Annotated in this window: 48 protein-coding genes; 26 read left to right on the top strand and 22 right to left on the bottom strand. The window is 66.5% G+C overall.

Features of this window, described 5'->3' with window-relative positions:
• The 5 genes from HLH25_RS20700 to HLH25_RS18040 all read right to left on the bottom strand — a co-directional run.
• Nucleotides 1-344: IS1 family transposase (locus HLH25_RS20700; RefSeq protein ID WP_182975392.1), on the bottom strand; the 344-nt coding region annotated here is incomplete at its 3' end.
• A 160-nt stretch (nucleotides 345-504) separates the two neighbouring features.
• Entirely contained in the window at nucleotides 505-1,185 is a 681-nt protein-coding gene (locus tag HLH25_RS18055) for a YoaK family protein (RefSeq protein WP_182975391.1), read from the bottom strand.
• Between the two features lie 407 nt (nucleotides 1,186-1,592).
• Nucleotides 1,593-3,107, bottom strand: coding sequence for an efflux transporter outer membrane subunit (locus tag HLH25_RS18050; RefSeq protein ID WP_182975390.1), 1,515 nt, complete (start codon nucleotides 3,105-3,107; stop codon nucleotides 1,593-1,595).
• 4 nt (nucleotides 3,108-3,111) lie between these two features.
• On the bottom strand, nucleotides 3,112-6,273 hold the full coding sequence (locus HLH25_RS18045; protein ID WP_182975389.1) for an efflux RND transporter permease subunit: 3,162 nt from the start codon (nucleotides 6,271-6,273) through the stop codon (nucleotides 3,112-3,114).
• Between the two features lie 6 nt (nucleotides 6,274-6,279).
• A complete protein-coding gene (locus HLH25_RS18040) occupies nucleotides 6,280-7,443 on the bottom strand; it encodes an efflux RND transporter periplasmic adaptor subunit (RefSeq protein ID WP_182975388.1) in 1,164 nt (387 codons plus the stop codon).
• 207 nt (nucleotides 7,444-7,650) lie between these two features.
• Between HLH25_RS18040 and HLH25_RS18035 the strand changes: the two genes are divergently transcribed.
• From HLH25_RS18035 to HLH25_RS18025, 3 genes are all read left to right on the top strand, one after another.
• Entirely contained in the window at nucleotides 7,651-8,361 is a 711-nt protein-coding gene (locus HLH25_RS18035) for a TetR/AcrR family transcriptional regulator (RefSeq protein WP_246402700.1), read from the top strand.
• A gap of 202 nt (nucleotides 8,362-8,563) precedes the next feature.
• A complete protein-coding gene (locus tag HLH25_RS18030; protein WP_246402699.1) occupies nucleotides 8,564-10,009 on the top strand; it encodes an MATE family efflux transporter in 1,446 nt (481 codons plus the stop codon).
• Nucleotides 10,010-10,032: 23 nt separating this feature from the next.
• Nucleotides 10,033-10,236, top strand: a complete 204-nt coding sequence (locus HLH25_RS18025; RefSeq protein ID WP_114725197.1) for a hypothetical protein — start codon at nucleotides 10,033-10,035, stop codon at nucleotides 10,234-10,236.
• A 61-nt stretch (nucleotides 10,237-10,297) separates the two neighbouring features.
• On the opposite strand, the gene HLH25_RS18020 is transcribed toward HLH25_RS18025, so the two are convergent.
• The 7 genes from HLH25_RS18020 to HLH25_RS17990 form a co-directional block, all read right to left on the bottom strand.
• Nucleotides 10,298-11,230 carry an electron transfer flavoprotein subunit alpha/FixB family protein gene (locus HLH25_RS18020; RefSeq protein ID WP_182975387.1) on the bottom strand — a complete coding sequence of 311 codons (933 nt, stop codon included), beginning with the start codon at nucleotides 11,228-11,230 and terminating at the stop codon, nucleotides 10,298-10,300.
• 2 nt (nucleotides 11,231-11,232) lie between these two features.
• Nucleotides 11,233-11,982 (bottom strand): electron transfer flavoprotein subunit beta/FixA family protein, encoded by a 750-nt coding sequence (locus HLH25_RS18015; RefSeq protein WP_182975386.1) that lies wholly within the window; start codon nucleotides 11,980-11,982, stop codon nucleotides 11,233-11,235.
• Nucleotides 11,983-12,063: 81 nt separating this feature from the next.
• Complete coding sequence (locus HLH25_RS18010; RefSeq protein ID WP_182975401.1) at nucleotides 12,064-13,701, bottom strand: electron transfer flavoprotein-ubiquinone oxidoreductase; 1,638 nt, start codon at nucleotides 13,699-13,701, stop codon at nucleotides 12,064-12,066.
• Between the two features lie 111 nt (nucleotides 13,702-13,812).
• On the bottom strand, nucleotides 13,813-14,445 hold the full coding sequence (locus HLH25_RS18005; RefSeq protein ID WP_182975385.1) for a 2OG-Fe(II) oxygenase: 633 nt from the start codon (nucleotides 14,443-14,445) through the stop codon (nucleotides 13,813-13,815).
• Between the two features lie 28 nt (nucleotides 14,446-14,473).
• Entirely contained in the window at nucleotides 14,474-15,847 is a 1,374-nt protein-coding gene (hemN, locus tag HLH25_RS18000; protein WP_375289002.1) for an oxygen-independent coproporphyrinogen III oxidase, read from the bottom strand.
• Between the two features lie 5 nt (nucleotides 15,848-15,852).
• Nucleotides 15,853-16,641 carry an OmpW/AlkL family protein gene (locus tag HLH25_RS17995; RefSeq protein ID WP_114725189.1) on the bottom strand — a complete coding sequence of 263 codons (789 nt, stop codon included), beginning with the start codon at nucleotides 16,639-16,641 and terminating at the stop codon, nucleotides 15,853-15,855.
• 85 nt (nucleotides 16,642-16,726) lie between these two features.
• On the bottom strand, nucleotides 16,727-17,203 hold the full coding sequence (locus HLH25_RS17990) for a hypothetical protein (RefSeq protein ID WP_182975384.1): 477 nt from the start codon (nucleotides 17,201-17,203) through the stop codon (nucleotides 16,727-16,729).
• Between the two features lie 318 nt (nucleotides 17,204-17,521).
• Here HLH25_RS17990 and HLH25_RS17985 point away from each other — a divergent pair, with 318 nt between their 5' ends.
• Nucleotides 17,522-18,277, top strand: coding sequence for a Crp/Fnr family transcriptional regulator (locus tag HLH25_RS17985; RefSeq protein ID WP_182975383.1), 756 nt, complete (start codon nucleotides 17,522-17,524; stop codon nucleotides 18,275-18,277).
• Between the two features lie 58 nt (nucleotides 18,278-18,335).
• Here HLH25_RS17985 and HLH25_RS17980 read toward each other — a convergent pair whose 3' ends face one another.
• On the bottom strand, nucleotides 18,336-19,559 hold the full coding sequence (locus tag HLH25_RS17980) for an AI-2E family transporter (RefSeq protein WP_182975382.1): 1,224 nt from the start codon (nucleotides 19,557-19,559) through the stop codon (nucleotides 18,336-18,338).
• A gap of 326 nt (nucleotides 19,560-19,885) precedes the next feature.
• Here HLH25_RS17980 and pqqA point away from each other — a divergent pair, with 326 nt between their 5' ends.
• From pqqA to HLH25_RS17950, 6 genes are all read left to right on the top strand, one after another.
• A complete protein-coding gene (gene pqqA / locus HLH25_RS17975; protein ID WP_035378309.1) occupies nucleotides 19,886-19,966 on the top strand; it encodes a pyrroloquinoline quinone precursor peptide PqqA in 81 nt (26 codons plus the stop codon).
• Between the two features lie 60 nt (nucleotides 19,967-20,026).
• Complete coding sequence (gene pqqB / locus HLH25_RS17970) at nucleotides 20,027-20,950, top strand: pyrroloquinoline quinone biosynthesis protein PqqB (RefSeq protein ID WP_182975381.1); 924 nt, start codon at nucleotides 20,027-20,029, stop codon at nucleotides 20,948-20,950.
• The gene (pqqC, locus tag HLH25_RS17965) at nucleotides 20,947-21,684 is read left to right on the top strand and encodes a pyrroloquinoline-quinone synthase PqqC (protein WP_182975380.1); all 738 of its coding nucleotides are present in this window, start codon (nucleotides 20,947-20,949) and stop codon (nucleotides 21,682-21,684) included. The genes pqqB and pqqC overlap by 4 nt, the downstream gene beginning before the upstream one ends.
• Complete coding sequence (gene pqqD / locus HLH25_RS17960; protein WP_182975379.1) at nucleotides 21,681-21,977, top strand: pyrroloquinoline quinone biosynthesis peptide chaperone PqqD; 297 nt, start codon at nucleotides 21,681-21,683, stop codon at nucleotides 21,975-21,977. The genes pqqC and pqqD overlap by 4 nt, the downstream gene beginning before the upstream one ends.
• A complete protein-coding gene (pqqE, locus tag HLH25_RS17955) occupies nucleotides 21,974-23,089 on the top strand; it encodes a pyrroloquinoline quinone biosynthesis protein PqqE (RefSeq protein ID WP_182975378.1) in 1,116 nt (371 codons plus the stop codon). Before pqqD ends, pqqE begins: the two co-directional genes overlap by 4 nt.
• A gap of 111 nt (nucleotides 23,090-23,200) precedes the next feature.
• Nucleotides 23,201-24,082 carry a CPBP family intramembrane glutamic endopeptidase gene (locus HLH25_RS17950; RefSeq protein ID WP_182975377.1) on the top strand — a complete coding sequence of 294 codons (882 nt, stop codon included), beginning with the start codon at nucleotides 23,201-23,203 and terminating at the stop codon, nucleotides 24,080-24,082.
• Between the two features lie 56 nt (nucleotides 24,083-24,138).
• Here the strand turns inward: HLH25_RS17950 and HLH25_RS17945 are convergent, their stop codons facing one another.
• From HLH25_RS17945 to HLH25_RS17935, 3 genes are all read right to left on the bottom strand, one after another.
• A complete protein-coding gene (locus HLH25_RS17945; protein ID WP_182975376.1) occupies nucleotides 24,139-24,615 on the bottom strand; it encodes a TM2 domain-containing protein in 477 nt (158 codons plus the stop codon).
• 61 nt (nucleotides 24,616-24,676) lie between these two features.
• Nucleotides 24,677-26,107 carry a DHA2 family efflux MFS transporter permease subunit gene (locus tag HLH25_RS17940; protein WP_259657271.1) on the bottom strand — a complete coding sequence of 477 codons (1,431 nt, stop codon included), beginning with the start codon at nucleotides 26,105-26,107 and terminating at the stop codon, nucleotides 24,677-24,679.
• A gap of 34 nt (nucleotides 26,108-26,141) precedes the next feature.
• The gene (locus tag HLH25_RS17935) at nucleotides 26,142-26,711 is read right to left on the bottom strand and encodes a hydrolase (protein WP_182975375.1); all 570 of its coding nucleotides are present in this window, start codon (nucleotides 26,709-26,711) and stop codon (nucleotides 26,142-26,144) included.
• A gap of 104 nt (nucleotides 26,712-26,815) precedes the next feature.
• Here HLH25_RS17935 and HLH25_RS17930 point away from each other — a divergent pair, with 104 nt between their 5' ends.
• Nucleotides 26,816-27,478 carry a TetR/AcrR family transcriptional regulator gene (locus HLH25_RS17930; protein WP_182975374.1) on the top strand — a complete coding sequence of 221 codons (663 nt, stop codon included), beginning with the start codon at nucleotides 26,816-26,818 and terminating at the stop codon, nucleotides 27,476-27,478.
• Here the strand turns inward: HLH25_RS17930 and HLH25_RS17925 are convergent.
• Nucleotides 27,444-28,367, bottom strand: a complete 924-nt coding sequence (locus HLH25_RS17925) for a serine hydrolase (protein ID WP_310888883.1) — start codon at nucleotides 28,365-28,367, stop codon at nucleotides 27,444-27,446. The two genes, HLH25_RS17930 and HLH25_RS17925, sit on opposite strands and share 35 nt — an antisense overlap.
• Before the next feature lie 196 nt (nucleotides 28,368-28,563).
• Between HLH25_RS17925 and HLH25_RS17920 the strand changes: the two genes are divergently transcribed.
• The 8 genes from HLH25_RS17920 to HLH25_RS17885 all read left to right on the top strand — a co-directional run bounded on the left by HLH25_RS17920 (nucleotide 28,564) and on the right by HLH25_RS17885 (nucleotide 40,280).
• Nucleotides 28,564-29,811 carry an FAD-dependent oxidoreductase gene (locus HLH25_RS17920; protein ID WP_246402698.1) on the top strand — a complete coding sequence of 416 codons (1,248 nt, stop codon included), beginning with the start codon at nucleotides 28,564-28,566 and terminating at the stop codon, nucleotides 29,809-29,811.
• Nucleotide 29,812: 1 nt separating this feature from the next.
• Nucleotides 29,813-30,208 carry a c-type cytochrome gene (locus HLH25_RS17915; RefSeq protein ID WP_182975373.1) on the top strand — a complete coding sequence of 132 codons (396 nt, stop codon included), beginning with the start codon at nucleotides 29,813-29,815 and terminating at the stop codon, nucleotides 30,206-30,208.
• Between the two features lie 167 nt (nucleotides 30,209-30,375).
• A complete protein-coding gene (locus HLH25_RS17910; protein WP_182975372.1) occupies nucleotides 30,376-31,266 on the top strand; it encodes a LysR family transcriptional regulator in 891 nt (296 codons plus the stop codon).
• Nucleotides 31,267-31,439: 173 nt separating this feature from the next.
• Nucleotides 31,440-33,032: a serine hydrolase gene (locus HLH25_RS17905; RefSeq protein ID WP_246402697.1), complete on the top strand. Its 1,593-nt coding sequence runs from the start codon at nucleotides 31,440-31,442 to the stop codon at nucleotides 33,030-33,032.
• A gap of 251 nt (nucleotides 33,033-33,283) precedes the next feature.
• A complete protein-coding gene (locus HLH25_RS17900) occupies nucleotides 33,284-34,504 on the top strand; it encodes an FAD-dependent oxidoreductase (RefSeq protein WP_182975371.1) in 1,221 nt (406 codons plus the stop codon).
• A 46-nt stretch (nucleotides 34,505-34,550) separates the two neighbouring features.
• Nucleotides 34,551-36,938 (top strand): penicillin acylase family protein, encoded by a 2,388-nt coding sequence (locus HLH25_RS17895; protein ID WP_182975370.1) that lies wholly within the window; start codon nucleotides 34,551-34,553, stop codon nucleotides 36,936-36,938.
• Complete coding sequence (locus tag HLH25_RS17890; RefSeq protein WP_182975369.1) at nucleotides 36,935-38,203, top strand: serine hydrolase domain-containing protein; 1,269 nt, start codon at nucleotides 36,935-36,937, stop codon at nucleotides 38,201-38,203. Before HLH25_RS17895 ends, HLH25_RS17890 begins: the two co-directional genes overlap by 4 nt.
• Before the next feature lie 4 nt (nucleotides 38,204-38,207).
• Nucleotides 38,208-40,280 carry a S9 family peptidase gene (locus tag HLH25_RS17885; RefSeq protein ID WP_246402696.1) on the top strand — a complete coding sequence of 691 codons (2,073 nt, stop codon included), beginning with the start codon at nucleotides 38,208-38,210 and terminating at the stop codon, nucleotides 40,278-40,280.
• A 36-nt stretch (nucleotides 40,281-40,316) separates the two neighbouring features.
• On the opposite strand, the gene HLH25_RS17880 is transcribed toward HLH25_RS17885, so the two are convergent.
• Together HLH25_RS17880 and HLH25_RS17875 are read right to left on the bottom strand one after the other, a co-directional pair.
• Complete coding sequence (locus HLH25_RS17880) at nucleotides 40,317-42,044, bottom strand: stimulus-sensing domain-containing protein (protein ID WP_246402701.1); 1,728 nt, start codon at nucleotides 42,042-42,044, stop codon at nucleotides 40,317-40,319.
• A gap of 65 nt (nucleotides 42,045-42,109) precedes the next feature.
• The gene (locus HLH25_RS17875; RefSeq protein ID WP_182975366.1) at nucleotides 42,110-42,820 is read right to left on the bottom strand and encodes a response regulator transcription factor; all 711 of its coding nucleotides are present in this window, start codon (nucleotides 42,818-42,820) and stop codon (nucleotides 42,110-42,112) included.
• 179 nt (nucleotides 42,821-42,999) lie between these two features.
• Here HLH25_RS17875 and HLH25_RS17870 point away from each other — a divergent pair, with 179 nt between their 5' ends.
• The 6 genes from HLH25_RS17870 (at nucleotide 43,000) to trmB (ending at nucleotide 50,139) form a co-directional block, all read left to right on the top strand.
• Nucleotides 43,000-43,665 (top strand): nucleotide exchange factor GrpE, encoded by a 666-nt coding sequence (locus HLH25_RS17870; RefSeq protein WP_375289003.1) that lies wholly within the window; start codon nucleotides 43,000-43,002, stop codon nucleotides 43,663-43,665.
• Nucleotides 43,666-43,860: 195 nt separating this feature from the next.
• Complete coding sequence (gene dnaK / locus HLH25_RS17865) at nucleotides 43,861-45,765, top strand: molecular chaperone DnaK (RefSeq protein WP_182975365.1); 1,905 nt, start codon at nucleotides 43,861-43,863, stop codon at nucleotides 45,763-45,765.
• 191 nt (nucleotides 45,766-45,956) lie between these two features.
• Nucleotides 45,957-47,093 (top strand): molecular chaperone DnaJ, encoded by a 1,137-nt coding sequence (gene dnaJ / locus HLH25_RS17860; protein WP_182975364.1) that lies wholly within the window; start codon nucleotides 45,957-45,959, stop codon nucleotides 47,091-47,093.
• Between the two features lie 155 nt (nucleotides 47,094-47,248).
• Entirely contained in the window at nucleotides 47,249-48,019 is a 771-nt protein-coding gene (gene dapB / locus HLH25_RS17855; protein WP_182975363.1) for a 4-hydroxy-tetrahydrodipicolinate reductase, read from the top strand.
• A gap of 166 nt (nucleotides 48,020-48,185) precedes the next feature.
• Nucleotides 48,186-49,373 (top strand): methionine adenosyltransferase, encoded by a 1,188-nt coding sequence (metK, locus tag HLH25_RS17850; protein ID WP_182975362.1) that lies wholly within the window; start codon nucleotides 48,186-48,188, stop codon nucleotides 49,371-49,373.
• 37 nt (nucleotides 49,374-49,410) lie between these two features.
• Nucleotides 49,411-50,139, top strand: a complete 729-nt coding sequence (trmB, locus tag HLH25_RS17845; protein WP_182975394.1) for a tRNA (guanine(46)-N(7))-methyltransferase TrmB — start codon at nucleotides 49,411-49,413, stop codon at nucleotides 50,137-50,139.
• A gap of 12 nt (nucleotides 50,140-50,151) precedes the next feature.
• On the opposite strand, the gene HLH25_RS17840 is transcribed toward trmB, so the two are convergent.
• The 3 genes from HLH25_RS17840 to HLH25_RS17830 form a co-directional block, all read right to left on the bottom strand.
• Complete coding sequence (locus HLH25_RS17840; RefSeq protein WP_182975361.1) at nucleotides 50,152-50,601, bottom strand: GNAT family N-acetyltransferase; 450 nt, start codon at nucleotides 50,599-50,601, stop codon at nucleotides 50,152-50,154.
• A 327-nt stretch (nucleotides 50,602-50,928) separates the two neighbouring features.
• Nucleotides 50,929-51,876: an SDR family oxidoreductase gene (locus HLH25_RS17835; RefSeq protein WP_182975360.1), complete on the bottom strand. Its 948-nt coding sequence runs from the start codon at nucleotides 51,874-51,876 to the stop codon at nucleotides 50,929-50,931.
• Nucleotides 51,873-52,454 carry a DedA family protein gene (locus HLH25_RS17830; protein ID WP_182975393.1) on the bottom strand — a complete coding sequence of 194 codons (582 nt, stop codon included), beginning with the start codon at nucleotides 52,452-52,454 and terminating at the stop codon, nucleotides 51,873-51,875. The genes HLH25_RS17835 and HLH25_RS17830 overlap by 4 nt, the downstream gene beginning before the upstream one ends.
• A 235-nt stretch (nucleotides 52,455-52,689) precedes the next feature.
• Between HLH25_RS17830 and HLH25_RS17825 the strand changes: the two genes are divergently transcribed.
• Nucleotides 52,690-52,881, top strand: a complete 192-nt coding sequence (locus tag HLH25_RS17825) for a hypothetical protein (RefSeq protein ID WP_182975359.1) — start codon at nucleotides 52,690-52,692, stop codon at nucleotides 52,879-52,881.
• Nucleotides 52,882-53,114: the final 233 nt, after the last annotated feature.

Genomic DNA, 53,114 nt, shown 5'->3' with positions numbered 1-53,114 from the left:
TTCGCGGTCTTGCGTATGCTCGTGGCCTGCGCAAGCGCCGCGGCAAACCCCAGCCAGCGGTCCTTGTGACGAAGCCGGGCAAGGCTGGTGCCCGTGAGCGCATTGAAGGTCCGCAGGCACGCCTTGCAGCGATAGCGCGGCAGACCATGAGCCTGTCCCCATGCGCCAATCCGATCGCTCCGACATCGCGGGCAGGATCGTGATTGGCCTCCCGCACCATCCACAAGGGCCGCCACTTCGGCTCCAGGGTCCTGATCCGACAAAACGCGGCACAGCGTCTCACGCTGGACATCGTCCAGAACGCTGACCTGGCCCAAAAGCAGTCCAAAGGCTTCGCGGTCCATCTCGCTTCCCTCCAGGAAACATAAGATGAAACGCACAAAACAGCACAACGATCCCAAACCCAACACTTAACGATAACAGAGCCTTTGGAAACCATTCGTCAGGAAATCGGGGTGCAGGGGCCGTCGGCCCCTGCCGGGTTTCAGGGCAGCGCCCTGATCTTCACAACGGGCCGAGCGTTTCCAGCCGCTCCAGCAGCGGATGGTCACCCACGTAAAGCAAGCCTCCGGCGGTGCCGATCAGCAGCCCCACCAGACCGATCGCGATCGGCACCGACACGCTGGACACCAGCGCCCCCAGCACCGCCCCGCTGAACAGGGCCAGGATCGCGGCCACCCGCCGCCAGGCTCCTTTCGCCGGCCCGCCGGCCAGCCGGCTGTCATGCATCAACCCGTGCAGCAGCATGGTCGCAGCCGGCAAGGTCAGGTCCGTAACCTGGGCGTGACGGGTCGCGGATGTCTGCAACCCCATGGCAATCGCCAGAACGACCAGCGTGGCATAGTACCGCCAGGCCGCGTCCTGCCACCAGATCAGGGCCGCCACCAGCACGAGCGCCCCCACCCCCGTCAGCAGGTCCGCCACCGTCCGCCGCCGCGAATAAGATCGCCGGACCAGCCGTCCCCCCAGCGCAGCCCCGGCCAGATAGGCGGTAATCGCCACCACGCCCGGCCCGGCAACGGATTCCCCCGACGTCAGATGCACCGCAATCAGAATGACGGTCGCCGTCATGTAGCCGGTAAAGACCTTCAGATGAGTCAGCGAAACAGCATCCAGCGCCCCCATGGCAACCGTGACCATAATGACGACAATAACCAGCCTGGGGTCGTGGGAAATCTGTTTCAATCCGGGCCTGTCCTCACAAACGAAGAAACCGCGCATATCGCAGCCAGGCCAATAAAAAAAGGTGCATCGTGAAAGATGCACCTTTTTTAGGGTCAGTTCGAGGGTTCGATCCCCCGTTTATAAGTCCCGCGATCGTATCGCCACGGGTTTCTTGTTCATAAGAGTGGGCCGTTCCGGTCTTCTCACTCTGATGAAGCTTTAATGACGTGTTTTTTTCTACCGGTCAAACGAAATATGCAAATAAATGCTGTTTTATGATTTTGTTGCACCGCACAATACATTGCAACGCACAATAAATGATCAGGTTCAATTCAATGTTATTTCATGAGAGTGCTGAATTTTCGTGCAGAACAAAAAAGGCGGGTTCCGAAGAACCCGCCCTGCACATCCGGCCCATACCGGTTTCTTCAGCCTTTCTGCGTCGCCGCCGCGGCAACCCGGCCCGGTGGCACGGTCCGTTCCGTCCACCCGCCCCCAAGGGCACGATAGACGGTGATCAGATTCTGGTAGCGCGCCTCATGCACCGAAATCCGGCTCTGCTGCGCACCATAGAGCGTGCGCTGCGCATCCAGCGTGCTCAGGTAGGAATCCACCCCCGCATCGAAGCGCATCCGCGCCAGCCGGTAGGCATCGGCCGAAGACGCCACCAGCGCATCGAGCTGGCGCGACTGGTCCAGATAGGTCGCCCGCGCGGTCAGCGCGTCCGAAACTTCGTGGAACGCCGTCTGGATCGCCTTTTCATAGGCCTCCATGCGCTGGTTGCGCAGGGCCTTGGAGGCCTGCAACGTGCCTTCGTTCTGCCCCCAGGTCAGCAGCGGGATCTGGATCTGGGGATTGATCCCGAACGTCGTGGCACCCTGGGTGAACAGGTTGCGAAACTGCAGGCTGGACACGCCGTCCGATGCCGTCAGGGTCAGGCGCGGGAAGAAGGCGGCCCGCGCCGCGCCGATATCGTCGTTGGCCGACAGCAGCGAGAATTCGGCGGACTGAATGTCCGGCCGCCGGTCCAGCAGGTCGGAAGGCACGCCCGCCGGCAGGTCGGCCAGGATCGTCTGCTGCCCGAACGGCGCCGGCGCCGGCAGGTTCGCGGGCAGCGGCGCCCCGACCAGCAGCACCAGTTCGTTTTCATCCTGCGCCACCTGGCGCTGATACTGGGCGTGATTGGCCGCCGCCTGCTCCACCTGCGTCTCGACCTGACGCAAGGTCAGTTGGTTGGCCTCGCCGTTATCGAAGCCGGCCTGGGTCAGGCGCAGCGTCTCCTTCTGCGATGCCAGCGTCTGCTCGGTCACCTTGAGCTGCTCGGTATCGGCCAGCCAGGCCACATAGGTCGTCGCCACCTGCGAGATCACGCTGATCAGCAGGCTGCGCTCGCTGGCGGCCTGGCTGAGCACCTGGTCCGCCGCCTCGCGCGACAGGCTGCGGATACGGCCGAACAGGTCGATCTCATAGGACGAGAAGCCGATGCCCGCCTGGTAGAATTTGAAGACCCGGCCATCGCTGTAAGGCTGTCCGCTCCGGCCCGCATCCAGACCCGGTGCGAAACTCAAGCCCGCATGGCTCGAAGGCGCCTGATAGATCGCCGCACCGGTCGATCCGATCTGCGGAAAGAGCGACGCATGCTGCACCCGGTACTGGCCTTGCGCCTGCACCACGGCATAGGCCGCCGACCGCAGGTCGCGATTCTCCCGCACCGCCAGCGCGATCAGCGCCTGAAGCCGCCGATCGACGAAGAATTCGCGCCAGCCCAGGTCAGACGCCGCCGTGCCGATCTGCCCAGGGGCAGCGGCATGGTAGGCCGGCCCCTGCGGCCAGGTGGATGCGACCGGCAGGGCCGGCCGCTTGTAGTCGGGAATCATCGTGCATCCCGACAGCGCCGCCAGAACCATCAGCCCGGCCCGGCGCGGAGAAAGAAACCCGTTCATGAACTCAGCTCTCCTGACCGGACGGCCCGGCGGGACGGGATAGATCGGCATGCGGGTCCACACGGTCCTTCACCCGGCGAACCCGGAACAGCCGCAGCACCAGCACGAAGAACAGCGGCACGAAATAGATGGCCAGCAGGGTGGCGGACAGCATGCCGCCCACCACGGCGGTGCCGATCGCCACGCGCGCGCCCGACCCGGCCCCGGTCGCGATCGCCAGCGGAAACACACCGCAGACGAAGGCGATCGACGTCATCAGGATCGGCCGCAGCCGCTCGCGCCCGGCCTTGACCACCGAGTCCAGCAGGCTGTCGCCGGATTCGAAGAAAGCCTTGGCGAATTCCACGATCAGGATCGCGTTCTTCACCGCCAGCCCCACCGTGGTCAGCAGCCCCACCTGGAAATACACGTCGTTGGCCAGGCCCCGCCACAGCGTGGCGGTCAGCGCCCCCAGCACGCCCAGCGGAATGACCAGCATCACCGCGAAGGGCACCGCCCAGCTTTCATACAGCGCCGCCAGGCAGAGCAGGATCACCGTCCCTGCCAGCGCATAGAGCGGCCCGGTCGAGCCCCCCGACGCCATCTGCTCGTACGACAGACCGGTCCATTCATAGCCGATGCCGGGCGGCAGCTTGGCCAGCGCCTCCTGGATCGCCACCATGGCCGTGCCCGTGCTGTATCCCGCCGATGGCTGGCCGAGAATTTCGTAAGAATTCAGGCCGTTGTAATCTTCCACCTTCTGCGGGCCGACAATCCAGTGCCCCGACGCAATCGCGTTGAACGGCACCAGCGTGTTCCCCACATTCCGCAGGTACCACTTGCCCAGATCCTCGGGCAGCATGCGCCCGTCAGGCTCGCCCTGAATATAGACCTGCTTCACGCGGTCGCTGCGCATGAACTGGTTGACGTAGATCGACCCCAGCGCGCCTTCGATCGTCGTATTGATCTCGGCATTGGTCACGCCCAGCGCGTTCGCCTTCTCGCGGTCGATGTCCAGCTTGTATTGCGGGGCGTCTTCCAGGCCGTTGGGGCGCACCGCCATCAGGCGCGGGTCCTTGGCCGCCGCCATCAGTATCTGGTTGCGCGCGGCCAGCAGCTTTTCATGCCCCAGATGCCCGCGATCCTCCAGTTCCAGGTCGAAGCCCGTCGCATTGCCCAGTTCCAGCACCGCCGGCGGATTGATGGCGAAAATCTGCGCTTCCGGGTCGCCCCAGAAATGCATCATGACCCGCATGGCAATCGCTGAAGAACTCTGCGACGCATTCGGCCGTACATCCCAATCCTTCAACCGGATGAAGAACGCTCCGGCATTCTGCCCCTGACCGGCGAAGTTGAAGCCGTTCATCGCAAAGACCGACACCACATTGTCGCCTTCGGTCTTCAGAATGTAATCGGTGATCTTGCGGTTGACGGCTGCCGTCTGCTCCTTGGTCGCACCCGGCGGCATCGTCACCTGGCCGAAGATCAGCCCCTGGTCCTCGTCCGGCAGGAAGCCCTGGGGCAGACGGGCGAACAGGAACACCACCAGCCCGGTCAGCAGCGCATACAGGATCAGCGACACCACGCTGCGTCCCAGCATCCAGCGCACGCCGGACTGATAGCCATTGTTGACGCGGGCGAAGCTGCGGTTGAACCATCCGGCCAGACCGGTGGTCTTCTCATGCGTGCCGGGCTTGAGCATCGTGGCGCAAAGGGCAGGGGTCATGATCATCGCCACCAGCACCGACAGCCACATCGCGGCAACGATGGTGATGGAGAACTGGCGATAGATCACGCCGGTCGACCCGCCGAAGGCCGCCATCGGCAGGAACACCGCCGTCAGCACCAGCACGATGCCGACCAGCGCGCCCGAGATCTCGTCCATCGAAACGCGCGCGGCTTCCTTCGGCGAGAGATTCTTTTCCGACATCACGCGCTCGACATTCTCGACCACGACGATGGCGTCATCGACCAGCAGGCCCACCGCCAGCACCATGGCCAGCATGGTCAGCGTGTTGATCGAGAATCCCAGCGCGGCAAGAATGCCGAACGTGCCCAGCAGCACCACCGGCACCGCGATGGTCGGGATCAGCGTCGCACGGAAATTCTGCAGGAAGATCAGCATGACCACGAAGACGAGAGCGATTGCCTCGGCCAGCGTAATGACGACTTCCTTGATCGACAGCACGATGAAAGGCTCGGTATCCAGCGGATAGACGACCTTCAGCCCCGGCGGGAAGAACTTCTCAAGCTGCGAGATCTCGGTCCGCACCGCCGCTTCGGTCGTCAACTGGTTCGCACCAGGCGCCAGCTTCAGCGCCATGCCGACATTCGGCTGGTTATTATAGAACGACGTGATGTTGTAGCTCTGCGGCCCAAGCTCCACCCGCGCGACATCGCGGATCCGCACCTGCGAACCACCCTGCGCCACGCGCAGCAGGATATTGCCGAACTCCTCGGGCGACGTCAGCCGGGTCGGCCCGATGATGGTGGCATCCAGCCGTGCCCCCGGTTTGGCCGGCAGGCCGCCGATCTCGCCCGAGGAAATCTGGATGTTCTGGTCCTGCAGCGCCGTCTGCACGTCGCTGATCGTCATCCCGTATTTGAACAGCTTGCCGGGGTCCAGCCAGATCCGCATGGCATATTCGGCGCCGAACAGCGTGTGATCGCCCACACCCGAAACGCGGCTGAGCGGATCGGAAACGTTCGATGCCACATAGTCCGCGATATCCGGGCCGGTCATGCTGCCATCGGTGGAAATGAAGCCCAACACCAGCATGAAGTTCTTCACGGCCTTGGTCACGGTCAGGCCCTGGGCCGTCACTTCCGTCGGCAGACGCGGCTGGGCAAGCTGGAGCTTGTTCTGCACCTGGACCTGCGCGATGTCGGGGTTGGTCCCCTGTTCGAACGTCAGGTCGATTTCCATCTGTCCGCTGGCGTACGACTGCGCCGAGACATATTCCAGATGGTCCAGGCCGTACATCTGCTGCAGGATCGGCCGGACCACGGTGTTGTTCACCGTCTCGGCCGAAGCGCCCGGATAGGTCACGGTAATCGCGATCTGCGGCGGCGCGATGGAGGGATACTGGGCGATCGGCAGGCGGAAGACCGAAACCGCCCCCACCAGCATGATCACCAGCCCGATGACCCATGCGAAGATGGGCCGATCAATGAAGAAACGTGACATGCGTTTTTATCCCGCCTTGCCCTGCTGGGCGGGCTGGGCGGCCGCCTCGGTGGGGGAAACGGTATCGCCAGGGTGGATCTTCTGCAGGCCGCTGACCACGATCCGCTCACCCGCCTTCAGCCCGGCAGTCACGATCCAGTCGCTTCCGACGGCGGGCCCGGTCGTGATGCCGCGAATGGCAACCTTGTTGTCCGCGCTCACCACCATCACCGTCGGATCGCCGTGCGAATTGCGGGTGACCGCTTCCTGCGGCACGCGCAGCGCGGACGGATCGACGCCCTCTTCAAGCCTGGCATGGACATACATGCCGGGCAGCAGCATGTGCGCCGCGTTCGGCATCACCGCACGCACCACCACGGTCCCCGTCGTCTCGTCCACATTCACTTCCGAGAATTCCAGCCGGCCCGGCTGCTCGTAGGTGCTGCCATCCTCCAGCGTCAGCGTGACGGTGGCCGCGTCCTGGCCCGCACGCTGCAACCGCCCCTGCTGCAACTCGCGCCGCAGTTCGAGCAGCCGCGTCGCCGGCAGGTTGACGTCGACATAGATCGGGTCCAGCCGGGTCACGACCGACAGGCTCGAGGTCTGCCCCACCGTGGCCAGCGCGCCGACCGTCATCAGCGACCGGCCGATCCGCCCGGAAATCGGCGACAGCACGCGGGTATAATTCAGGTTGACCATGGCGCTTTCGACATTCGCGTGCGCCTGGGCGATGTCGGCATCGGCCTCGCGCGCGGCGGCCGTGGCATCGTCGTAATCCTGACGGCTGACGGCATGGGCGCGCACCAGCGGCCCGTAGCGGTCCAGCTTCGCCTGCGCGGTGACACGCGCCGCCTGCGCGTGCTGCAATTGCGCCTTGGCCGCATCATAGGTCGCCTGATAGGCCGACGGATCGATCTGGTAGAGCTGCTGGCCGGCGGTCACGTCAGAACCCTCCACGAACAGGCGCTTCTGGATCACGCCGTTCACCTGCGGACGCACCTGGGCGATCTCGATCGCCTCGGTCCGGCCCGGCAGGTCGGTGGTGACGCTGAACGGTGCCGCGCTCAGGGTCCTGACGCCGACCTGCTGCGGCGGAGGAGCGGGGGGAGCAGCCTGACGCTTGCAGCCGGCCAGCGCCAGAGATGCGCAGGCGGCAAGAAGGACGGCGCGATGGGGACGGGGGTACGTCATTGCGTGATTGAGCCCTGCGGAAACGACAGATCGCCGGCCCTGACCGAAAACCGGCGTCGCGGCAGCCATGCCCCCGCGAAACCGTCCCATGCAATGCCGGCATATGGAAACCGAGTGGTTTTCTTGCCGGGAAACTATTTCGTTTCTAAACTCCGGTCAATGGTCGCCCGACAGGCCGGCCGCTCGCGACAGGAAGGGATTGCTGGAATGCCCGCTACCGGGGCGACGATATCGGATCTGATGCTTGCCCGCCCCCGCGAACCCGGACCGTGCGCCGAAAAGCGATGCCCGGGCCGTCCTCCGGTGCTGGACGGTGGCGAACGGCGGGAGCTGATCCTGAACGCCGCCTGCCAGATTCTGGACGATCACGGCTACCATAGCGCATCCATGGACAAGCTGGCGCAGATGTCGGGCATGTCCAAGAAGACCATCTACCAGATGTTCGCCTCGAAGGAGGACCTGTTCCGCACCCTGATCCGCGAGCGGCTGTTCGACATCAAGCACATGACGGTCCGCTGCCCGGCCGACATCGCGCCCGAGGCCGAACTGGTCCATATTCTGCTGACGATCGCCACCCGCGTGCTGGCACCGGACCGGATGTGCCTGGTCCGCGCCATCGTCGGCGAAATCCGCGATTCCGCCGAAATCCGCCGCATCATGCAAAGCATCGAGCTGAGCGGAAACTGCAACCAGATCGAGGAATGGCTGTTGCGCCAGCAGGCGGCCGGCACCTGGCCCATCGACGATGTCGAGGACCTCGCCATCGGCCTGTTCAACATGACGGTCGGCAAGCTGATCCTGGGCGAACTGTTCCATGCGCGCGACCTCATGGCCTGGGACGAGATCGAGGCCAATATCCGCCGCTGGGTACGCATTTTCCTGACCGGGCTGGCCGCCACCGAACCGGGCCGCTTCTGACCGCCGGCGTTCCGCCCCCCGCATCCGGCCATCTCATGCCCACGACGGGCCGCCGTCCGCGCGACCCATGCACGATCGGGCTTTCCCGCGGCGGGAAAGAGTCTATCATCGGGGCAATGATCCCAGGACCCTCAGCCGGCGCCGCATGCTGCACCAGGGGCGCGGCCACACGCGCAGCCGGGGCGGGCAGGGACGCGGCCCGATGACGCAGGCATGCCGTCCCGCTCGTTTCTGCTCCGGCGACATCATGCGCCATGTCGTCGTCATGGCCGGCACCGGGGCGATCGGGCTGATGGCCGTGTTCGCCGTCGATCTGCTGAACCTGTTCTACATCTCGCGCCTGAACGACCCGGCGCTCACGGCGGCGATCGGCTTTACCGGCGCGGTCGGCTATGTCCAGATCGCGGTCTCCATCGGCATGTCGATCGGACTGGGCGCCGTCACCGCCCGCCAGATCGGCGCCGGCCGGCACGACCGGGCGCGGCGCATCGCCTCGTCCTTCGTGCTGGTCATGACGGCGGTCATGGTCGCGCTGGGGCTGGCAACGGCCATCTTCTCCACCCCGATCCTGCATCTGTTCGGCGCAACGGGCCGCGTGGCGGAGCAGGCCGGCCAGTATATCCGCATCGTCTCCCCCGCCCTGTGGCTGGTCGCGGCAGGCATGGGCTGCTCCAGCCTGCTGCGCGCGGTCGGCGACGCCAAACAATCCATGAACGTGACGCTGATCGGGGCACTGGCCTCGGCCATGCTCGACCCGCTGCTGATCTTCTGGCTGCATCTGGGGCTGGCGGGCGCCGCCATCAGCACCATCCTGTCCCGTGGGCTGGTGGCCATCCTGAGCTATCTGGCGGTGCGGCGGCACGACCTGCTGGCCATGCCCTCCACCCGCTACATTCTGCATGACGCCAAACTGGTCGGCGGGGTCGCGATGCCGGCGATCCTGACCAACCTGGCCACCCCCATCGGCGGCCTGTTCGTCACCCATGCCATGGCCACGTTCGGCCTGGCGGCGGTGGCGGGGCAGGCGACCATCGACCGGATCGTGCCCGTCGCCTTCGCCTTCGTCTTCGCGCTGACCGGCTCGGTGGGGCCGATCATGTCGCAGAATCAGGGGGCGGGCCAACTGGACAGGGTGCGCCAGACCCTGGTGGCGGCGCTCAAGCTGGTCGCCCTCTGCGTCGCGCTGACCTGGGCGATCCTGTTGCCGGCACAGAATCTCGTGGTGCAGGCGTTTGCCGCCCAGGGCACCACGGCCGACCTGATCCGCCTGTTCTGCACCTGGACCGTCGGCAGCTACCTGTTCATCGGCATGCTGTTCGTCGCCAACACGGCCTTCAACAATCTGGGCTTCCCGCTCTATTCCACGCTGTTCAACTGGGGGCGGGCAACGCTGGGCACCATTCCGTTCGTCTGGATCGGCATGCGGTTCGGCCCCTGCGGCGTGCAGGTCGGGCAGGTTCTGGGCAGCGTCGTCTTCGGCACCTGGGCCGTGCTGACCGCCTTCTCGGTGGTGCGCAATCTCAAGCCCGGACGAATCGTCCCAGGCCTGGCCACCGAACTGCCGGGCCGAACCGCCAAGAGCGCAATGGCCGAACTGAACGAACTGGATGAGGAAGACCAGATCGCCGAAGACGTCGCCCGCGTCTGAACCCCTTAAAGAAAGGCCCCCCGATGTCCCGTCTCACCGAAGAAGAGCGCAATGCCCTGCCGGACGACGCGTTCGCGCTCCCCGGCCGCCGCTACCCGATCCCCGACGCCGCCCATGCCCGCGATGCGCTGGCACGCGCCAGCGCGATGCTGCACGAGGGCCACCTGAACGCGGAGGAGTACGAAACAATCGTCCGCCGTGCCCGAGCGGTCCTGGGCGAAGACTAACGAATCGGGGTCAAGGGGCCGCCGGCCCCTTGCGGGTTCGGGCGGAGCCCGACCTTCCCCTTCAGCCCGCCGTATCCAGCGCCGCCTCAACCTGCGGCAGGATCTCGAACAGGTCCCCGACCAGCCCGTAATCCGCCACCTGAAAGATCGGGGCTTCAGGGTCCTTGTTGATCGCGACGATCACCTTGCTGTCCTTCATCCCCGCCAGATGCTGGATCGCGCCGGAAATCCCAACGGCGATATACAGGTCCGGCGCCACGATCTTGCCGGTCTGCCCCACCTGATAATCGTTGGGCACAAACCCGGCATCGACGGCGGCGCGCGAGGCGCCGATCGCCGCTCCCAGCCGGTCGGCCAGCGGGTTCAGCAGCTTGAAGTTCTCTTCGTTCTGCATGCCCCGGCCACCCGAGACGATCACCCGCGCCGATTCCAGCTCGGGACGCTCGGATTTCGACAGCGCGATCGAGACGAACGCCGACACCGCCGGCCCGTCCGGCACCGTCACCTGCTCGATCGGGGCGGCGCCGCCTTCGGCCGAAGCGGGATCGAAGGACGAGGCGCGCACCGTCAGCACCTTCTTCGCATCCGACGACTTCACCGTCGCCAGCGCGCTGCCGGCATAGATCGGGCGCACGAACGTCTCGGCATCGACGATCGACACCACGTCGGGGATCGGCTGCACGTCCAGCAGGGCGGCGGCACGCGGCAGCACGTTCTTCCCGCTCGCGCCCGAGGCCGCGACGATATGGCTGTAGGCCGGGGCCAGATCGGCGATCACCGCCGCCAGCGGCTCGGCCAGTTCATGGGCGGTTGCGGCACCGGCCGCGCGCAGCACCTTGGCCACGCCGTCGATCCGCGCGGCGGCATCGGCCACGGCGGCATCGCCGGTGACCAGCGCATGCACCTCGCCCAGCGCCCGCGCCGCCGTGACGGCCGAACGCGACGCCTGACGAATGACACCGGACTCATGATCCAGAAAAACGAGTACGGCCATGATCAGATCACCTTCGCTTCGTTGCGCAGACGCGCCACCAGATCGGCGGCGGATTCGACCTTGATGCCCTGCTGGCGCGCCGGCGGCTCGGTCACCGAGACGATGGTCAGGCGCGGCGTCACATCCACACCCAGATCGGCGGGCGCGATCGTCTCAAGCGGCTTCTTGCGCGCCTTCATGATGTTGGGCAGCGAGGCATAGCGCGGCTCGTTCAGCCGCAGGTCGGCGGTCACGATGGCCGGCAGCGTCAGCGTCAGCGTTTCCAGCCCGCCATCGATCTCGCGCGTCACGGTGGCCTTGCCGTCCGCGATCTCGATCTTGCTGGCGAACGTGCCCTGGGCCCAGCCCAGCAGACCGGCCAGCATCTGGCCGGTGGCGTTCATGTCGTCGTCGATCGCCTGCTTGCCCAGCAGCACCAGGTCGGGGCTTTCCTTCGCCACCAGCGCCTTCAGGACCTTGGCCACCGCCAGCGGCTCAACCGCCACGTCGGTCAGGACCAGAATCGCCCGATCAGCACCCATCGCCATGGCGGTGCGCAGCGTGTCCTGCGCCTGCTGCACACCGACCGACACCACGACCACTTCGGTCGCGATGCCCTTTTCCTTCAGGCGCACGGCTTCCTCGACCGCGATCTCGTCGAAGGGGTTCATCGACATCTTCACGCCAGCGGTCTCGACACCCGTGCCGTCCGCCTTCACGCGCGGCTTGATGTTGAAATCGATCACGCGCTTTACGGGAACAAGAACCTTCATGGACCTCTTCGCCTGTCTGTCAGCGGAAAGAGAGCAACCGCCCTCGGGGGGGCGCCCCCCATAGCGCATTTCGCCAAAAAATCACATCCCGCCGGGGTAATTCGGCCCGCCGGCGCCCTCGGGCGTGCACCAGTCGATATTCTGCGTCGGGTCCTTGATGTCGCACGTCTTGCAATGCACGCAGTTCTGGGCGTTGATCTGCAAGCGCGGCGCGGTCTCGACATCCACCGCCTCGTAAACGCCGGCCGGACAATAACGGCTCTCGGGCGCGCGGAACACATCCCAGTTCACCGTCTTCCACAGCGCGTCGTTACGCAGCTTCAGATGAACGGGCTGGTCTTCCTCATGATTGGTGGCGGAGAGAAAGACCGACGACAGCTTGTCGAACGTGATCTTGCCGTCCGGCTTCGGATAGGCGATCTGCGGCGAGGCGCTGGCGGATTCCAGAACCTCGTTGTCCGCATGCCGATGATGCAGCGTCCACGGCGCACGCCCCCGCAACAGCATGGCGTCGATGCCCGAATAGAGCGCGCCGCCCTTCATGCCGAACCGCGCGAAGGCGGGGCGAATGTTACGGACGCCGCGCAGTTCCTCCCACAGCCAGGATTTGCGGACCCGCGCGGTATAGGATGTCGGCTCCGCCCGGCCCCCCTCCATCGCCTCGGCCACCGCCTCGGCGGCCAGCATGCCCGATTTCATCGCGGTATGGGTGCCCTTGATCTTGGGCACGTTCAGGAAGCCCGCCGTATCGCCGATCAGCGCGCCACCGGGGAACGTCAGGCGCGGAAGCGACTGGATGCCCCCCTCCGACAGTGCCCGCGCGCCGTAGGCAATGCGGCGACCGCCCTCGAACGTGGCCCGGAAGGAGGGGTGCAGCTTCAGCCGCTGCATCTCGTCGAACGGCGAGAGCCAGGTATTGGGATAATCCAGCCCGACCACGAAACCGTACGAGACCAGGTTCTCACCGAAATGATACATCCAGGCGCCGCCATAGGTCCGGTCGTCCAGCGGCCAGCCGAAACTATGCTGCACCAGCCCCGGACGATGCTGCTCGGCCGGAACCTCCCACAATTCCTTGATCCCCAGGCCGTAGGTCTGCGGGTCCACGCCCTTGCGCAGATTATACATCGCCATCAGCCGCTTGCTCAGCGACCCCCGGCACCCTTCGGCGAACAGGGTATATTTCGCGCGCAGTTCCATGCCCGGCGCGTAGTTGGGGCCGGGCTCGCCATCGCGGCCGATGCCCATGTCGCCCGTCACCACCCCCACCACGCGCCCGTCCTCGACCAGCAGGTCCGCGCCGGCGAAACCGGGATAGATCTCCACCCCCAGTTCCTCGGCCCGCCCGGCCAGCCAGCGGCAGACATCGCCGAGGCTGACGATGTAATTGCCGTGGTTGCGCATGTGCGGCATCACCCGGTCCAGCATCGGCACGGTATAGCCGCGTTTTTCGGTCAGGAAGAGCATGGCCTCTTCCGTCACCGGCGTATTCAGCGGCGCGCCGGTCTCGCGCCAGTCCGGCAGCAATTCGTCGAGCGCACGCGGTTCGATCACCGCGCCGGAGAGGATATGGGCACCGATCTCGCTGCCCTTCTCGATCAGGCAGACCGTGGCCTGCGGCACGAGCTGCCGCAGACGGATCGCCGCCGCCAGACCGGACGGTCCGCCACCGACAACGACAATATCGAATTCCATTGTCTCGCGCGCGTTTTCGGTCATCGCCTTTCTTGCCTCGTCATGCAGTTGCTGCGCCATGAACGCCACGGCCCGGATGGAAGATTTATGCCTTCCTAGAACCGAACGGGGCCGGAACGCAAAAGCGACGGCACATCAGCACGCGGGACCGAACGCCAATTCCCCGAGCGCGCGCCATTCCGGCGAGACGAAATTGACGATCAACGACCGCCGCAGGCCCCGGATCGGCCGACGGACGAACCCATGCCAGCTCTCTTCGCCGGGCACGAACATCAGGCCGGAATTGAACGCGCCGCTGGCCCGCGCGACCGGCTGGCCATCCGCCGTCATCAGGTCGGTGCCCCATTCCGCCGCCCCCGCATCGGTGGACAGCGCGATCAGCAGCGTCAGCTTCTTCGCCCCGATATCGGTATGCGGCTCCAGCCAGAATCCATCGGTATCGAGGCACAGTTCCAGCCGCAGGGCCGTCCCGGCCAGCCGGGCTCCGCACCGCGCGGAAATGGCATCGCGAGCCTCCACGGCATCGAACATGCGGGCCAGCCGGTCCAGCCCCGGCACGCGGCGCGTCTCGGGGGTCACGAAGACACGCCGGCCGTTGCGGGCATCGCGCCGGCCGCCGGTATCGCCGCCATGGGCATCCGCTCCAGGGTCCCACGCCAGCAGCGCGGCACAGACCGGCGGCGGCAGAACATCCTCCAGCACCCAGTGCGCGAACGGCCACGCCCGCTCTTCCGCCGCCCGCACCGACGCGGCCGCCTGATTGGGCATCGGCCTCCCCATGTCCATCACGGCAGGGCTACAGCGCACCGGCATGACGCTTCACACCGGCGGGCACATGATGCGCGTCGAAGACGGAAGCAATATTGCGCAGGAACGGCCGGCCCTTCTCGGTCACGCGAACCACGGGGCCGTCCAGCACCACCAGCCCGTCCTTCTCGGCCTGCCGCAGGGCCGGCCATGCACCGTCAAACCAGGTGGTCGAAGCCCCATGGCGAGCCCCGATGGCAGCCGGATCGACCTGAAGGTCGCACATCAGCCGCTCGATCACCTCGCCGCGCAGCCGGTCGTCCCCGGTCCGGCACACGCCGCGCACGGCGGGCAGACTGTCGGGCATGGTCTCCATGGCGCGCGCATAGAATGCATTCGCCGGTACGTTCTGCGTCATGCCCTGGGGAAAATTCGAAATCGCCGAGGCCCCGACTCCGACCAGCACCGGCGCGGGATCGACGGTATAACCCTGGAAATTGCGGCGCAGGGTGCCGGCCGCCGCCGCAAGGCAGAGCGCATCATCGGGCCGGGCATAATGATCCAGCCCCACGGCGCCATAACCCGATAGGCGCAGGGCCTCGTCGATACGCGCCCGCTGGGCCAGCCGCTCGACGGGCGGCGGCAGGGCCGCTTCCGGCAGCAGGGCCTGGCGCTTCTGCTTCCACGGCACATGCGCGTAGCCGAACACCGCCAGCCGCTCCGGCCGCAGCACCTCCGCGACGGTCAATGCCGTATCCCCCGCACCATCGACGGTCTGGTAGGGCAGGCCATAGATCAGATCGACATTGACCGAGCGGAGTCCCGCCGCGCGCACCCGGCGCACGCAATCCTCGGTCTGTTCCAGGCTCTGCACCCGGCCACTGGCCGCCTGCACGGCCGGATCGAGGTCCTGCACGCCCAGGCTGGCACGGTTGAACCCCAGCGCGCCCAGCAGCGGCGGATAATCGTCGGGCAGAAAACGGGGGTCGAGTTCGATGGCGATTTCGGCATCCGCCTCCACGGCGAACAGGCGATGCACCGTCTCCATCACCGCGCGCATGCTCTCGGGCGGCAGGGTCGTCGGCGTACCGCCGCCCCACTGCACATGCCGCACGGGCCGGCCGGCGCCGAGGCGCGCCGCCACCCGGTGCAATTCGTCGATCAGCAGCCGCGCATAGGCCGCCCGCAGGTCGGCATCGCGCACGACCGAACTGTTGCACCCGCAGAACAGGCACAGCATGTCGCAGAACGGAACATGCAGATAAAGCGATACCGGCGTGCCCGCCGGAACCGCACGAAGCCACGCATCGGCTTCGGCGGCACCGACCGAGGCGTCAAACTGCGCCGCGGTCGGGTAACTCGTATAGCGCGGCATGTTGCCCCCATACCGAACCAGAACGTCGGAAGGAGGCAACATGTCCATCGGGATCAGAACCGGTATTCGATACCGGCGCCAACCACGGTCGGGTCGAGCGAGTCATGCGCCTTGATGAAGGGGCTGCTGGTGCCACGGTCGTTGGCCCAGGCATGCATCCGCATGAACATCTGCTTGACGTCGAAGTTGAAGAACCAGTTGCCCACGAGCTGGTAATCGAAGCCCGCATTGACCGAAGGCCCGCCGGTGAAGCCGACATTGAGCTTCTGCACCAGGCCGCCGGCCGGCGAGACGTTATGGAACCACGCCATCGTGCCGCCGACACCCACATAGGGGTTGAAGCGCTTGTGCGGCCGGAAATGCCACGCGAAGGTCACGGTGGGCGGCAGCACCCAGGCGCTGCCGACATCGACATGGGCCGCCCCGCCGACACCGTCGGCGGCAACCTCATGCCGCGAGCTGGCGGCGATCAGGTCCACCGAAAGATTGTCGGTGAAGAAATATTCGAACGTCAGTTCCGGCGTAACCTGGCGCGTGGTCTTCACCCGGCCCGCAACCGCGTTGCCGTTGATCCACAGCTTGCTGTCCCGGTCTTCGGGCAGCACGCCCAGCGCGGACAGACGGATCAGGAAATCGCCCTTGCCCAGACCGATCTTGGTGCTGGCGCAGGTCTCGAACAGGCCGCAATGGCTGCCATGCGAGGGCGGCGGCGGAACGGAATCCGAGGTAACGGGCGCATTGACATAAGCCGACGGCGTAGCCGTCTGGGCGCGTCCCGCGCCCGGTGCCAGCGCCAACAGACCGGCCAGGGCCGGGACGACGAGGCTACGGGTGAGTTTCATCGTATGCGCCTTTCAAATTCAAGCGATGAACAACATCGTGTGGTGTGCATTGATCACGCACCGGCTGTCATCGCCTTGACTTAAATCAAGCCATATTCTGCGATATCTCGATCAGTGTACGAATCGGCATCGGGTGTGTCGTATTGCCCCCACGGGTGGCCATGCGTGCCGCCAGCGCCTGCTGGTCCCCCGGCAGGATCACGCGCGCGCTCCCGCACCCGGCCTCGCACGCCATATTTTCCAGAGCGGGCAGGAAAGCGTCCAGCACCGACCAGACCTCGCCGAACGTCAGCGCGACGAAGTGCTCCGCCGTCAGGACCCGCCCGTGGCGCATATCAGGCGCGCACCGAAAGGATATCAATCCGCAGGGTGGAGAAGAGGGGGCGTGACGCGCCACGAGAATACCCTGCCGGCCGCGCGGACCCGTGCGCAGGGCACGGCGCGCCAGCCGCATCCACGCGCCGCGCGCCATTCCCGGATAGGCCAGGCGCACCAGCGGATAGACCAGCGGGGCGTCCTGGGGGCCCAGCAGGCCGACGACAAGCGAGGGGTCGGAATTCATCGTTGGGCGCGGCTGGAACCTTCCATACCCGCACGCTTGGGTCCGATGCAGTAAAAGGCATTGATTCAGATCAATTCAGCCCGCATTCTGCTATGCATGCGGGCATGAGGGCCTGACCGAAAATGCGGGCTGGTGAGCGAGAGTGGCCTGTCAGGGCCGCGTCCAGCGTGTGTTTCTGAGCATCGGAGCGCAGGAAACACATGCCGGATCGCCACCAAGGCACATTTGCGGTCAGGCTCTTAGCGGACGGATGGCCGTCCGTGCCAAAACGACCGGTCCGCTGTCCCGCGGGCCTGAACCGGGAGGAACCCGGACGATATGTCTGACCAGACCGCCTGCCAGCGCGATGCCCGTCCGCGTCGCCTGATTCTGGCCGGAGCCCACCGCCAGCCCGGCTATTGCCTGAGCTGCGGCATCCGGGCCCAGAGCGTATGCAGCGTCATCGACGATGACGACATCGCCCGACTGGCCGAAACGGCGGTCGAAACGCTGGTCCTGCCGGGCCGCAGCTTCATCGAGGAAGGCGCCCCGGCCACCGATTTCTACAATATCACGTCAGGCAACGTGAAGCTGTTCAAGGCCCTGCCCGACGGGCGCCGGCAGATCACCGGCTTCGCCACCACCGGCCATTTCCTCGGTCTGGCGGTGTCCGACCTGTATGCGTTCGGTGCCGAGGCGATAGACACGGTGCGACTGTGCCGGTTTTCGCGGGCGCGGATGCGGCTGTTGATGGACGATTTTCCCCGCCTGGAACGCAGGCTGCTGGCGGAAGCATCGAACGAACTGGTGGCGGCGCAGAACCAGATGCTGCTGCTGGGCCGCAAGACCGCGCGCGAACGGGTGGCCAGCTTCCTGCTGGAGCGCGTGCGCGAGGTCGCCAATCCGTCCGAAGACGTGCCGCTGCCCATGACCCGCTCGGACATGGCCGACTATCTGGGCCTGACGATCGAAACGGTCAGCCGCACACTGAGCTGGATGCGGACCGAACGGCTGGTCACGATCGGCAAGGGTCACACCGTGCGCATCATCGCGATGGAGCGCCTCCACGCCCTGGCCGCCGGCGAGGCCGGCTGAACAGCGCGGCTGCCGGCGGGCGGCCACGAGGGGCCATCAGGGCTTCTGAAACAGGTTTTTAATCCGCCTCGTGGCTCGTCTCGGGGAGAGCGGCGGCCGGACGGCTCTTCGGGCCGCGCGTCGGGCCGCCGACGACGTGGCCGATCGGCGTCAGCACCTCCACATGGTCGCAGATGATCTTGAAGACCGCGAGCATCGGCACCGAGAGAAACGCCCCCCACACCCCCCACAGCCAGTCCCAGAACATCAGCGACCCCATGACCAGCACCGGATTGAGCGTGAAACGCCGGGCCAGCACCATGGGCGTGATCGTCTCGCCTTCCATCAGATGGATGCACAGATAGACCATCGGCGGCAGCAGCGCCTGGAGCATCGAGGGAAAGACGAACAGGCTGACGACGAAATAGATCGCAATCCCGGTCAGCGGGCCGATGATGGGGATGTAGTTCAGCAGGAAGGCCAGCACGCCCCACAATAGCGGGTTGGGCAGGCCGAACACCCAGCATTGCAGCATGTTCGCCAGCCCGACCAGCACGTTGATGATCGTGATCGTCGTCAGGTACAGCGAGACGTTGCGTTCGATCTGGTAGGCGATCTGCACCGCGCGGCGCTTGTCGGCAAAGGTCGGCATGATCTCGACGAAGCGCCGCAGCAGGCTGTCCCCCTGCGCCAGCAGGAAGAACAGCATCAGCATCATGGTAAAGAGCTGCCCCACGAATGCCCGAGTCCCCAGCAGCACGCTGGAGCCGAACATCCCCAGGCCCCCCTGGCCGGAGGGCGCGGACGACGCCAGCAGCGCGGCATGCCCCCCGCCGCTCCCACGCCCGCTGACCACCGCCAGAAAACTGTCGATCCGCTCATTGGCCGCCTGAATCATCCGCAGCGGCCCACGCAGGACCGCCATATGCGCCTGGATCGCCGCCATGGTCTGCGGCGCACGGCTGATCCAGCCGGCGGCCGGGACCGAAATCGCGGTGCCGATCGCCCCGATCACCCCGAACAGGCACAGGATCAGGGTCAGGGCGGCCAACGTCTTGGGCAGCTTCAGGCGCGCATGCAGCAGGCGCATCGGCGTCGACAGCAGCAGGTTGGCCACCAGCGCCAGCACGATCGGCAGGATGATCGCCGCCGCGAAATACAGGGTGTAGAAAACGGCCAGCACCGTCAGGATCAGCAGGCAGATGGTCTGCGCGCTGAAGCGGCTGCGGCGCACCACCTCTATGGCCCGCTGCTGCTGGCGCGTCTCGAACGAATCCGCTTCTTCACTCTCGGGAGCCAGCATCACGCCCCAGCCTCGCCAACGGCAACCAGCAGTCGGAACCCGTCCGACCATTGTTGAAAAGGGGCGTAGTCCCCCACCCGCGCCGACGCAAGCCATAACGCACGCCAGCATTGGTGCCACGCGCCCGGTGCGGAGATGTGACCCCTCGCCCCCCTTGACGTCCACCCGAACGTCACAAACACCCCAACGTCACAGAAACGTGAGAGTTCTGAACGGCAATGGTCGCAAAAGGCGACGATCAAGGGTTGAAAGCCGCCATCATCGGGGCTCACATCCAACCTGAAAGCGGAAGCCCCGCCTTCATGACCAGAATGATGGAGGATCACATGGCCTGGACTGCTCCGAAGATCACCGAAATTCCGCTGGGCGCGGAAATCAACAGCTACGTCTGCGGCCAGAAGAAATAAGCCGCACGAGACGCCGCCCAGCCTCGTGCGGGCGGCGTTTCTGTTCTAGATATCTGCGCCATGATCGACATCATCGTTCTCGGCGCGGCCGCTGGCGGCGGCTTCCCGCAATGGAATTCCAACGCGGCCGGATGCCGGCGCGCCCGATCGGGCGACCCGGACGCTCTGCCCCGCACCCAGGCCTCGATCGCCATCAGCGGCGACGGCGCGCACTGGTTCGTCGTCAACGCCTCGCCGGACCTGCGCGCGCAGATCGGCCAGACACCTTCGCTGCACCCGCGCGACGGCCTGCGCTCCACCCCCATCGCCGGGGTGATCCTGACCGGCGGCGAGGTCGATACCGTGACCGGCCTGCTGACCCTGCGCGAGCGCCAGCCTTTCACCCTGCTGGGCACGCGCCCGGTGCTGGACCTGCTGGATGCCAACCCGATCTTCGAAGCCCTGGACCGCACCATCGTACCGCGCCACGCCCTGGCGCTGGACGCGCCCTGCGCGCTGGCGCTGCCCGACGGCACCCCGGCCGGGCTGACGATCACCCCCTTCGCGGTGCCCGGCAAAGTGCCGCTCTACGCCGAAACCGGCCCCGATCCGGCGGCCATCGTCGAAAATGGCGAGACGGTGGGGCTGTCGATCACCGACGGCACGCGCCACGTCTTCTTCATTCCCGGCTGCGCACGCATGACCGACGCGCTGCGGGCTCGTCTGCGCGGGGCGGACATCGTGTTCTTCGACGGCACGCTCTGGACCGACGACGAGATGCTCCGCGCCGGGCTGGGGCAGAAGACCGGCCAGCGCATGGGCCATATGTCGGTCAGCGGTCCGGACGGTACGATCAGCGCACTGTCCGATCTGGAAATCGGGCACAAAATCCTGATCCACATCAATAATTCCAACCCCGTCCTGCTGGCCGACAGCCCGGAGCGCGCTTCGGCCAACGCAGCCGGATGGGACGTGGCCTTCGATGGTATGAGGATAACGGCATGACGGACCGCCCGCTCTCTCCCGACGACCTGGAGGCCGCGCTGCGCGCCATCGGCGCCGAGCGCTACCACAACCTGCATCCCTTCCACCGGGCCCTGCATGACGGGCGCCTGACGAAAGGCCAGGTGCAGGCCTGGGCGCTCAACCGCTATTATTACCAGTGCCGCATCCCCGCCAAGGACGCGACCCTGCTGGCCCGCCTGCCGACGGCCGACCTGCGCCGCGAATGGCGGCGGCGACTGGTCGATCATGACGGCGACGCCCCGGGCACCGGCGGCGTCGCCCGCTGGCTGAAACTCACCGACGGCGTCGGGCTGGACCGCGCCTATGTCGAGTCGCTGGCGGGCCTGCTCCCCGCCACCCGCTTCGCCGTCGATGCGTATGTGGAATTCGTCCGCGACCGCCCGATCCTGGAAGCCATCGCCTCGTCGCTGACCGAACTGTTCTCGCCCACCATCATCAGCGAGCGCGTGTCGGGCATGCTGCGCCATTATGATTTCGTCACGCCCGAAACGCTGGCCTATTTCCAGCCCCGGCTGACCCAGGCCCCGCGCGATTCCGACTTCGCCCTGGCCTATGTGCGCGAACATGCCCGCACCGCCGCCGAGCAGAAAGCGGTGCTGGACGCGCTGACCTTCAAATGCGCCGTGCTGTGGTCGATGCTCGATGCGCTGGATTACGCCTATGTCGTCCCCGGCCGCATCCCGCCCGGCGCCTTCACGCCCGACGCCTCATGACCGGCGCCCCCACTCCGTCCCCGGTCGGCGAGGAAACAATCGTCCGCTTCCTGCGCGGCACCCGCCTGCACCATGACCGGGTGCGCGACCAGTGGGTGATCCAGGCGCCCGAACGCGCCTTCATCGCCGACCCGATCGCCGCCGAGATCCTGCGTCTGGTGGACGGCACGCGACCGGTGTCCGCCATCATCGACACCCTGGCCGAGCGGTTCGCCGCCCCGCGCCCCGTCATCGCGCAGGATGTGCTGGAGATGATCGCCAGCCTGACCGAACGGCAGGTGCTGACAGCATGACCATCGCCCCGGCCCCTCCCGCCCCCGTCCAGCCCCCGATGAGCCTGCTTGCCGAGCTGACGCATCGCTGCCCGCTGCAATGCCCATATTGCTCCAACCCGCTGGCGCTGGACGGGCGGGAGGGCGAGCTTGGCACCGACGACTGGCGCCGCGTGCTGGAACAGGCGGCGGAGCTGGGCGTGTTGCAGGTCCATTTCTCCGGCGGCGAGCCGATGGCCCGGCGCGACCTGCCCGAACTGGTGCGCCACGCGGCATCGCTGGGGCTGTACAGCAACCTCATCACCTCCGGCGTGCTGCTCACCGAAGCCACCCTGGCCCAACTGGCCGAAGCCGGGCTGGACCATGTGCAGCTCTCGTTCCAGGACGTGGACACGGCACCGGCCGAGACCATGGGCGGCATGCCCGGCGCGCAGGCAAAAAAACTGGCCGCCGCGCGCCTGATCGTGGCCGAAGGCATGCCGCTGACGACCAATTTCGTCATTCATCGCGGCAATGTCGGCCGCATCGGGCGCATGCTCGATCTGGCGGTAGAACTGGGCGCCCGCCGGGCCGAAATCGCACATACCCAGTATTATGGCTGGGGGCTGGTCAACCGCGCCGCCCTCATGCCCAGCCGCGCCCAGCTCGAAGACGCCACCCGCGCGGTCGAAGACGCCCGCACCCGGCTCGCCGGAACACTCGCGATCGACTACGTCACCCCCGACTACTATGCCGACCAGCCCAAACCCTGCATGGGCGGCTGGGGTCGACGCTTCGTCAATATCTCCCCCACCGGCCACGTCCTGCCCTGCCACGCCGCCGAGACGATCACGGGCGTCCCCATCCCCGACATCCGCACCGACAGTCTGGCCGCCATCTGGGCCGACGCCCCCCTGTTCCGCCTGTTTCGCGGCACGGACTGGATGCCCGAACCCTGCCGCGGCTGCGACCTGCGCGAGCAGGACTGGGGCGGCTGCCGCTGCCAGGCCCTGGCCCTGCTGGGCGACGCTGCGGCCACCGACCCGGTCTGCACCCGCTCGCCCGACCACGCCCGCATCAGCAAGATCCTCGCCGACCTGCCGGAAACACCACCCCCGCTGGTCTATCGCCGCTACGGCAACGCACCCGGTTAGAGTCTCTTCACCGTCCCGACTGCACGCCCGTTCAGGCAGTCTCCGCTCCAGCCGGCTGTCACGCCAGACAGGACGATGCTACCCTGGAACAAATCAGTCCGGGAACCGTTCATGCCGCGCTCTCTGCGAAAGACCCTGCCAGGCATCGCCTCCGTCGCAGGGTATTTCATTCTTTCTCTGGTGGCATTCAAATATATTCACCTGCCGGGCTTTCTCCTGCTGTCCGACAGGCCCGGCTCGTCCCCCGCCGCGCACACCACCGCAAAGCTGGGCAATCTATGCCTCCACGAACTGTTCATGCTGTTTCTGATCTGCTGCCTCACGGCCGCCTTCGCCGCGACGACGCGGAAGGATGCCGCCTATTGCGGCTTTCCGCTCGACAGGACGGCTCTCCTGCGCATCGCGCAGGGATGCGGGTTATCGCTGGTCGGCGCCCTGCTCCTGGGGGCATTCGAATGTCTCTTCGGCGGCCTGCGCTTTACCGGGCTGATCTGGAACGGCCCGGTCACGGCCGCGATCATCCTGCTCTCGGCCGCCACCCTCACCATCGTCGGATTGACCGAAGAGTTGTGGTTCCGTGGCTATCCGCAGCAGCGCCTTAAAGACGCCATCGGCTGGTGGCCCGCCGCTCTCGCTACGTCCCTCGTCTTCGCCACCTTTCACCTGGCCAATAACGGCGAAAATATCGTCGAAATCGTCCTGCTGTTCCTGTCGGGACTCGTCCTGTGCGGCCTCCGCCGCGTCACGGGCTCTCTCTGGCTGGGTGCCGGCGCCCATGCCGTCGCCGATTTGTCCAACATCGTCCTGGGTTCGCCCGACCCCCATGCCGACAGCAGCCCGTTCCAGATCGTCCACCTGCTCGTCGCCGGTCCCGCATGGCTCAACGGAGGCGATAACGGCGTCATGTTCAGCATTCCGGGCATCGGCATGCAATATCTGATGATGCTCGTCGCCATCCTGCTTTTCAGGCCATCCCAACCGAAAGGATCATGACCGCCCCCGGCCAGGGAAGCCTGGCCCATCCGCCCGAAACCTGCCCGGACCGGCTTTCAGAACCATTCTTTCTGATGAGCGACATACGTCTCGAAAAAATCCTGATCGGACTTCGAAATATAGATAACGCCCTCGATCAAGCCGATCAGCCAGATAATCGCACCAGGGATACCAAAAAACAGAAATCCGAACATCGTAAAGAGCAGCATGACGATGCCGGCTTTATTGTATCCCAGATAAAATTTATGAATCCCGAACCCGCCCAGAAAGATCGCCAAAAGACCCGCAACGACCTTCGATTTCTCTCCTGATGTATTGATATCTATATTGATGCCGCCCGCTGCCTGATCACGCAGAACAAATATCGAGAACGCCTCGCCATTGCCCGGATCGAAATCGACCCTTGCGCCGCTTTTCAGGGATGAAAAATCAGACTTTACGCTCGTCCCCCTGAATTTATACCGATGATTATCGTCCCCGCTGATCAATCCTTCTCCATTCCTGGGGTCATAATCGAGAACGATTCCGCGCATTGTATTCCACCCGCAAATCTTATGGCGATCATATCAGCATAAAGATCCACGATAATTCGCGTCAATCCGGCGCCGATCCCCCGCGCTTCCCGGCCAGCCGCACGGGCAGCAATAGGGTTGCGAGGAACAGCCCCGCATGCAGCACGCACAGCAGACCGAACGCCAGCCCAAAGGCCCGCGATGCCATGAACGGGCTGGCGGATGCCTGCCCACCCAACGTCATCGCGCACAGCGTCGTCCAGATCGGGCCGCCCAGCCTCTGCACGATATTCAGCGCCGTGGTCGCAACCGGCAGGTCCTCCCGCTTCACCGAGGCATATCCCGCGCTCATGGACGGAATGCCGATCGCCCCCATCCCGGCCCCCCGCAGAAACAGCGCGCCGGCCAGAAGTGAAAAAGCTGACCCACGCAGCGCAAGAAACACAAGCAGCAGAGCCCCCGCAAATGCCGCCAGCGCGCCGCAGTTCGTCAGTCTCCGGATACCGAACCGGTCCGTAAGACGCCCCATCAACGGATAGGTGCACATCATGCCCAGCCCCATCGGCATCATCAGCCAGCCAACCCGGTCGGGCGACAGGCCGCATCCGTGGATCAGCCAGACGGGCACAAGCATCTGCCCCGCGAACAGGGCGCCGTTCAGCAGGAACAGGGTGGCGACCGAAGCGGAAAAAACCCGTCCCCCGAACAGCCGCAGGTCGATCAGGGCATCATCACCCTTCCGCTGCGCCCACACGCCATACAGCGCGAAAAGCAGCAGCCCGCCACACACCAGCGCACCGCCCACGCGCTGGCCAAGACGATCGATGCCGTAAAGAAAGAACACAAGAGCCGGCGAGAGCAGCGCCAGACCGGTCAGATCGAGCGCACGCGGGCGCGCCTCCTGCCTGTCATCGGGCAAAAAACGCCACGCGAGCGCAAAAGCCAGAAGGCCGACCGGCAGGTTGAACAGAAAGATCCAGCGCCAGGAAGCAAATGTCAGAATCCCCCCCGCGACGATCGGCCCCAGAAGCGGCGCCAGCAGGATCGGCATCGTCACCATGCTGGCCACGCGCGGCAGATGCCGGCCGGCGGCCCGCGCGACCAGCATCTGCGCCATCGGCGCCAGCAGGCCGCCCGCCATGCCCTGCACCACGCGAAACCCGATCAGCGACGGTGCCGACCATGCCAGCCCGCACAGGCCCGATGCCAGGGTAAACGCCGCGAAACACCGGAGATACAGCGCGCGGGCACCGATGCGGTCGACCAGCCAGCCATTGAGCGGCAAGGTCAGCGCAAGCGCCAGCAGATACCCGCTCATGACCCACTGGATGGTCGGGAACGCGGCATGCAGCGTTCCCGCCAACCCCGGTAGCGAGACGTTCACGATCGTGGCGTCGAGCTGCGCCATGAACGAACCGATGGCCGCGACACTGGCGATTTTCCAGATACCACGCGGCAGGCGGTCACTCCCCCCCAGCACCGAGCCCGCGCCCGCATCCGGGGCGCGGCTCAAGCTGAAAAGCCGGGGCTGCACATGCGGCGGCGATTCAGGCCGTCAGTTCGACGGCATCGGTGGTCGTCACCCGGCCGAGCATCGGAAAGATATGCTCGAAGGCGAAGCCGTGCATGTCCGCCGACAGGCCGGAGGTCGCATCTTCCGCCACCACCACCGCATAGCCATGCTCATGCGCGGCGCGGGCGGTGGATTCCACGCCCATATTGGTCGCGATCCCGCCGAGCACGATCGTCGTGATGCCGCGCCGACGCAGTTGCAGATCCAGGTCCGTGCCGTAAAAAGCGCCCCACTGGCGCTTCGTCACCGTCAGGTCCCCCGGTTCGGCCAGACCGTCCACCAGTTCGGTCCAGTCCTCGGGAAAGCCGCCCGGCGGCGGGGAAAACGGCCGATCGACCGGCGTACGCACCGCATCGGCGAAATCGGCCGAAAAGGCGACATTGACCAGCACGACCGGCGCGCCGGCCGCCCGGAAACGGCCGGCCAGGCGCTTGGAACACGCCACCACGTCGTCGCCCGGACGCGGCGCCAGGGCTCGGCCGACAATGCCTTTCTGGAGATCGATCAACACCAGCGCGGTCCGGGAAGCGGGAAGAGACATCATGATGCGGCTCCGATATCGTTACATTCGTTCCCCCGGCGCGTTGTCCGCTCCGGCGGGGTCCGATAGAATTTGAGGACAAACTCAAGCAGGGGCATTATTTGAGCATGGGCTCAACTTCGTCAAGGACCGATCGCACCGCATTGCAGCCCCAGCGCGCGGTCGGTCGCCAGCGCGTGGCGGATCTGCTGGCGGCGGCATCCGACCTGATCGCCGAACGCGGCTATCAGGCGACGACCATGGCCGCGATCGCCGAGCGGGCCGGTGCCCGGATCGGATCGCTCTATCGCTTTTTCCCGAACAAGGAGGCGATCGCCGACACCCTGCTGCGCCGGCATCTCGACATCCTGCGCGAAGCGTATGCCACGCTTGGCCAGCGCGCGACCGGCGCGACGCCCGAGGAACTGGCCGATATCCTGATCGATCTTCTGACCACGCTCTATCCGCGTGTAAAATCGCTTCCCGCCCTCATGGATGTCAGCACGGACCGGACCGAACTCAGCCAGCAGTCGCGGGCCACGGCGCTGGGCGGCATTTCCGCGGCATTGATCGCCTGCGCGCCGAAACTGGACCGGCGGGAGGCCGACGATATCGCGACCGTCGTGCTCAACAACATGAAGACGATGCTCGGCATGGCCCTGAAGACCGCCCCGACATCACCAGGCGCGCCAGACGAACTGCGCCTGATGAACCGGCTCTATCTCGCCACCAGGCTGATGCCCGCTCAGAAGCCGGCTACGGGCCACCCAGACGGCGCCGATAGGCTTTGAAGACCGTGCTGGAAATGGCATTCAGCACCTTGATGCCGGCCGCCTCGTCCGGCAGGTCGCGGCTGAGTTCCACCAGGATATAGTGCGCCCCGTTCGGCAGAAACACGATCGCGGCATCATTGCGCACGCCGTTGACCCACCCGGTCTTGTGCGCCACCAGCGTACCGGCGGGCAATCCGGGCGGGATAAGGTCGTTGAAGGTCTGGCCAAGCATGATGCCGATCATCGCACGGCTCTCGGCCGGGCCGACGATCGCGCCGTGGTCGAGCTTCTGCAGGAAACCGCCCAGCCCGCGCGCCGTCACGCGATTGCGGATGCCTTTTGCATCGGCATCGAAATCCTCGATCATGCGGCCGAAGGTAATGCCCTCCAGTCCCTGCTGCGCCACCACGCCACGGATCTGGATCACACCCAGCCGCTCGACCATCAGGTTGGTGGCGAGGTTGCTGCTGTACTGGATCATGACCCGCAGCAATTCGATCACCGTGACCGGCCTGCCGGCCTCGGCATAGAGCGGATCGTAGGAATCCTCCTTCTGGTCCAGCGAAAAACTGCCCATGCCGACCAGCGAGTGAAAACGGTTATGAACGATGATCGCCTCATCCGGCTTCAGCGTGCCGTCACGGAAGGCGGCATAGGCGGCATCGAGCACAAGCAGCTTGATGGTGCTGGCGGCATTGATCGGCTCGTCACAATGCAGGCAGACATCCGGCGCCTGCCCCGATGGCGCGGCATAGACGGCGAACTCCCCCGGTTGCCCGGCCGTCAGTCGCGCGACAGCGTCCGCCATGGCGGATGCACGCGCCGCCCGGGCCGGCCCGGCAAGAAGAAGGAGCGCGCACAAGGCAACGGCGCCGCGTGTCAGAAGGCGCATTCCAGATGGCGGCACGGTTGATCTCCTCGGTGGCACGTCCACCTCATTCCGAGGCCATCATAATCTTCGTTTCCACACCAGACCAATTCACCGAAGTTACCATGCGTTAGCCTTGGGTTATCACCTGTGGAAAAGTTTGACCTTCCTAAGCGGGCCGCGATCGGCGAAGGAAGAAGCATGCGATCATGCAGCGGGGTGGCGCGGCGCGGTTATGGATACTGGCAGGACTCTTTCGCGCCGAGGCGTGTTCGCGGGCGGCGCCGCACTGGGCGCGGCCGCAATGATGGCGGGGGAGCACATCCTCCTGCCACACGCCGCCTCGGCGGGCGACGCACGCGCGCCGGCGCACCCGCCCCACCTTGTGCCGCTGCACCCGCGCGTGGACCAGATCACCGACATCAAGGTCTGTATCCGGCCCTTCCGCGCCGCCGGCCCCCGGCTGGATGTCGAGCGGATCGGCGACAAGACGGTCTTCCATAATTACGGCCATGGCGGCAGCGGCTGGTCCCTGTCCTGGGGCTCGGCCAATCTGGTGGTCGGCAAGGTGGCGGCAACGCTCAACCGCAAGGTCGCGGTCATCGGCTGCGGCATCGTCGGGCTCACGGCCGCGCTGACGGCACAGCGCGCGGGCTTCGACGTCACGATCTATACCCGCGACCTGCTGCCGCACACGCGCTCGGTCCGCGCGAACGGAAGCTGGACGCCGGCGTCCCGCATCGCCCTGACCCAGACCGCCGGCCCCGCCTTCGCCGACCAGTGGGAGCAGATGGCGCGGTTCTCGTGGGCGACCTACCGCACCTATCTCGGCCTGCCCGGCGCGCCGATCCTGTTCGAAGACAACTACATCCTGTCCGACAAACCCTTCGACGAAGGGCCGGCCAGACCGGCGCCCGCCGGCGCACCGGGACGGATGCCCCGCGCCACCGAGGATTTCGCCGCCTTCGACAGCAGGATTCGCGATATCATCCCGGCGGCCGAGGATGTTCCGGCGGCGGAAAATCCCTTCGCCGCGCCGTACGCAAAGCGGCATTCCCTGATGATCTATAATTTCGGCGCCTACGGCCACCTGCTGCTGTCCGAATTTCACCAGGCGGGCGGCCGCATCGTCATCCGCTCGTTCCACACCCCCCAGGATCTGACCTCCCTGCCGGAGAAGGTGATCATCAACTGCCCCGGCTACGCCGCGCGCGACTGGTGGCGCGATGACAGCCTGATCCCCGTCCGGGGCCAGACAGCCTGGCTGCCACCCCGCCCCGAGGCCCCCTACGGCCTCGATTACCGGGGCGCCGCGCTGCTGTCGAAGACCGACGGCGTGATGATCCAGGCCGTGGATCTGGACGGGCTGGGCGAGATGACCGGCGTCGGCAATTCCTTCGAGCACCCCGACCCGGCGGAGGCCGCGCGCGCCATCGGCGTCTTCGCCGACCTGTTCGCGCGCATGCCGATGGCGGGCGGGTGACATGACGATGCGCATAAAAAGCACAATGGCGGCCTGCATGGCCGCCCTCACGCTCGGCATGGCCCCGGCACACCCCCTTGCCGCCGCCACACCATGCGCCGAGCCGGCTCACGGCGCGGACCTCTATCGCACGGCCTGCGCGATGTGCCACGGCACACGGCTGGAAGGCAATTTCGAAACCCCCGCGCTGACGGGCCGCTTCGTCGCCAACTGGGCCGGGGCACCGGTTTCGGAACTGGAAGCCTATGTCCATCGGGCCATGCCGCTGATGGCCCCCGGCACGCTGTCGCCGGACGACACACGGGCCGTCGTCGCGTTCCTGCTGGCGGCGAACGATCTCCCGCAAGGCAAGACCGTGCGTGTCGGGGCGCGGACGCGTTCGGCCTGTCCGTCATGAAACACGCCGCATCGTTCTCTTCTTTTTCTGAAGAAAAAGAAGCAAAAAGACTTTTATCCGTTTTGGGCCGTCGCGTATTCCCAGCACAAGGCTCCTGAACGAATCAAAGTTTTTTGGTTCTTTTTTTCAAAAAAGAACAGAAACCACGCCCCAGCCAAGGATCCCCGATGCGCCTGCGCCAGATCGAAGTCTTCTACGCGATCATGACGACGGGTTCGCTCCGGCGCGCCGCCGAACTGCTGCACGTCTCGCAGCCGGCGGCCAGCAAGGTCTTGCGCTACGCCGAGCAATCGCTGGGCTTCGCACTGTTCGAGCGCGCGGGCGGCCGACTGGTGCCGACGCGCGAAGCCCGCATCATGCTGCCGCACGTCAACGCCATTTTCGAAAAACTGTCGGACCTCAAACGCCTGACCGACAATCTGCGCTATGCGCGAGACGGGCATTCGATCAGCATCGGTTGCGTGCCGAGCCTGGGGCTGAGCCTGGTGCCGCGCGTAGTCCAGCGTTATCGCACCGCCCATCCCGGCATGGAACTCACGATCGACGCCATGCACGGCTCCGAAATCGTGTCCCGCATCCTCAACCACGATCTCGACCTCGGGATCGTGTTCGGCGATTACACGCGCGACGGGCTGACCGCACTGCATATCGCGGATATTCCCCTGCTGGTGATCGACGCCGAGGGCGGGGAAGGCCCCGTCAACATCGCCGAAATCGACCCGGCCCGCTATATCGGGCTGAGCGAGAACGACCCCACGGCCCGCCTGCTCGACATGGCACTGGACGAAGCCGGCATTCCGGCCACGCCACCGGTGCGGGTACGCACCCATTTCATGGCGGCCGAACTCGTACGCCTCGGCGGGGGCTGCGCCATCGTGGATGCCCTGACAGCCCTGCATCATCCGGGCCTGCCCCGGCCGCGCCCGCTCTCCCCGCCACTCAGCGTGACCTGCACCGTCCTGTTCCGCGCCGACCACGCACTGTCGCATATTTCGCAGAGCATCCTTGCCTTGTTACGAAACGAACTGGCAATCGACCTGGCCGCGCTGGCCGAATGACACCCGGCAGGGCTGTAACATCAGGTTAAGGGAAAGGTACATCTGCGAAACGGGACAGGCGATCCATTTCGTGCTCTTAATGAATCCCTTTTCCTTTTTGGCCCATCCATGCCCCAGGGCCGGACTTTTCGTATTCAGGACCGTCCATGCTCCAGCGTTTCCGACATTCATGCATGATGGCCGTCTCGGCGGTCGCCCTCCTGTCCGTGCCATGCGTCGGCCATGCCGCGTCCCTGCCACCGGGACTGACGGAGCAGGCAATCGGCACGACGGTGGAACGCGCCCGGCAGGCATTCAACGTGCCCGGAATCGCGGTCGCCGTGGTGCATGACGGAGACATCGTGTTCAGCCACGGTTACGGACGCCGCGCGGAAGACAAGAGCAGCGCGCCGGTCGATCGCCGCACGCTGTTCGCCATCGGGTCGAACACCAAGGAGTTCACCACCACGGCGCTGGCGCAACTGGTCGATCAGGGCAAGCTGGACTGGAACGACCGCGTCATCGACCACCTGCCGGAATTCCGCGTCGCCGATCCGTCGATCACGCGGGATTTCCGCGTGTCGGACCTGCTGACCCACCATAGCGGAATGGGGCTGGGCGCCGGAGACCTGATGCTGTTCTCGCACAGCACCCTCACGCGGCCGCAAATCCTCGCCGGCCTGCCGTTCATGCCCTTCACAGCGCCGTTCCGCACCCAATACGCCTACAACAATCTTCTTTATGTCGTAGCCGGCGCGCTGGTCGAGCGACTGACCGGGCAAAGCTGGGAAGAAATCGTCCAGAAGCGACTGATCGACGCCGCCGGCCTGCCCGCCTGCCAGAGCACGCCGCGGGTCAAGGGCCAGACGAACGTCGCGACCGGCGAGGGTGAAACCGGCATCCTGCCCGACAAGGCCGCGCTCCGGTTGCCCGGCGTGGCGCCCGCCGGCGGCATCTGGTGCAGCGCCGACGGCATGGCCCGCTGGGCGCAGACCTATCTCAACGGCGGCCGCACGCCCGAAGGCCGGCAGATCTTCAGCCAGGCCAGCCGCGATACGCTGTGGGCGCCGCATGCGCTGCTGCCGCTGCCCGACACGGCGGAGGCAACGAAAACCCATTTCCGCGCCTATGGCTATGGCTGGTTCATGGAGGATTTCTTCGGCCAGAAGCGCGTCTGGCACACCGGCACCATCGACGGCATGGTCAGCTATATGACCTTCCTGCCGGAAAGCCGGACGGCCATCGTCATCCTGACCAACCATGACGACCACAACGCGACCTACGCCATCGCAACGACGCTGAGCGCCTATGTCGCAACCGGCGCCAGCGCCGACTGGGTCGCGCACTGGCAGGACGCGGAGAACGCCGCACACGCGGCGGAGGCGAAAGCCGCCGCCAGCACCGGCCCCGGCTCGCCCGCGCGGCCATTCATCACCCTCTCCGAAAGCACGCAGCAGGACTATATCGGCACCTATCGCGACGACTGGCGCGGCCCGATCACCATCAGCCGCCGAGGACAGGACCTGCGGATGGCATTCAGCCATGCCGATGGCCTGACCGGCACACTCTCCGCCCTGCCGCACGATCTGTTCGTCGTCCGGTGGGACGATCGCGGACAGGATGCCAGCGACGATTCCTATGTGCAGTTCGAACGCGATGTCTCCGGCCAGGTGGTCGGCATGAACATGCGCGTGATCGGGTCCGATTTCAGCTTCGATGCGCAGGATCTGCACCCGAGGAAAGTCAGTTCTTCTTTTTCTGAAGAAAAAGAAGCAAAAAGACTTTAATCCGTTCAGGGTCATCGCGCGTCCCCAGCACAAGGCTCCCGACCGAATCAAAGTTTTTTGGTTCTTTTTTTCAAAAAAGAACAGAGACCGCCCCCATACCCTCTCCATTCGTTTTTTATCAAACCGAACCGTTAACCACAGGTTATGAGAGGACGGTCTCTTTGCATTGGCTGAAACGCTCCCGGACTTCTAGGCTTTGCCCATCGTGACGGCACATCAGTGCGGCCAGCCTCTGGATATTCGGAAATTTCATGGCCGGCAGACGGACCATCACCATCATCGGCGGCGGCGTCATCGGTCTCACCGCCGCCTATACCCTCGTTCGGGAGGGCCACGAGATCACGCTGATCGAGCGTGGCGAGGATATCGGGCAGGAAGCCAGCTTCGCGAATGGCGGGCAACTCAGCTACCGTTATGTCAGCCCGCTGGCCGATGCCGGCGTAATGCGCGACGCTCTGGGCTGGTTGCTGCGCCCACATTCGCCGATCGCCTTGCGGCTGCGGGCCGATCCAGGCCAGTGGCGCTGGCTGCTCGCCTTCCTGCTGGCATGCAACCGGCGGACAAATCGCGAAAATGCCGCAATCCTGCTCGATCTTGCCCTGAGCGGGCAGACGGAACTCCAGGTGTGGCGCAATGCCGGGCTGGACGATTTCCTGTGGCGCCGTCCGGGAAAACTCGTGCTGTATCGGACGGCTTCGATATTCCGCAAGGCGGCGCGCTCCATCACCGATCCAGCCCGACAGCGCGCGCTATCTCCAGCCGAATGCGTGGCGGTCGAACCCGCGTTCGCGGGATTGCAACCCCGGCTCGCGGGCGGACTCTTCTCGCCCGAGGACGAAGTCGGGGATTGTTTCCTGTTCTGCAAGGCCCTGCGCAAGGCGCTGGCGGCGGAGCCGGGCTTCCGTCTGGTGCGGGGCACGGCCGCGCTCACCCCCGGCATGGGCCGCCGATGCACCGTCAGCGTCGATGGCCAACCGTTCGAGACCGATCTCGTCATTCTCGCGGCAGGCATCGCCTCCCGTGCGCTGGCGCGACCGCTGGGGCTCGACCTACCGCTGTACGGCCTGAAAGGCTATAGCCTGACCACCCGGCCGCAACCCGGCATTCTGCCATCGGTCAGCGTGACGGATTACGACAATCGCGTGGTCTATGCAGGATTGGGCGACCGGCTGCGGGTGGCGGCGATGGTCGATATCGGCACCGAAGAGACCACGCCCGACCCAAGGCGCCTGGCGGACCTGCGCGCCCTGGTCGCCGCAACATTGCCGGGGGCACTGGGGCAGGGCGAGGACGCGCCATGGGCCGGCCTGCGCCCGGCCACGCCGACCGGCGTTCCGATCATCGCGCGGACCCGCTATGACAATCTTCTGCTTAATGTCGGGCATGGTGCCCTAGGCTTCACGCTGTCGGTCGGCTCGGCACTCCGGCTGAAAGAGATCGTGGCCGGAGCCGATGACCGGGCCATCGGATAAGAAGCCGACGGTCCAAACAGGCTCTCGAGGAAAGGAACAGGTTCCGATGCAGACGACCCGTCGCGCGGTTCTTCTTGGCGGCGTCGCCGCAACCCTGTCCATGCCGATGCGCGTCCCCAGGGCCGCCCCATCCCTTCACGGTCTCGCCGGGCTCGACCAACCGGTCGAGATTCTGGAAGATCGCTGGGGTATTCCCCATGTACGCGCCCATACCATCCCCGACGCCTTCTTCGCCGACGGTTATCTTGTGGCGCGGGACCGGCTGTGGGAGCTGGATTTCGGCCACCGCCAGTCGCTGGGCCGGCTGGCCGAACTCTTCGGCGCGGCCTTCGTCCCTTCCGACACCGCCAACCGGCTGGTGCTGTTCCGAGGCGACGCGGAACAGGAACTCGCCGCCTTCCCGCCGCTGGTACAGGCATGCGCGCGCGCCTATGTCGCGGGGATCAACGCGCGGATCGCCGAAACCAGAACCGATCCGACACAACTCCCACCCGAATTCGCACTCTTCGCCTGCACGCCGTTGGAATGGGATGTGCTGGACCTGATCCGCATACGCGCCGAAGTCACGGGCAACACGCGCGCGGAGATCCGCCGGGCACGACTGGCGGCACGGGGCGCGCTGGCTTACGACACGATCATGACCCCGCTCGAGCCCGTCCATGCGCTGCGCGTGCCGGACGGGCTGGATGTCGACGCGATCACCGAGGCCGATCTCGGACTGTTCGGCGTATTGCAGGCTTCGCTGCCATTGCGGGGCCTGCACGCGGCGACCAACGACGAAACAAGGCGGCGGAACGAGGGCAGCAATGCCTGGACCATCGCCCCCTCACGCACCGCGACCGGCCGGCCGATCCTGGCCAACGATCCGCATCTGAGTTTCGGCGTACCCGGCCCGCGCCATGTCGTGCATCTGACGGCACCGGGGCTGGACGTGATCGGCGGCGGATCGGCGGGCATGCCCGGAATCATGCAGGGCCATAACGCAAAAATCGCTTTCGGACGCACCAACTTCCATATCGACCAGGAAGACCTGTTCATCCTGGACACCGACCCGCGCGACCCGCTGCGCTATGCCCACCAGGGCGGCTGGAAGCGGATGGAGCAGGTCGAAACGACAATCGCGGTGCGCGGCGAGCCCGATCGGGTGGTGAGCCTGTTCTATTCCGTGCAGGGGCCGGTGGTGGCGCGCGATACGGCGCACCACCGCGCGACGGCGGTTTCGGCCACCTGGCTGGCCCCCGGCGCGAACGGCCTGCTGGCCAATATCGGCATCAACCTCGCCCATGACTGGCCCAGCTTCCGCGAGGCATTGCGGGTCCACACCAGCCCGACCAATTTCACCTATGCCGATACCAGCGGCAATATCGGCTGGCAGGCGGCCGGCGGCCTGCCCCACCGCGCGGACGGCCATGACGGGCTGATGCCGGCGCCGGGCAACGGACGATACGACTGGCAGGGTCTGCAACCGCTGGAGGCCCTGCCCAGCAGCTTCAACCCCACGCGCGGCTGGTTCGGCACCTCGAACGAGATGAACCTCCCACCGGACTACCCGGCGGAAGAACGGCGCGTCAGCTTCGAATGGCGCGACCGCTTCCGCCACGAGCGCGTCGCCCAGATGCTGGATGCCACCCCCCGCGCAACCCTGGCGGACAGCGCGGCGCTGCAACACGACACGCTGTCGGTACTGGCCTTGCAGATGGTGCGGCTGCTGCCGGCAACCCCGCCCTCTCTGGCCGCCGAAGCCGCATTGCTGCGCGCCTGGAACGGCCGCGTGGACGCCGACAGCGCGGCGGCGGCCCTGTATGAAGTCTGGTGGACGCGGCTGGAGCGCGCGCTGCACGCCCTGATCATCCCGCCAACGCTGCACGACCTCCTGCCCGGCCCGGTCGGCGCCACGGTGCAGCTTTCCCTGTTCCAGTCACCCGATTCCCGCTTCGGACCCAACCCGGCGCAGGCACGCGACAGAATGCTGGCCGACTGTTTCAGCGCGGCGGTCGCCGAACTGCGCGAACGGCTGGGTCCCCTGCCGGCCGCCTGGCGATGGGGCGCGCTGCACACCATCACGCTGCGCCACCCGCTGGCCTCCGTTCCGGCGATCGCGGCGGCCTTCCCCGCCATCGGCGGCACCACGGCGGAAAGCGGCGGCGACCCCTACACCGTCATGGCCCGCTGGTACAGCCCGCGAACGGGCGGAGAGCACGCCTATGCCGCAACGGGCGGCGCGAGCTATCTGATGGTCTGCGATGTCGGGGACTGGGACCAATCGCTGTTCCTCAATTTCCCCGGCCAGTCGGCCGACCCGCATTCACCGCATTACGCCGATTTCCTCCCCGTCTGGCTGCGGGGCGCGATGCAAAAGCTCCCCTTCAGCACACACGGCGTCAACGCCGCCGCCGTCCGGCGCCAGACCCTCCAGCCAGGACCCAGGCCATGAGAATCTGGCGGGCCTGCGCCCTCGCCGCACTGGCCGTCCTGCCCTCAGCGGCACAGGCACAGACGACCGCCGACCAGGCACTCGACCGCGTGCTGGCCGAAGGCGAGGCCCGGCCACTGGCCGCGATCGCCGCCATCCGCCTGCGCCACGGCCAGGTCGCCTACAGCTACTATGGCGGCTTCGCCCGCCGCACGCGGACCGGCACAACCCCCGTCGATCCGGACACACTGTTCCGCATCGCCTCGATCTCCAAGATCGTCACGACCATCGGACTGATGGAACTGGTCGAACAGGGCAGGATCACGCTCGATCACGACGCGTCCGACTATCTGGGCTTCCCGCTCCGCAATCCCGATTTCCCGGATGTGCCGATCACGGTGCGGATGCTGCTCAATCATACGTCCAGCATCCGTGACGCCGACGGCTACACGCTCCCGCCAGGCCACCGGATCGCGGAATTTTTCGACCCGTCCCGCAAACCCAGCGATCCCGCCTATCATTTCGCCCATGCCGACGGCCACCCGCCGGGCTCGTGGTTCGAGTACTGCAATCTCTGCTACGGCCTGATCGGCACGATGATGGAGCGCGCCAGCGGCGAACGGTTCGACCGTTTCCAGCAGGCGCATGTGCTGGCCCCGCTGGGCATCGACGGCGGCTACAACCCGGCCACCCTGGCCCACCCGGAGCGTCTGGCCACGCTCTACCACCACCTGCCCTCGGGCTGGACGGCTGCGACCGACACGCTACCGGTCGAAAACCGGAGCGCGGCGGCGCTGGCCACCTATACGCCCGGCACCAACGGCACCCTCTTTTCTCCGCAGGGCGGCCTGCGCATCTCCATGCGGGGGCTGACCCGCCTCGCACGCTTCATGCTCGGCCACGGCACGCTGGACGGCACACGCCTGCTCTCGCCCCACAGCATCGACCTGATGCTGACGCCAAGCTGGCAGTATGACGGCCATAACGGCACCTGCCCGTACCCGATCGCCAGCTACGGGCTCAGCATGATCCGGCTGACCGGCCAGCGGGATTCCTCCGGGCGGGAAACCCGCCCCTACAAAGGCTATTCCGGCGACCTGGCCGGCCATCTGGGCGACGCATACGGGCTGAAATCGGGCTTCTGGTACGACCCGGCCACCGGCGACGGCTTCCTGTTCGCGGCCGACGGCTTCCCCGATGACGGGCAGGAGCGTCCGGGCGCCTATTCCTCCTTCACCCATGTCGAGGAGGAACTGTTCACCGCCCTCGCCGACGCAGGAAAGTAAGCCGATGACCGTCCGATCCTCCCTCCTCGCCGCGTCGGCCCTGCTCGCCGCCACCATTCTCCCCGCTCACGCCGCCCCGGCGACGGACGCCACCCGTCTGGCCGCCCTGCTGGCCATGCCCTACGCCAACGGCCTGACCGGTGCCGCCGACGCGCCCCGCCTGGCATGGGTCGAACGCCGCAACGGCATCCGCAATATCCTGGTCTCGGACGGCGGCGCCACGCCGCACCGTGTCACGGCCTACACGCAAGACGACGGAACCGACCTCTGGGGCCTCACCCTCAGCCCCGACGGGCGGATGCTCGCCTTCGTCGAGGGAGGCGATCCCGAATATCCCGACGACGCGCCGCCGAACGCCGGCAACGCGCCAATGCCGGGCAAGCAGACGGTGCGCGTCGTCCTCCCCGACGGCCGGATCGTCACGGCAGGGGAGGGACACGCACCGACATTCTCGCCCGACGGCCGACAACTGGCCTTCGCGCATGGCGGCACGCTGCTGGTCGGCCGGGCCGGCGGCGTCCCCCGCGCGGTCCTGACCACACCGGGCGCGATCACCGCCCTGCACTGGTCGCCCGACGGCACCCGTCTGGCCATTGAGATCGATCGCGGATCGCACGCCCTCATCGCGTTATGGCAGGACAAACCCGGCAATGAGGCCCCCGTCTTCCTCCCCGCCGCCCTGGCCCAGGACCAGATGCCGGCCTTCTCGCCGGACGGACGATCCATCGCCTTCGTGCGGGTGCGCACGCCCCTGCTGACGGCCGAACGCGGAAAGGGCCATTTCTGGTCGATACAGACCTACGACATCGCCACCGGCACGGAACGCACGCTCTGGACGGCACCGGAAGGCGCAGGCAGCCGCTTCTGGGCACCGGAGGGCATGGGCCTGACCTGGACCGGCGACGGACGGCTGCTCTTCCCGTGGGAGGGCAGCGGCTGGCTCCGGCTCTGCGCGCTCCCGGTCGCGGCCAGCCCGCCAACCCCGCATTGCCTGACGCCGGACGGCGCCGAAATCGCCACCTATCGCCTGTCGGCGGACCGCACGCACCTGCTCTACACGGCCAATAGCGGCGATCTCGACCATTGGCGCGCCTGGTCGCAACCGCTCGACGACACCCCGGCCACCCCGCTGACCGCCGAAGACGAACAGGTCACGACCCTGACGACGGCCGGCCAGGCCATCGCCGTCATGGCCACGGGCATCGCCCAGCCCGCCCATCCGGTGGTGCTGCAAAACGGCGGCCGTCGGGTCCCCGTCACCGCCACGGTGCCGGACGGCTTCACCTTCACCGCCCCCCAGATCGTCCACATCCACGGCGCGGACGGGTACGACATCCACGGCCAGCTATTCCTGCCGCCGGCCACAACGCCCGGCCCGCATCCGGCGCTGATCTTCGTCCATGGCGGCCCGGAACGGCAGATGCTGCCGGCCTTCAACGCCATGGGCTATTATTCCAACGCCTACATCATGAACCAGCTTCTGGCGGCGCGGGGTTATGTCGTCCTGTCGGTGAATTATCGCAGCGGCACCGGCTACGGCCTGGCCTTCCGCGACGCACCCGGCATCGGCCGGGCCGGCGCCAGCGAATATGGCGATGTCCACGCGGCCGGCCTCTACCTGCGCGCCCGCCCCGACGTGGCACCGGCGCGGATCGGCATCTGGGGCGGAAGCTGGGGCGGCTACCTGACGGCCCTGGCCCTCGCCCGCGACAGCGCCCTGTTCGCCGCCGGCGCCGATTTCCACGGCGTGCACGACCTCACGGAACCCGACCACCCCGGTCTCTCCCCCGAGGAAAAACAGCAGGCGCGCGACACCGAATGGCGATCGTCCCCCGCCGCCGACATCGCGCACTGGCAGGCGCCCGTCCTGCTGATCCACGGCGATGACGACCATAACGTCGAATTCGAACAATCCACCCTGCTGGCCCGCATGCTCACGGCACGCAACATCCCGTTCGAGGATCACATCTTCCCCGGCGAGCGCCACGCCTTCCTCCGCACGCAGGACTGGCTCGCCGCCTATCTGTGGACACTGCATTTTCTCGACGCCCACCTGCAGGCCGGGCAGAAGCAATAACCGAAACCGCTCTCAGGACACCCGGCGCGGACTGCCTCACCCGTGACCCTGCACCCCGCCACGCGGCAGGGTCACGACGAAGCGCGCCCCCGTCACCTGCCCGTCCGCCCCCACCCGGTTCTCGGCACGGATCGTGCCGCGCAGCGCCTCGACGATCTGGCGGCTGATGGACAGGCCCAGCCCGGAATGCTGGCCGAAATTCTCGCTGGTCGGCCGTTCGGAATAGAACCGGTCGAAAATGCTGCCCAGCTTGGCGGCCGGAATACCCGGCCCCTGGTCGGTCACCGCAATCTCCACCATCCCGCCGGAAACGGCGGCGGCACTGAGCACGATCTGGCCGTCCGGCGGCGAAAACGAGATCGCATTGCCGATCAGGTTGCGCAGCACCTGCACCAGCCGGTCCTCGACCGCCATCACCGTCAGCGGCTTGTCCGCCGGCCCGGCGCTGACGCTCAGGATCGGCTGGCCCGCGCTGCGGGTCGCCTGATGGATTTCGGCCAGCACCGACAGCATCGGCACCACCGCCACCGGCTCGGCCCGCGCGCGCGACAGTTCGGCATCCACCCGGCTGGCATCGGAAATATCGGTGATCAACCGGTCCAGCCGGCGCACATCGTCATTGATGATGGAAAGCAGCCGGCGCTGACGGTTCAAATCCTCGATCCGCAACAGCGTCTCGATCGCCGAACGGATCGAAGACAGCGGATTCTTGATCTCATGGCTCACATCGGCGGCGAAACGTTCGATCGCATCCATGCGCGCCCACAACGCGCGGGCGCTGTCCTGCAAGGCCCGCGCCACCTCGCCGATCTCGTCCCGCCGGGCCAGCAGGCGCGGCGGCACGCTGTCCGACCGGCCGGAGGATTCGCGGATCACATGGGCCGAGGCCGCCAGCCGCAGCAGCGGCCGCGCGATGGTCAGCGACAGGTACCACGACAGCAGCACGGTCAGCGCCAGCGCCACCAGCACCAGCGACAGGATCGACGACCGCACCGCGAACAGCGACCGGTCCACATCGCGCGCCTGGCGCGTCAACTGGATGATGCCGACCGTCTGCCCCTCATGCATCACCGGCTCGGCCACGGTCACGATCAGATGGCGGTTGGCGGTCCGGCGGATATAAGGCGGCATTTCCGGCGCGGCCTTGCCGCCACCCGCCATGGGCTGGACGGACGGATCGGTGTCGGGCGTCGCCAGCGTGATGATCCGCGTACCCGACAGGGTCGGCAGCATCGACAGCAGCCGGTCATAGAACCGTTCGACAAACCCCACATTGGCGGCGGTATCCACCACCCGGTCGTCACCGTCATCGCCGGCAACGGGCGAGGGCAGGGGCTGGGCATCGATCTGCCCGCGCACCCGGCGGTGCCGGACCGCCGCCGCCTCGACCCGGCTGTCGGCCACCAGTTGCCCGTCCGGCGCGAACAGCCGCGCATGGGCGCTGGGGCTGGGTTCGGTCAGCCGCAGCAGCAGCGGCCGCGCCTGCGCGGCATCCAGCACCGGGTCGCCGCCACGGCTGGCGGTCACCGCGTTCTGCCCCAGCGCGCCGGCATAGATGCGCGCCTGCTCGCGCAGCGCCATCACCTCGGCTTCCAGCAGACTGTTCTGGAACTGGTTGAGATAGAACAGCGTCAGCGCCAGCAGCATCAGCGGCAGGGCGTTGACCAGAAGAATACGCCGCATCAGCGGCGAGACGAGGCGCGTCCGATATTCGTGGAAGGCCGAAGCGGCATCATGGGTCTGGATCTCGGCCCACGACGCCATGCCCCGCCGCGCCCGCGCCAGCAGGCCCGCCGGCGACGCCCCGCCGTCTCGGCCGCGCACCGGCATTATTCTTCCTTGTACCGGTAGCCGATGCCGTACAGCGTCTCGATCTGGTTGAAATCCTCGTCCACCTGGCGGAATTTCTTGCGCACCCGCTTGATGTGGCTGTCGATGGTCCGGTCATCGACATAGATGTTCTCGCCATAGGCCGCGTCGATCAACTGGTCGCGGGACTTCACCAGCCCCGGCCGCGCCGCCAGCGCCTTGACCAGCAGAAACTCCGTCACCGTCAACTGGATGTCCTTGCCGCGCCAGAGGCATTGATGCCGCGTCTCGTCCAGCGACAGTTCGCCCCGCACCAGCGAGCCGCCGACGGCCGGTCCGCCGGCCTCGGCCCTATTGGCCTCGTTGCGGCGGAGCAGGGCGCGGATGCGCTCCAGCAGCAGCCGCTGCGAGAACGGCTTGGTGATGTAATCGTCGGCCCCCAGCCGCAGCCCCATCAACTGGTCCACCTCCTCGTCCTTCGAGGACAGGAAGATGACGGGAAGCTGCGAGCGCGCCCGCAGGCGCTGCAACAGTTCCATGCCGTCCATGCGGGGCATCTTGATGTCCAGCACCGCCAGATCGACCGGCCGGCTCATCAGCCCGTGCAGCGCGCTTTCGCCGTCGGTATAGGTGCGGACGTTGAACCCCTCGGCCTCCAGCGTCATCTGGACCGACGCCAGGATATTCCGGTCGTCATCGACCAGGGCGATCGTGTGTTTCGTCGGCTCCATCGCGGCGTTCTCGCTCCATCACAGTCCAGCCGCCATCTTAGCCCCGGCCATGTGCCGATGTCATGACTGCCGGCTCATGACGATCCATCCATCTTCCCATCCGTCTCCATCGGCGCATTCCTGCCCTGCATGGGATGGGAATGCCACATGAACATCGCGTTGAAGGTGGTCGTTACGCCTTGTCCAAGCGCCTGGGCTCACCTACTTCTCAGGGCATGAGCCACGATACCGACCCCACCCACGTCGCCGACTCTCCGAGCGGAGAGACCGGGGCGTCCGCGCCGGGCCAAAACCCCGGCACCGATCAGGACCCGATCCGGCCGGAAAGCGGCCAGACCGAAGCCACCCACCCCCGCATCCAGGAGCTGGAAGCAGCCCTGGAGGAGATGCGCGAGAAATGGCTGCGCTCCGAAGCGGAGATGCAGAACCTGCGCACCCGCACCAAGCGCGAGGTGGACGACGCGCGGCAATATGCCACGCAGAAATTCGCCCGCGACGTGGTCGAGGCCGCCGAGAACCTCAAGCGCGCCCTGAGCAGCCTGCCCGCGCCCGCCGAAGGGGAAGACGCCCTGATCACCCGCATGCGCGAAGGGATCGAGAGCACCGAGCGCTCGTTCCTGGGCATCCTGGAGCGCAACGGCATCTCGGCCGCCGACCCGGCCGGCCATCCGTTCGACGCCAACCATCATCAGGCGATGGCCGAACAGCATAGCGACGAGCACGCCCATGGCACCGTGATCCAGGCATGGACACCGGCCTGGACGCTGCATGGCCGCCTGCTGAAGCCGGCGATGGTCGTCGTCTCCAAGGGCGCGCCCCCGGCGGCGGAAACGCCGGCGGGCTGAAACGCCAGGGGGACGCCGCCCCCCGGCGACAGCCCCCCTTGAAACAGGCGCCATGGCTGAATACATGCTGAAGACGGCCATGGCGGTACAGGCGGATGTGGTCAAACAGTCCACCCATCCCGCTTCACGGCAGTTTTTCTAGGGTCCATTCCGGTGCTTCGGGCCGGTCCGGACCGCTGACAGGAGAGAAGACATATGAGCAAGGTTATCGGCATCGACCTCGGCACGACCAATTCGTGCGTCGCGATCCGCGAAGGGGACGAGAACCGCGTCATCGAGAACAGCGAAGGCGCGCGTACCACCCCGTCGATGGTCGCCTTCACCGACAGCGGCGAAATGCTGGTCGGCCAGGCGGCGAAGCGCCAGGCGGTCACCAACCCGTCCAACACGCTGTACGCGGTCAAGCGCCTGATCGGCCGCCGCTACGACGACCCGACCGTCACCAAGGACAAGGGCCTGGTGCCCTACAACATCGTCCCCGGCGACAATGGCGATGCGTGGGTCGAGGCGCAGGGCAAGAAATACGCCCCCTCGCAGATCGCCGCCTTCGTGCTGGGCAAGATGAAGGAAACCGCCGAGTCCTATCTGGGCGAGACGGTGACCCAGGCCGTGATCACGGTTCCGGCCTACTTCAACGACGCCCAGCGTCAGGCCACCAAGGACGCCGGCCGCATCGCCGGCCTGGAAGTCCTGCGCATCATCAACGAGCCGACGGCGGCGGCGCTGGCCTACGGCCTGCAGAAGAAGAACGGCGGCACGATCGCGGTCTACGACCTCGGCGGCGGCACGTTCGACGTCTCGGTGCTCGAAATCTCCGATGGCGTGATCGAGGTGAAGTCGACCAACGGCGACACCTTCCTCGGCGGTGAAGATTTCGACGCGCGGATCATCAGCTACCTGGCCGACGAGTTCAAGCGCGAGCAGGGCATCGACCTGCGCGCCGACAAGCTGGCCCTGCAACGCCTGAAGGAAGCGGCGGAAAAGGCGAAGATCGAGCTGTCTTCCTCCAAGGAGACCGAGATCAACCTGCCCTTCATCACCGCCGACGCCTCGGGTCCGAAGCATCTGGTGCTGAAGCTGACCCGCGCGAAGCTGGAAAGCCTGGTCGACGACCTGATCCAGCGCACGCTGGAGCCCTGCCGCGCCGCGCTGAAGGATGCGTCGGTCTCGGCGGCGGAAATCGAGGAAGTGATCCTGGTCGGCGGCATGACCCGCATGCCCAAGGTCATCGAGGCGGTGAAGCAGTTCTTCGGCAAGGAGCCGGCCCGCAACGTGAACCCCGACGAAGTCGTGGCCATCGGCGCGGCGGTGCAGGGCGCGGTGCTGAAGGGCGACGTCAAGGACGTGCTGCTGCTCGACGTCACCCCGCTGTCGCTGGGCATCGAGACGCTGGGCGGTGTCTTCACCCGTCTGATCGACCGTAACACGACGATCCCGACCAAGAAGAGCCAGACCTTCTCGACCGCCGAAGACAACCAGGGCGCCGTGACCATCAAGGTCTATCAGGGCGAACGCGAGATGGCGGCCGACAACAAGCTGCTGGGCAATTTCGACCTGACGGGCATCGCGCCCGCGCCGCGCGGCATGCCGCAGATCGAGGTGACGTTCGACATCGACGCCAACGGCATCGTGTCGGTCTCCGCCAAGGACAAGGCGACCAACAAGGAACAGCAGATCAAGATCCAGGCGTCCGGCGGCCTGTCCGACGCCGACATCGAGAAGATGGTCAAGGACGCCGAGGCCAACGCCACGGCCGACAAGGCCAAGAAGGAACTGGTCGAGGCCCGCAACCAGGCCGAAAGCCTGGCCCATCAGGTCGAGAAGTCGCTGGCCGAAGCCGGTGACAAGGTTCCCGCCGCCGACAAGGCCGAGGCCGAAGCCGCCATCGCGTCGGTCCGCACGGCCCTTGAAGGCAGCGACGTGGCCGCGCTGAACAGCGCGTCCGAAACGCTGTCCAAGGCGGCGATGAAGATCGGCGAGGCCGTCTACAAGGCCGGCCAGGCCGAAGGCGCTCCGGGTGCCGGCGCCGCCGGTGCCACCGGCCCGAACGGCGAGAAGGTCGTCGATGCCGACTTCGAGGACGTCGAAGACAAGAAGTAAGCGGTCGGCCCCACAGGCCGGCGTTTACCGCGCGGCGCGCGCCGGCCTCCGGGCCGGCGTCCTGCCCCAAGCGAGGCGCCCCCTTCCCTGAAGGCGGGCGCTTTTCCATGACATGACTGTCAGGGCCGCATGCCGGCCGGGGGCACCGTCCCCCGACCCGCTGCGAAGCGGCCCCGCCAATGAGGACCATTATGGCCACCAAGCTTGATTATTACGCCACGCTCGAAATCTCCCGCGATGCAAATGGCGACGAGGTAAAGAAGGCGTATCGCAGGCTGGCCATGCAGTACCATCCCGACCGCAACCCCGGCGATGCCTCGGCCGAGGCGCGGTTCAAGGAAATCAGCGAAGCCTACGATGTCCTGAAGGACGACCAGAAGCGGGCCGCCTACGACCGGTTCGGCCATGCGGCGTTCGAGGGCGGCGGCCCCGGTGCCGGCGGCTTCGATTTCGGCGGCGGCGGTGGCCTGGGCGACATCTTCGAGCAGATGTTCGGCGACATGATGGGCGGCCGTCGCGGCGGCCGCCGCTCGGGCAGCGACATCCAGGTGCAGGTCTCGATTTCCTTCACCGAGGCATTTTCGGGCATCAAGAAGGCGATCACGGTGCCCACCCGCGTCACCTGCGAATCCTGCGAGGGCACCGGCTCGGCCGACCGCGACCAGGGCGCCGAGACCTGCCCGACCTGCCATGGCGCCGGCAAGGTTCGCGCGCAACAGGGCTTCTTCCTGGTCGAGCGCGCCTGCCCCACCTGTCACGGCGCGGGCAAGGTGGTGCGCAATCCCTGCACCGTCTGCCGTGGCGCCGGCACCGTCGAGCGCGAGCGGACGCTGGAAGTCGCGATCCCGGCGGGGGTCGAGGACGGCACGCGCATCCGCCTGTCGGGCGAGGGCGAGGCCGGCGGCAAGGGTGCGCAGCCCGGCGACCTCTATGTGCATATCGCGGTCGAACCCCACCCGATCTTCCAGCGCGACGGCGCCAACATCTATTGCCGCGTCCCGCTGCGCATGACGCAGGCCGCCCTGGGCACCGAAATCGAGGTCCCGGTCGTCGACGGTTCCCGCGCCAAGGTGAAGGTCCCCGCCGGCACCCAGACCGGCGAGAATTTCCGCCTGCGCGGCAAGGGCTTCTCGGTCCTGCGGTCGTCGGCGCGCGGCGACATGTATATCCAGGTGTCGGTCGAAACCCCGCACCACCTGACAAAACGCCAGCGCGAATTGCTGGAAGAGTATGAATCAGAGACCGAGGCCGACGACCACGCGCGCGCCAACCCGGAAAGCACAGGCTTTTTCAGCAAAGTCCGTGATTTCTTCGAAGGCAAGCTCTGATCGCCAGCCGCAGGGGCGACAATACGCGCTGTTGAACCCCCTCCGGGTTGCGGCTAGAAAATCCGCTATCCATGGTGATCCCCCCAACTCGCACCATGGATAATCAGGCGGCGCGATCCCCCGGTCGCGCCGCCACCCATTTTCCGGACCGTGACATGACGACAGACAGGATGCGCATCGGCATCGCCGGCATCAACGGGCGCGTCGGGCGCCTGCTGCGCGAGGAGGTCACGGCCGCCGGCGCGCTCCTCGCGGGCGGCACCAGCCGCGACCGGCAGGAAGACGGCAGCCTGTTCGCCACGCTCGATGCCCTGGCCCCGCTCTGCGACGTGGTGATCGACTTCACCCACGCCGTCACCGTCCAGGCCCATGCCGCCGCCCTGGCCAAAGCCGGCGCCGGCTGGGTGCTGGGCACCACCGGCCTGTCGCAAGCGGATCAGGATGCCGTCGCCACCGCCGCCCGCACAATCCCCGTGGTCCAGGCCGCCAATTACTCGCCCGGCGTCACCCTGGTCACCCGGCTGGCCCGCCAGATGGCGGAAGTGCTGCCCTCTTCGGTCTACGACGCCGAAATCCTGGAAATGCACCACCGGCAGAAGGTCGATGCCCCGTCCGGCACGGCACTCGCCATCGGCCAGGCGGTCGCCGACGGGCGCGGCATCGACCTGTCCAGCCACATGGAATCCGGCCGCACCGGCCATACCGGCCCCCGTCAGGCCGACGCGATCGGCTTCGCCGTGCTGCGCGGCGGCCAGATCGTGGGCGAACATACGCTGCTGTTCACCTCCGCCAGCGAACAGATCGCCCTGACCCACCGCGCGTTCGACCGCCGGGTTTTCGCCACCGGCGCGGTCCAGGCCGCCCTGTGGCTGCGCGGCCGGGCACCGGGGCTGTACAGCATGGAAGACGTTCTGGGACTTCACTGAATATTCTCCCCAACCGAAACAATCGTCACGGCAATGCCCATGCGGGATCGTGGTATCCCGCAAAAATACTTGACGATTTGTAGGTTCTCGGCCAAACGGTCCCGCCCGGACCCCGCATGCGTGGCGGTGTCGTTCCCTATCCCCGTACGAGACAGACAGGACCATCATGCGTAACAAAGGTGATTTTCTGTTCACATCGGAATCGGTATCCGAAGGCCATCCCGACAAGGTTGCCGACCGGATCAGCGATACGGTGCTGGACGCCTATCTGGCGGCCGATGGTGAATCCCGTGTTGCGTGCGAGACCCTGGTCACCACCAATCGCGTGGTGCTGGCCGGCGAAGTCCGTGGCCCGGCCTCCGTCACCACCGAGGCCCTGATCGAAGGCGCCCGCGCCGCGATCCGCGACATCGGCTACGACCAGTCCGGCTTCTCGTGGAAGAACGCGACGATCGAATCCTTCCTGCACGCGCAGTCCGCCGACATCGCCGTCGGCGTCGACAGCGCCGGCGACAAGGACGAAGGCGCGGGCGACCAGGGCATCATGTTCGGCTTCGCCACCCGCGAGACCGAGACGCTGATGCCGGCGCCGCTGTTCTATTCGCATGCCATCCTGCACCGCATCCGCGACCTGCGTAAGGCCGGCGACGCCCGCGTGGCCAACCTGCAACCCGACGCCAAGAGCCAGGTCACGCTGCGCTATGTCGACGGCCGCCCGGTCGGCGCGACCTCGGTCGTCATCTCCACCCAGCATGACGAAGGCGCCAGCCAGGCCGCCATCCGCGACGCCCTGCGCGAGATCGTGGTGGACGTTCTGCCGGAAGGCTGGATGTGCCCGGATGACGAATTCTACGCCAACCCGACCGGCGTGTTCGTCGTCGGCGGTCCCGACGGCGATTGCGGCCTGACCGGGCGCAAGATCATCGTCGACACCTACGGCGGCGCGGCCCCGCATGGCGGCGGCGCGTTCTCCGGCAAGGACCCGACGAAGGTCGACCGTTCGGCCGCCTATGCCTGCCGCTACCTGGCCAAGAACGTGGTCGCGGCCGGCCTGGCCGATCGCTGCACGCTGCAGATTTCCTACGCCATCGGCGTCTCGCACCCGCTCTCGGTCTATGTGGACCTCGACGGCACCGGCAAGGACGTGGACGAGGAAAAGCTGGGCCGCGTCCTGCGTGAAGTCATGAACCTGACGCCGCGCGGCATCCGCAGGCACCTGCGCCTCAACCGCCCGATCTACACCGAAACCTCGGCCTACGGTCATTTCGGCCGCACGCCCGACGCCGCCCGCGACAATTTCACGTGGGAACAGACCGATCTGGTGGACGCGCTGCGCGGTGCGTTCAACCGCTGATCGGACCGGGGACCCCGTGACGGCATCCGAAACGACCATCCCTGCCTCGCCTGACGCGGCAGGGACCCCCACGGTTGCCGTCAAGGCGTCGCCCGACCGGCTCTATGGCCGCCAGCGGGGCCACCCGCTGCGGCCCCGCCAGCAACGCCTGCTGGACGAAACCCTGCCCCGCCTGCGCTTCGACCAGACCCGTCTGGACGATCCGGCGCGCGCCTTCGGCCGCGTCCCGGCCGAAATCTGGCTGGAGGTCGGCTTCGGCGGCGGCGAACATTCGCTGGCGCAACATGCCGCCCATCCCGATGTCGGCTACATCGCCAGCGAAGTTTTCGAAAACGGCCTGTGCTCCCTGCTGTCGCGCCTGGTGCCCGACGATCAGGAAGCCACCGCCCCGGTGCCCGACCTGCTGCGGATCTGGGACGAAGACGCCCGCGCCCTGCTGCGCGCGCTCCCCGAACGCTCGCTCGACCGCATGTTCCTGATGTTCCCCGACCCCTGGCCCAAGGCCCGGCACGCCAAGCGGCGCTTCGTCCATCCGGCCAACATCGCCCTGGTCGCCCGCGCATTGAAGCCCGGCGCCATCTGGCGCGTCGCCAGCGACGACCCGACCTACCAGGCCTGGGTCCAGGAGGTCATGGCGGCGCAGGACCTGTTCGACACCGCCCCGCCGGCCACCACCCGCCCGGAAGGCTGGCCCCCAACCCGCTACGAAGCCAAGGCCCTGCAAGCCGGCCGCCAGCCGCTCTACTGGACCTTCGTCCGGCGATAAGGGACCGTCCGCTCAGGACGGTCCCTTGACCCACAAGGCCATGCCGCGCGCCTCCGGCGTCACCGCCGCGAAGCCGAACTGCTCGTAAAGGTGGAACGCTTCCCCATTGGCCATCAGGCTGACATAAGTCTCGGCGGGCACCGTGCGTGCGATATGGCGCATCAACGCCGCAACGATCGCCTTTCCCAAGCCCTGTCCCTGATGGTGCGGATCCACGGCCACATCCACGATATGCAGGAATAGCGCCCCATCCCCGATGACGCGGCCCATTCCCACAACATGCGCGCCCTGCCGGACACAGACCGAAAAAAGGCTGTTGGGCAAACCCGCTTCAGCCGCTGGCGCGGTGCGCGGTGCCAGCCCGCTGACGCGGCGAAGCCGCAGATACTCTTCGACACCCGGCACGGCATCCTGAATCGAATAGCTCTCCGGGAGATCGATGCTTTTATCCAATGGCAACATCACTGTTCCTGCTTTCGTAAAAGCAGCCGCGACCGGATTGCCTGTTTATGTCAGCGCCCACCGGACACGGCGGCACTGGTCGTGGATGATGAATGACGACGCGCCGCTCCTTAACCGGAGCACCACCAGCCTGTCATGGGAAAAGACGCGCGTGTCATCATTCCGGAAAAGATGTCATGCCCCCGACGTGCGTACAAGCTTCCAAGGCCAGGGCTTGTCTTTGCCCTGGACCGGCCAAAGGCGTCGCCCTTGGAAACCATTTCCTAAACGAATGGGGTCAAGGGGGCCGCGCCCCCTTGCGGGTTCGGGCAGAGCCCGACCTTCCGCTCAGGAAAGCGCCACCCCGGTCAGCCGCTCCGAAACCGCCCAGAGCCGCCGCGCCACCGAAAGGCTGAGCGCCTGTGGCGGAATGCGCGCCTCCGTCACCCGGCCGCGCCGTTCACCCCGTCCGCCCGGCCCGTAATAGCCGCCATCCCGCGCCTCGGGCGCCGCAGCGGCAAACAGGATCGGCCGCGCCCCAGCCTCCGCCGACTGGCCCAGATAGCGGAACCCGATGCGAACGATACGGCGCATCGACCGCTCGGCGAGGCCCTGTGGGGCCGAAGACCGGCTGACCGCGATATCCGTTCGCGCCCAGCCGGGATGAGCGGCGATGGAATGCAGCCGCCACCCGGCGGACTGCGCCACACGGTTGAGTTCCAGCGCGAAGATCAGATTGGCCAGCTTGCTCTGCTGGTAGGCACTGAATGGCGTGTAGCGATGCCGGCTCTGGAGATCATCGAAGATGATACGCCCCTGCCACGCCGCCAGACTGGCCACACTCACCACCCGACCACCATCCGCCGTGCGCACGAGCAGGGGGCGCAACTGCCCGGTCAGGGCAAAATGGCCCAGATAATTGGTACCGAACTGCAATTCGAACCCATCGGCCGTTTCCTGCCGCCGGGGCGAGGCCATCACCCCCGCATTGTTCACCAGGATGTCCAGCGTGTCGGTCCGTTCCTTCAGGTCGCGGGCGAACCCGGCGACCGACCGCAGGCAGGCCAGATCGAGCGGCAGAAATTCCGCCCGCGCCTCCGGCAACCGCTCGCGCAGCATCTCCACGGCCCGGGCGCCCCGCGCCGCGTCACGCCCGGTCAGCAGCACGCGCGCGCCCCGCGAGGCCAGGCCATACGCGACTTCATAGCCCAGCCCGCCGGTCGCTCCGGTCACGACGGCGGTGCGGCCCGTCAGGTCCGGTGCGCGGTCGATGGTCCATTTCGCGGCGATATTCATGGCTTGGACTTTCCCTTCTGTTCCAGTTCGGCGGCACGGGTGGCCTCCTCGGTCAGCCTGACTTCGTTTTTCTTCAGAAAGAGAAAACTGCCGCCGATGACGAGGACCGCGATCCCTCCCAGCGCGATCCCGACCGGCCCGGAGAGTTTGAGCACCTCATTCCCCAGATAATACGTCACCAACGCGTAGCCACCGGCCCAGCCGACCCCGCCCAGGGCATTAAAAAACAGGAACGTATGCCACGGCATGCGGTTCGCCCCCGCCAGCAGGGCGACGAACACGCGCAGGATGGCGATGAAGCGGCCGAAGAACACCACCTTGCCGCCATGCCGCCGGAACAGATAGCGCCCCAATATCAGCCGGCGGTCGTTCAGCCCCACCTTGCCGCCATGGCGCTCCAGCAGCCGATGGCCATAGCGCCGGCCGATCAGGTATCCGAAATTATCGCCCATGATGGCACCCGCGATCGCCGCCACCGCCACCCAGGAGATGTCCAGGCGATGTGTCGCCGCACAATAGAGTGCCGAGGAGATGATCAGCGTTTCGGCAGGCAGCGGCAGCCCCATGCTCTCAAGCATGACGACGACCGCGATTACGCCGTAGCCGTAATGCACGAAAAGAGATTCGAAGGAATGAAGCAGCGGACCGAACCCGTCCAATAGGAAAGCCAAGGGGGTGAGGAACCGTCTGGTCGGCGCGCTGTCAAGTCAAGAGGCGGAATACCCGGTGCGCCTCTTCCGGTACGGGCCTCCCCGGCCTACGCTACCCGTCATGCGCCGCCGCGCGAGGATGGCGGGAAGAACGGAGCCGTCCATGGCCGACCTGATCCTGATCACATGCGATAGCGGGGCAGGGCATCTGCGCCGCGCCCTGCCGGACGCCCGCATCCTCACATTCCTCCATCGCCTGGTGGACGGCCCGATCCCGGCCGCCGGCTCGTCGCCGGGCAGGACGACTGGTCGCGTCATAACCCCATCCTGCGCTGGTGGGGCGGCACGCGCCTGACCAACGAGACCCTCTGGCGATGGGACACACGCACGAAAACCCTTCTCCCGCCCGGTGCCCCGCCGGCGGCCTGACCCCTCAACCGGCGCTGCCGAGCGAGGCGATCGAACGCGGTATGCCCGCCCCCCCTGTCTGTTGGTGATGTGCGAGGATGTATAGCGGAAGGGAGCCCGTCCCCCCCGAGGGTCTGGAGCCCGTTTGGGAGCATGGGTCCCTTCCGCCTTTGCTCAACC

Origin of the sequence: Gluconacetobacter dulcium (assembly GCF_014174165.1) — a bacterium.
GTDB lineage: Bacteria > Pseudomonadota > Alphaproteobacteria > Acetobacterales > Acetobacteraceae > Gluconacetobacter > Gluconacetobacter dulcium.
Note: the sequence above shows the minus strand (reverse complement) of the source record. Positions and strands in the feature narration are given on the sequence as shown.

What these genes read in the sequence shown, in the direction of transcription:
- HLH25_RS17985 (WP_182975383.1), top strand. Translation starts at nt 17,522, where the DNA reads ATGTCTGACCAGACCGCCTGCCAGCGCGATGCCCGTCCGCGTCGCCTG.
- metK (WP_182975362.1), top strand. Translation starts at nt 48,186, where the DNA reads ATGCGTAACAAAGGTGATTTTCTGTTCACATCGGAATCGGTATCCGAA.
- HLH25_RS17825 (WP_182975359.1), top strand. Translation starts at nt 52,690, where the DNA reads ATGGCCGACCTGATCCTGATCACATGCGATAGCGGGGCAGGGCATCTG.
- HLH25_RS18025 (WP_114725197.1), top strand. Translation starts at nt 10,033, where the DNA reads ATGTCCCGTCTCACCGAAGAAGAGCGCAATGCCCTGCCGGACGACGCG.
- HLH25_RS17875 (WP_182975366.1), bottom strand. Translation starts at nt 42,820, where the DNA reads ATGGAGCCGACGAAACACACGATCGCCCTGGTCGATGACGACCGGAAT.
- HLH25_RS18045 (WP_182975389.1), bottom strand. Translation starts at nt 6,273, where the DNA reads ATGTCACGTTTCTTCATTGATCGGCCCATCTTCGCATGGGTCATCGGG.
- HLH25_RS18015 (WP_182975386.1), bottom strand. Translation starts at nt 11,982, where the DNA reads ATGAAGGTTCTTGTTCCCGTAAAGCGCGTGATCGATTTCAACATCAAG.
- HLH25_RS17950 (WP_182975377.1), top strand. Translation starts at nt 23,201, where the DNA reads ATGCCGCGCTCTCTGCGAAAGACCCTGCCAGGCATCGCCTCCGTCGCA.
- HLH25_RS17920 (WP_246402698.1), top strand. Translation starts at nt 28,564, where the DNA reads ATGGATACTGGCAGGACTCTTTCGCGCCGAGGCGTGTTCGCGGGCGGC.
- HLH25_RS18005 (WP_182975385.1), bottom strand. Translation starts at nt 14,445, where the DNA reads ATGCCCAATCAGGCGGCCGCGTCGGTGCGGGCGGCGGAAGAGCGGGCG.
- HLH25_RS17935 (WP_182975375.1), bottom strand. Translation starts at nt 26,711, where the DNA reads ATGATGTCTCTTCCCGCTTCCCGGACCGCGCTGGTGTTGATCGATCTC.
- HLH25_RS18010 (WP_182975401.1), bottom strand. Translation starts at nt 13,701, where the DNA reads ATGACCGAAAACGCGCGCGAGACAATGGAATTCGATATTGTCGTTGTC.
- HLH25_RS17945 (WP_182975376.1), bottom strand. Translation starts at nt 24,615, where the DNA reads ATGCGCGGAATCGTTCTCGATTATGACCCCAGGAATGGAGAAGGATTG.
- HLH25_RS18035 (WP_246402700.1), top strand. Translation starts at nt 7,651, where the DNA reads ATGCCCGCTACCGGGGCGACGATATCGGATCTGATGCTTGCCCGCCCC.
- pqqE (WP_182975378.1), top strand. Translation starts at nt 21,974, where the DNA reads ATGACCATCGCCCCGGCCCCTCCCGCCCCCGTCCAGCCCCCGATGAGC.
- HLH25_RS17840 (WP_182975361.1), bottom strand. Translation starts at nt 50,601, where the DNA reads ATGTTGCCATTGGATAAAAGCATCGATCTCCCGGAGAGCTATTCGATT.
- HLH25_RS17980 (WP_182975382.1), bottom strand. Translation starts at nt 19,559, where the DNA reads ATGCTGGCTCCCGAGAGTGAAGAAGCGGATTCGTTCGAGACGCGCCAG.
- pqqB (WP_182975381.1), top strand. Translation starts at nt 20,027, where the DNA reads ATGATCGACATCATCGTTCTCGGCGCGGCCGCTGGCGGCGGCTTCCCG.
- HLH25_RS17905 (WP_246402697.1), top strand. Translation starts at nt 31,440, where the DNA reads ATGATGGCCGTCTCGGCGGTCGCCCTCCTGTCCGTGCCATGCGTCGGC.
- HLH25_RS18020 (WP_182975387.1), bottom strand. Translation starts at nt 11,230, where the DNA reads ATGGCCGTACTCGTTTTTCTGGATCATGAGTCCGGTGTCATTCGTCAG.
- HLH25_RS17990 (WP_182975384.1), bottom strand. Translation starts at nt 17,203, where the DNA reads ATGAATTCCGACCCCTCGCTTGTCGTCGGCCTGCTGGGCCCCCAGGAC.
- dnaK (WP_182975365.1), top strand. Translation starts at nt 43,861, where the DNA reads ATGAGCAAGGTTATCGGCATCGACCTCGGCACGACCAATTCGTGCGTC.
- HLH25_RS17895 (WP_182975370.1), top strand. Translation starts at nt 34,551, where the DNA reads ATGCAGACGACCCGTCGCGCGGTTCTTCTTGGCGGCGTCGCCGCAACC.
- HLH25_RS17880 (WP_246402701.1), bottom strand. Translation starts at nt 42,044, where the DNA reads ATGGCGTCGTGGGCCGAGATCCAGACCCATGATGCCGCTTCGGCCTTC.
- HLH25_RS18040 (WP_182975388.1), bottom strand. Translation starts at nt 7,443, where the DNA reads ATGACGTACCCCCGTCCCCATCGCGCCGTCCTTCTTGCCGCCTGCGCA.
- HLH25_RS17915 (WP_182975373.1), top strand. Translation starts at nt 29,813, where the DNA reads ATGACGATGCGCATAAAAAGCACAATGGCGGCCTGCATGGCCGCCCTC.
- HLH25_RS17910 (WP_182975372.1), top strand. Translation starts at nt 30,376, where the DNA reads ATGCGCCTGCGCCAGATCGAAGTCTTCTACGCGATCATGACGACGGGT.
- HLH25_RS17890 (WP_182975369.1), top strand. Translation starts at nt 36,935, where the DNA reads ATGAGAATCTGGCGGGCCTGCGCCCTCGCCGCACTGGCCGTCCTGCCC.
- HLH25_RS17830 (WP_182975393.1), bottom strand. Translation starts at nt 52,454, where the DNA reads ATGCTTGAGAGCATGGGGCTGCCGCTGCCTGCCGAAACGCTGATCATC.
- hemN (WP_375289002.1), bottom strand. Translation starts at nt 15,847, where the DNA reads ATGGACATGTTGCCTCCTTCCGACGTTCTGGTTCGGTATGGGGGCAAC.
- dapB (WP_182975363.1), top strand. Translation starts at nt 47,249, where the DNA reads ATGACGACAGACAGGATGCGCATCGGCATCGCCGGCATCAACGGGCGC.
- pqqD (WP_182975379.1), top strand. Translation starts at nt 21,681, where the DNA reads ATGACCGGCGCCCCCACTCCGTCCCCGGTCGGCGAGGAAACAATCGTC.
- pqqC (WP_182975380.1), top strand. Translation starts at nt 20,947, where the DNA reads ATGACGGACCGCCCGCTCTCTCCCGACGACCTGGAGGCCGCGCTGCGC.
- HLH25_RS18030 (WP_246402699.1), top strand. Translation starts at nt 8,564, where the DNA reads ATGACGCAGGCATGCCGTCCCGCTCGTTTCTGCTCCGGCGACATCATG.
- pqqA (WP_035378309.1), top strand. Translation starts at nt 19,886, where the DNA reads ATGGCCTGGACTGCTCCGAAGATCACCGAAATTCCGCTGGGCGCGGAA.
- HLH25_RS17835 (WP_182975360.1), bottom strand. Translation starts at nt 51,876, where the DNA reads ATGAATATCGCCGCGAAATGGACCATCGACCGCGCACCGGACCTGACG.
- dnaJ (WP_182975364.1), top strand. Translation starts at nt 45,957, where the DNA reads ATGGCCACCAAGCTTGATTATTACGCCACGCTCGAAATCTCCCGCGAT.
- HLH25_RS17995 (WP_114725189.1), bottom strand. Translation starts at nt 16,641, where the DNA reads ATGAAACTCACCCGTAGCCTCGTCGTCCCGGCCCTGGCCGGTCTGTTG.
- HLH25_RS17900 (WP_182975371.1), top strand. Translation starts at nt 33,284, where the DNA reads ATGGCCGGCAGACGGACCATCACCATCATCGGCGGCGGCGTCATCGGT.
- HLH25_RS18050 (WP_182975390.1), bottom strand. Translation starts at nt 3,107, where the DNA reads ATGAACGGGTTTCTTTCTCCGCGCCGGGCCGGGCTGATGGTTCTGGCG.
- HLH25_RS17930 (WP_182975374.1), top strand. Translation starts at nt 26,816, where the DNA reads ATGGGCTCAACTTCGTCAAGGACCGATCGCACCGCATTGCAGCCCCAG.
- HLH25_RS17885 (WP_246402696.1), top strand. Translation starts at nt 38,208, where the DNA reads ATGACCGTCCGATCCTCCCTCCTCGCCGCGTCGGCCCTGCTCGCCGCC.